The organism is Stappia sp. WLB 29, from assembly GCF_023507705.1.
In the GTDB taxonomy this organism is placed as follows: domain Bacteria; phylum Pseudomonadota; class Alphaproteobacteria; order Rhizobiales; family Stappiaceae; genus Stappia.
Window position 1 is genome coordinate 222,581 of record NZ_JALBGD010000005.1, and the last position, 57,671, is coordinate 280,251.

General features: G+C 67.6%; 43 protein-coding genes, 1 tRNA gene and 1 riboswitch (2 of these 45 running past the window's edge). Of the genes, 26 read left to right on the plus strand and 18 right to left on the minus strand.

Translation table 11 applies throughout. The features are described 5' to 3' along the window. The 4 genes from pstA to phoB all read left to right on the plus strand — a co-directional run. Positions 1 to 482, plus strand: partial view of a phosphate ABC transporter permease PstA gene (pstA, locus tag MNI96_RS12135; RefSeq protein ID WP_249693454.1) — the 3' end only. It extends 883 nt beyond the left edge of the window; the window shows 482 of its 1,365 coding nt (coding positions 884-1,365); its start codon lies off the left edge, out of view; the stop codon is at positions 480 to 482. A 25-nt stretch (positions 483 to 507) separates the two neighbouring features. Next, positions 508 to 1,296, plus strand: a complete 789-nt coding sequence (pstB, locus tag MNI96_RS12140; protein ID WP_249693675.1) for a phosphate ABC transporter ATP-binding protein PstB — start codon at positions 508 to 510, stop codon at positions 1,294 to 1,296. Positions 1,297 to 1,364: 68 nt separating this feature from the next. Next, positions 1,365 to 2,075, plus strand: a complete 711-nt coding sequence (gene phoU / locus MNI96_RS12145; protein ID WP_158195219.1) for a phosphate signaling complex protein PhoU — start codon at positions 1,365 to 1,367, stop codon at positions 2,073 to 2,075. A 137-nt stretch (positions 2,076 to 2,212) separates the two neighbouring features. Further along, positions 2,213 to 2,914 carry a phosphate regulon transcriptional regulator PhoB gene (gene phoB / locus MNI96_RS12150; protein ID WP_249693456.1) on the plus strand — a complete coding sequence of 234 codons (702 nt, stop codon included), beginning with the start codon at positions 2,213 to 2,215 and terminating at the stop codon, positions 2,912 to 2,914. A gap of 137 nt (positions 2,915 to 3,051) precedes the next feature. Here the strand turns inward: phoB and MNI96_RS12155 are convergent, their stop codons facing one another. Further along, entirely contained in the window at positions 3,052 to 3,594 is a 543-nt protein-coding gene (locus MNI96_RS12155) for a GcrA family cell cycle regulator (RefSeq protein ID WP_249693458.1), read from the minus strand. Between the two features lie 497 nt (positions 3,595 to 4,091). Here MNI96_RS12155 and MNI96_RS12160 point away from each other — a divergent pair, with 497 nt between their 5' ends. The 5 genes from MNI96_RS12160 (at position 4,092) to MNI96_RS12180 (ending at position 12,257) form a co-directional block, all read left to right on the plus strand. After that, positions 4,092 to 5,291 (plus strand): aspartate aminotransferase family protein, encoded by a 1,200-nt coding sequence (locus MNI96_RS12160; protein ID WP_249693460.1) that lies wholly within the window; start codon positions 4,092 to 4,094, stop codon positions 5,289 to 5,291. After that, on the plus strand, positions 5,291 to 6,223 hold the full coding sequence (argF, locus tag MNI96_RS12165) for an ornithine carbamoyltransferase (protein WP_249693462.1): 933 nt from the start codon (positions 5,291 to 5,293) through the stop codon (positions 6,221 to 6,223). The genes MNI96_RS12160 and argF overlap by 1 nt, the downstream gene beginning before the upstream one ends. A 9-nt stretch (positions 6,224 to 6,232) precedes the next feature. Next, positions 6,233 to 7,222, plus strand: a complete 990-nt coding sequence (locus tag MNI96_RS12170; protein WP_249693464.1) for an Hsp33 family molecular chaperone — start codon at positions 6,233 to 6,235, stop codon at positions 7,220 to 7,222. Between the two features lie 223 nt (positions 7,223 to 7,445). Next, positions 7,446 to 8,837, plus strand: a complete 1,392-nt coding sequence (locus MNI96_RS12175; RefSeq protein WP_249693466.1) for an efflux RND transporter periplasmic adaptor subunit — start codon at positions 7,446 to 7,448, stop codon at positions 8,835 to 8,837. Positions 8,838 to 8,840: 3 nt separating this feature from the next. Beyond that, a complete protein-coding gene (locus MNI96_RS12180) occupies positions 8,841 to 12,257 on the plus strand; it encodes an efflux RND transporter permease subunit (RefSeq protein WP_249693467.1) in 3,417 nt (1,138 codons plus the stop codon). A gap of 70 nt (positions 12,258 to 12,327) precedes the next feature. On the opposite strand, the gene MNI96_RS12185 is transcribed toward MNI96_RS12180, so the two are convergent. After that, positions 12,328 to 12,981 carry an alpha/beta family hydrolase gene (locus MNI96_RS12185; protein WP_249693468.1) on the minus strand — a complete coding sequence of 218 codons (654 nt, stop codon included), beginning with the start codon at positions 12,979 to 12,981 and terminating at the stop codon, positions 12,328 to 12,330. A 107-nt stretch (positions 12,982 to 13,088) separates the two neighbouring features. On the opposite strand from MNI96_RS12185, the gene MNI96_RS12190 reads away from it, so the two are divergent. Further along, complete coding sequence (locus tag MNI96_RS12190) at positions 13,089 to 13,964, plus strand: sterol desaturase family protein (RefSeq protein ID WP_249693469.1); 876 nt, start codon at positions 13,089 to 13,091, stop codon at positions 13,962 to 13,964. Here the strand turns inward: MNI96_RS12190 and MNI96_RS12195 are convergent. After that, a complete protein-coding gene (locus MNI96_RS12195) occupies positions 13,958 to 14,770 on the minus strand; it encodes a transporter substrate-binding domain-containing protein (protein WP_249693470.1) in 813 nt (270 codons plus the stop codon). The two genes, MNI96_RS12190 and MNI96_RS12195, sit on opposite strands and share 7 nt — an antisense overlap. Before the next feature lie 442 nt (positions 14,771 to 15,212). Between MNI96_RS12195 and MNI96_RS12200 the strand changes: the two genes are divergently transcribed. The 4 genes from MNI96_RS12200 to MNI96_RS12215 all read left to right on the plus strand — a co-directional run bounded on the left by MNI96_RS12200 (position 15,213) and on the right by MNI96_RS12215 (position 23,117). Then, the gene (locus MNI96_RS12200) at positions 15,213 to 17,021 is read left to right on the plus strand and encodes a glycosyltransferase family 2 protein (protein ID WP_249693471.1); all 1,809 of its coding nucleotides are present in this window, start codon (positions 15,213 to 15,215) and stop codon (positions 17,019 to 17,021) included. Positions 17,022 to 17,064: 43 nt separating this feature from the next. Continuing rightward, on the plus strand, positions 17,065 to 18,309 hold the full coding sequence (locus tag MNI96_RS12205) for a metallophosphoesterase family protein (RefSeq protein WP_249693472.1): 1,245 nt from the start codon (positions 17,065 to 17,067) through the stop codon (positions 18,307 to 18,309). A 5-nt stretch (positions 18,310 to 18,314) separates the two neighbouring features. After that, positions 18,315 to 21,824 carry an ATP-binding protein gene (locus MNI96_RS12210; RefSeq protein ID WP_249693473.1) on the plus strand — a complete coding sequence of 1,170 codons (3,510 nt, stop codon included), beginning with the start codon at positions 18,315 to 18,317 and terminating at the stop codon, positions 21,822 to 21,824. 84 nt (positions 21,825 to 21,908) lie between these two features. Continuing rightward, entirely contained in the window at positions 21,909 to 23,117 is a 1,209-nt protein-coding gene (locus MNI96_RS12215) for a BaiN/RdsA family NAD(P)/FAD-dependent oxidoreductase (RefSeq protein ID WP_249693474.1), read from the plus strand. A gap of 12 nt (positions 23,118 to 23,129) precedes the next feature. Here MNI96_RS12215 and MNI96_RS12220 read toward each other — a convergent pair whose 3' ends face one another. The 6 genes from MNI96_RS12220 to MNI96_RS12245 form a co-directional block, all read right to left on the minus strand. Next, positions 23,130 to 23,765, minus strand: coding sequence for a LysE family translocator (locus tag MNI96_RS12220; RefSeq protein WP_249693476.1), 636 nt, complete (start codon positions 23,763 to 23,765; stop codon positions 23,130 to 23,132). 51 nt (positions 23,766 to 23,816) lie between these two features. Then, a complete protein-coding gene (locus tag MNI96_RS12225) occupies positions 23,817 to 24,440 on the minus strand; it encodes an FMN-binding negative transcriptional regulator (protein ID WP_249693478.1) in 624 nt (207 codons plus the stop codon). 109 nt (positions 24,441 to 24,549) lie between these two features. Continuing rightward, positions 24,550 to 24,837, minus strand: a complete 288-nt coding sequence (locus MNI96_RS12230) for a YciI family protein (protein ID WP_249693479.1) — start codon at positions 24,835 to 24,837, stop codon at positions 24,550 to 24,552. A gap of 28 nt (positions 24,838 to 24,865) precedes the next feature. After that, the gene (locus MNI96_RS12235; RefSeq protein WP_249693482.1) at positions 24,866 to 25,441 is read right to left on the minus strand and encodes a TetR/AcrR family transcriptional regulator; all 576 of its coding nucleotides are present in this window, start codon (positions 25,439 to 25,441) and stop codon (positions 24,866 to 24,868) included. 667 nt (positions 25,442 to 26,108) lie between these two features. Further along, entirely contained in the window at positions 26,109 to 29,606 is a 3,498-nt protein-coding gene (locus MNI96_RS12240; protein ID WP_249693484.1) for an AAA domain-containing protein, read from the minus strand. A gap of 397 nt (positions 29,607 to 30,003) precedes the next feature. Further along, positions 30,004 to 30,077, minus strand: a tRNA-Gly gene (locus MNI96_RS12245). A 179-nt stretch (positions 30,078 to 30,256) separates the two neighbouring features. Between MNI96_RS12245 and MNI96_RS12250 the strand changes: the two genes are divergently transcribed. After that, positions 30,257 to 31,051: an ion transporter gene (locus MNI96_RS12250; protein WP_249693485.1), complete on the plus strand. Its 795-nt coding sequence runs from the start codon at positions 30,257 to 30,259 to the stop codon at positions 31,049 to 31,051. Between the two features lie 9 nt (positions 31,052 to 31,060). On the opposite strand, the gene MNI96_RS12255 is transcribed toward MNI96_RS12250, so the two are convergent. Together MNI96_RS12255 and MNI96_RS12260 are read right to left on the minus strand one after the other, a co-directional pair. Next, a complete protein-coding gene (locus MNI96_RS12255) occupies positions 31,061 to 33,040 on the minus strand; it encodes an adenylate/guanylate cyclase domain-containing protein (protein WP_249693486.1) in 1,980 nt (659 codons plus the stop codon). A 213-nt stretch (positions 33,041 to 33,253) separates the two neighbouring features. Beyond that, positions 33,254 to 34,345, minus strand: coding sequence for a 2'-deoxycytidine 5'-triphosphate deaminase (locus MNI96_RS12260; protein WP_249693490.1), 1,092 nt, complete (start codon positions 34,343 to 34,345; stop codon positions 33,254 to 33,256). Between the two features lie 189 nt (positions 34,346 to 34,534). Between MNI96_RS12260 and MNI96_RS12265 the strand changes: the two genes are divergently transcribed. From MNI96_RS12265 to MNI96_RS12280, 4 genes are all read left to right on the plus strand, one after another. Then, complete coding sequence (locus MNI96_RS12265) at positions 34,535 to 34,735, plus strand: YgaP family membrane protein (protein WP_067220985.1); 201 nt, start codon at positions 34,535 to 34,537, stop codon at positions 34,733 to 34,735. An 11-nt stretch (positions 34,736 to 34,746) separates the two neighbouring features. Beyond that, positions 34,747 to 35,721: an efflux RND transporter periplasmic adaptor subunit gene (locus MNI96_RS12270; protein WP_249693492.1), complete on the plus strand. Its 975-nt coding sequence runs from the start codon at positions 34,747 to 34,749 to the stop codon at positions 35,719 to 35,721. After that, positions 35,718 to 38,948, plus strand: a complete 3,231-nt coding sequence (locus tag MNI96_RS12275; protein WP_249693494.1) for an efflux RND transporter permease subunit — start codon at positions 35,718 to 35,720, stop codon at positions 38,946 to 38,948. Before MNI96_RS12270 ends, MNI96_RS12275 begins: the two co-directional genes overlap by 4 nt. A 118-nt stretch (positions 38,949 to 39,066) precedes the next feature. Next, positions 39,067 to 39,146: riboswitch (SAM riboswitch) on the plus strand. Positions 39,147 to 39,188: 42 nt separating this feature from the next. Then, the gene (locus tag MNI96_RS12280) at positions 39,189 to 40,385 is read left to right on the plus strand and encodes an O-succinylhomoserine sulfhydrylase (RefSeq protein ID WP_249693496.1); all 1,197 of its coding nucleotides are present in this window, start codon (positions 39,189 to 39,191) and stop codon (positions 40,383 to 40,385) included. 7 nt (positions 40,386 to 40,392) lie between these two features. On the opposite strand, the gene MNI96_RS12285 is transcribed toward MNI96_RS12280, so the two are convergent. Next, on the minus strand, positions 40,393 to 40,995 hold the full coding sequence (locus MNI96_RS12285; RefSeq protein WP_249693498.1) for a CDP-alcohol phosphatidyltransferase family protein: 603 nt from the start codon (positions 40,993 to 40,995) through the stop codon (positions 40,393 to 40,395). A 225-nt stretch (positions 40,996 to 41,220) separates the two neighbouring features. Here MNI96_RS12285 and apaG point away from each other — a divergent pair, with 225 nt between their 5' ends. The 4 genes from apaG (at position 41,221) to MNI96_RS12305 (ending at position 46,858) form a co-directional block, all read left to right on the plus strand. Continuing rightward, positions 41,221 to 41,613: a Co2+/Mg2+ efflux facilitator ApaG/CorD gene (gene apaG, locus MNI96_RS12290; RefSeq protein ID WP_249693501.1), complete on the plus strand. Its 393-nt coding sequence runs from the start codon at positions 41,221 to 41,223 to the stop codon at positions 41,611 to 41,613. Positions 41,614 to 41,792: 179 nt separating this feature from the next. Then, entirely contained in the window at positions 41,793 to 42,224 is a 432-nt protein-coding gene (locus MNI96_RS12295; protein WP_249693503.1) for a PACE efflux transporter, read from the plus strand. Positions 42,225 to 42,489: 265 nt separating this feature from the next. After that, positions 42,490 to 44,574 (plus strand): putative bifunctional diguanylate cyclase/phosphodiesterase, encoded by a 2,085-nt coding sequence (locus tag MNI96_RS12300; protein ID WP_249693505.1) that lies wholly within the window; start codon positions 42,490 to 42,492, stop codon positions 44,572 to 44,574. Positions 44,575 to 44,719: 145 nt separating this feature from the next. Further along, complete coding sequence (locus MNI96_RS12305) at positions 44,720 to 46,858, plus strand: putative bifunctional diguanylate cyclase/phosphodiesterase (RefSeq protein ID WP_249693507.1); 2,139 nt, start codon at positions 44,720 to 44,722, stop codon at positions 46,856 to 46,858. A 44-nt stretch (positions 46,859 to 46,902) separates the two neighbouring features. On the opposite strand, the gene MNI96_RS12310 is transcribed toward MNI96_RS12305, so the two are convergent. Then, positions 46,903 to 47,316 (minus strand): tellurite resistance TerB family protein, encoded by a 414-nt coding sequence (locus tag MNI96_RS12310; protein WP_249693509.1) that lies wholly within the window; start codon positions 47,314 to 47,316, stop codon positions 46,903 to 46,905. A 249-nt stretch (positions 47,317 to 47,565) separates the two neighbouring features. On the opposite strand from MNI96_RS12310, the gene MNI96_RS12315 reads away from it, so the two are divergent. Next, on the plus strand, positions 47,566 to 49,230 hold the full coding sequence (locus MNI96_RS12315) for a lysine--tRNA ligase (RefSeq protein ID WP_249693512.1): 1,665 nt from the start codon (positions 47,566 to 47,568) through the stop codon (positions 49,228 to 49,230). A gap of 76 nt (positions 49,231 to 49,306) precedes the next feature. Here the strand turns inward: MNI96_RS12315 and MNI96_RS12320 are convergent, their stop codons facing one another. The 3 genes from MNI96_RS12320 to MNI96_RS12330 form a co-directional block, all read right to left on the minus strand. Next, a complete protein-coding gene (locus MNI96_RS12320) occupies positions 49,307 to 51,016 on the minus strand; it encodes a methyl-accepting chemotaxis protein (RefSeq protein WP_249693514.1) in 1,710 nt (569 codons plus the stop codon). 717 nt (positions 51,017 to 51,733) lie between these two features. After that, positions 51,734 to 52,750, minus strand: coding sequence for a thermonuclease family protein (locus MNI96_RS12325; protein ID WP_249693516.1), 1,017 nt, complete (start codon positions 52,748 to 52,750; stop codon positions 51,734 to 51,736). A gap of 48 nt (positions 52,751 to 52,798) precedes the next feature. Next, positions 52,799 to 53,464, minus strand: a complete 666-nt coding sequence (locus tag MNI96_RS12330; protein WP_249693518.1) for a S24 family peptidase — start codon at positions 53,462 to 53,464, stop codon at positions 52,799 to 52,801. 295 nt (positions 53,465 to 53,759) lie between these two features. On the opposite strand from MNI96_RS12330, the gene MNI96_RS12335 reads away from it, so the two are divergent. After that, on the plus strand, positions 53,760 to 54,101 hold the full coding sequence (locus tag MNI96_RS12335; protein WP_249693520.1) for a DUF952 domain-containing protein: 342 nt from the start codon (positions 53,760 to 53,762) through the stop codon (positions 54,099 to 54,101). Further along, positions 54,101 to 55,213, plus strand: a complete 1,113-nt coding sequence (locus MNI96_RS12340) for a quinone-dependent dihydroorotate dehydrogenase (RefSeq protein WP_249693522.1) — start codon at positions 54,101 to 54,103, stop codon at positions 55,211 to 55,213. The genes MNI96_RS12335 and MNI96_RS12340 overlap by 1 nt, the downstream gene beginning before the upstream one ends. A 6-nt stretch (positions 55,214 to 55,219) precedes the next feature. On the opposite strand, the gene betB is transcribed toward MNI96_RS12340, so the two are convergent. Both betB and betA read right to left on the minus strand, forming a co-directional pair. Continuing rightward, positions 55,220 to 56,683: a betaine-aldehyde dehydrogenase gene (gene betB, locus MNI96_RS12345; RefSeq protein ID WP_249693524.1), complete on the minus strand. Its 1,464-nt coding sequence runs from the start codon at positions 56,681 to 56,683 to the stop codon at positions 55,220 to 55,222. 76 nt (positions 56,684 to 56,759) lie between these two features. Continuing rightward, a protein-coding gene (gene betA / locus MNI96_RS12350; protein ID WP_249693526.1) for a choline dehydrogenase crosses the window boundary here: on the minus strand, positions 56,760 to 57,671 show its 3' portion. 744 nt of this gene lie beyond the right edge of the window; only the last 912 of its 1,656 coding nucleotides appear in the window; its start codon lies beyond the right edge, outside the window; its stop codon occupies positions 56,760 to 56,762.

A 57,671-nucleotide genomic window follows, 5' to 3' on the forward strand; every position in this document is an offset into this window, starting at 1 on the left:
ACTTCGCCGGTCTGCCGCAGTCCGCTCCGGTCGTCGGTGGCCTGGTGCTGACGCTGATGACCTTGCCGACCATCATCATTGCAACCCGTGCCTCGCTGAAAGCCGTGCCGCCCTCGATCCGCGACGCTGCTCTCGGCGTCGGCGCCTCGAAGATGCAGTCCGTGTTCCATCATGTGCTGCCACTGGCCATGCCGGGCATCCTCACCGGCACGATCATTGGCCTAGCCCAGGCGCTGGGCGAGACCGCTCCGCTGCTTCTGATCGGAATGGTGGCCTTCGTGCGGGAGTATCCGGGCGAGCCGCCGGCGGGCTTCTTCGACCCCGCCTCGGCCCTTCCCGTCCAGGTCTACAACTGGACGCAGCGAGGAGATCCGGCCTTCGTCGAGCGTGCGTCCGGTGCGATCATCGTCCTGCTGGTGTTCCTCGTGCTCATGAACCTGATTGCGATCGTCCTGCGCCGTCGTTTCGAACGTCGCTGGTAAGGAGGCTCTCCAAGCCATGAACCAAATGACCACGCCCGAGAAAGCCGCTGCCATGCACGAGACCAAGATTGCTGCCGAGAAGGTCCAGGTCTTCTACGGCGACACCCATGCCATCAAGGATGTGAGCATTCGCATCGAAGAGAAGACCGTTACCGCCTTCATCGGCCCGTCGGGCTGCGGCAAGTCCACCTTCCTGCGCTGTCTCAACCGGATGAACGACACGATCGACATCTGCCGCGTCGAGGGCGATATCCTGATCGACGGGGAGGACATCTATGATCCCAAGGTCGATCCGGTGCAGTTGCGCGCCAAGGTCGGCATGGTGTTCCAGAAGCCGAACCCGTTCCCCAAGTCGATCTTCGACAACATCGCCTATGGCCCGCGCATCCATGGCCTGGCCCGCACCAAGGCCGCGCTGGAGGAGATCGTCGCTTCCAGCCTGCAGAAGGCCGGCCTGTGGAACGAGGTGAAGGACCGTCTCGATGAGCCTGGCACCGGCCTGTCCGGCGGTCAGCAGCAGCGGCTGTGCATCGCCCGCGCTATCGCCGTCAGCCCCGAGGTGATCCTGATGGACGAGCCCTGCTCGGCCCTCGATCCCATCGCCACCGCCAAGGTGGAGGAACTGATCGACGAGCTGCGCGAGAACTACACGATCGTCATCGTCACCCACTCCATGCAGCAGGCCGCCCGCGTGTCGCAGCGCACGGCCTTCTTCCACCTCGGCAACCTGGTCGAGGAAGGGGCGACGAACGACATCTTCACCAACCCCCGGGACAAGCGCACCCAGGACTATATCACCGGCCGCTTCGGTTAGTCTGGACCAGCCGCGGGAACAGACGGGATGACGCGCGCACTTCGCCGCGCCCCGAATGGAGAAGAAACATGAGCCAACATACCGTTTCGTCTTTCGACGAGGAGCTGAAAGACATCGCAGGCCGCGTGTCGGAGATGGGCGGCCTCGCCGAGATGATGCTGAACGATTCCGTGCAGGCCCTGGTGCGCATGGACAAGGAGCTGGCGCGTCGCGTGATCGCGCAGGACAAGCGCGTCGATGCCCTGCAATTCGAGATCGAGGAGCAGGCGATCCTGATCATCGCCCGCCGCCAGCCGGTCGCCAGCGACCTGCGCGACGTGATCTCGGCGATGCGCATCTCCAACGACCTTGAACGCGTCGGCGATCTCGCCAAGAACGTCGCCAAGCGCGTCATCGCCATCGAGGGCACCTTCGACTCCAAGAAGTTCGCCCTCGGCGTGGAGCACATGACCGAGCTCGCCCAGAGCCAGCTCAAGGATGTGCTGGACGCCTATGCCGGGCGCGACGGCACTGCGGCAGCCGCCGTGCGCGATCGCGACGACGAGGTCGATGCGCTCTACACCTCGATCTTCCGCGAGCTCCTCACCTATATGATGGAGGATCCGCGCCAGATCTCGGTCTGCGCCCATCTGCTGTTCTGCGCCAAGAACATCGAGCGCATCGGCGACCATGCCACCAACATCGCCGAGAACGTCATGTACATGTCGACCGGTGTGCTGCCGACAGACGAGCGGCAGAAGGTCGACGAGACCGGCATCGAGACCGATACGGCGTCCTGAGGACGTCCAGGCGAGCTGACCATGGCGCGGGCGGCAGTGTCGCCTGTCGCCGCTGACAACGAAAGCCGGCAAGGCGGCGCGAGCGAAAAGCCGCGCCGATGCCTCCCGGCCGGGTCGATTGGACAAGGGTACCCGAAATGCCGAAGGTCCTGATTGTCGAGGATGAAGAGCCTCTGGTGATGCTGCTGCGCTACAACCTCGAGGCCGAGGGCTACAAGGTCGAGACGTGCATGCGCGGCGACGAGGCGGATCTTCTCCTGCGGGAGAGCCAGCCGGACCTGCTGCTTCTCGACTGGATGCTGCCGGGTCTGTCCGGTATCGAACTGTGCCGCCGCCTGCGCTCGCGCCCCGAGACCGAGCGCCTCCCGGTGATCATGCTCACCGCCCGGGGCGAGGAGCAGGAGCGCATCCGCGGCCTTGCCACCGGCGCCGACGACTATGTGGTGAAGCCCTTCTCGATCCCCGAACTGATGGCGCGCGTGCGGGCCATGCTGCGCCGGGCAAAGCCCGAGGTGGTGTCCTCGCTGCTGCGCGCCGGCGACCTGGAACTCGATCGGGAAACCCACCGGGTGCGCCGTTCGGGTCGCGAGATCCATCTCGGTCCGACCGAGTTCCGCCTGCTGGAATTCCTGATGACCTCGCCTGGACGCGTCTTCTCGCGCGAGCAATTGCTGGACGGTGTCTGGGGACACGACGTCTATGTCGACGAGCGGACGGTCGATGTGCATGTCGGCCGGCTGCGCAAGGCCATCAACCGCGGCAAGGTGCCGGACCCGATCCGCACCGTCCGCGGCGCCGGCTACGCCTTCAACGACCAGTTCGCCGCCGCCGCATCCTGACGCGCGCCGGCGGCAGGGCTCCCGCTAGGGCGGTCCGTCCACTCATCTGCGAACAACGAGAAAGGCCCGCCGCGGTGATCGCAGACGGGCCTTTCTCGTATCGGCTGCCAACCTTGAACAGACGGGCGGGCGTTGCTTCAGCCGTTGGCGACGTTGCGGTCGCGGCGGCGATCGCTCGCCGGCTGGTAGGCGATGCGGCAGTGATAGGTGCAGTAGGGGACGCCCGGGTTCGACGGGTGGCCGCAGAAGTAGAAGTCTTCCTTGGTCGGATCGCCGATCGGCCATTTGCAGGTCCGCTCGGTCAGCGTCAGGATGGTCGCGCGCTTGGCGATCGGCACCAGCTCGGCAACGGGCTTGGCCTGCGGCGCGGGAGCCGCGACCGGTGCCGCCTCGACCTTCAGCGCGGTGGCGCCCATTGTCTGCGGTGCCGACGGAGCGCTGCCGCCCTGCTGCGGCGAGGTGGTCTGCGCCGTGTCCTCGGTGCCGCCCTTTGCCGGCTTGCTCCGGGGCTTCTGCGCAGGCGCGGCTGCCTTGGCGCGTCCCGACAGGCCGAGACGGTGGACCTTGCCGATCACCGCATTGCGGGTAACGCCGCCGAGTTCGGCGGCGATCTGGCTGGCGCTCAGCCCGTCGGTCCAGAGCTTTTTGAGAAGGTCGACGCGTTCGCTTGTCCAGGACATGCGCTCAACTCCGTGTTTGATCGGGCCCCGACATCTGGTTAATAAAAGGTTATCGGCACACCGTAAGGGTGCCCCGCTCATTGCCGGATTTTGAGGCGATTGTGAGTCGGATACACGAGATGTCGTATTTCTTGACTGCAAAGCTACAATATGCCGCGTTTGCGGTTCAAGGTGAGGGGGCGATTCACCTGGGGATTGATGCGGTTTTCCCCAGAAAAGGCCGTTCCGGGCGACTTTGGCCCTACCAGGAGGCTGGCGGCGCGCGCAGCCAATTCCGTTGACTTTCCCGCGCGCTCCCGGTGTATAACGGGGCTTCCTCGCCGTGCCGCCTCTCGTGGGCGGCATAATTGCTTTCGGCAGTGGGTGCCAGCGGGTCTTGCAGCTCTTTACGGCAGCAGGACGGCAACATTCCAGGGCCGGGCGAGGGCATCGAAGGCGGCTGGGGCCGCCAAGGCATCTCCCCGGCAGGCAAGCCGGTCAATGGGAGCAGGAAGGACATGGAAGGTTCATCTCTCTATCAGACCTACAGCCGCGCGAACCTGGAGTTCGTGCGTGGCGAAGGTGTGTGGCTGGAGACTTCCGATGGCCGACGCTTTCTCGACTGCGCCGCCGGCATTGCCGTCAATTCGCTCGGCCATTCTCATCCCGGCCTCGTCAAGGCGTTGAAGGACCAGGCGGATAAGCTCTGGCACGTGTCCAACGTCTATGCCATCGAGGGGCAGGAGGCGTTCGCCCGCAAGCTGACGCAGGCGACCTTCGCCGACCGCGTGTTCTGCACCAATTCCGGCGCTGAGGCGCTGGAATGCGCGATCAAGACGGCGCGTCGCTACTTCTATGCGAAGGGCGAGCCGGAGCGGATCGACATCATCACCTTCGAAGGCGCCTTCCACGGCCGTACGCTGGCGACCATCGCCGCCGGCGGGCAGGAAAAGTATCTGGAAGGTTTCGGCCCCAAGGCGCCGGGCTTCATCCAGGTACCGTTCGGCGACCATGAGGCGTTGCTCGCCGCCATCGGCGACACCACGGCCGGTCTCCTGATCGAGCCGATCCAGGGCGAGGGCGGCATCCGGCCGGTGCCGACCGAATATCTGCGCGAGTTGCGCCGCCTGTGCGACGAGAAGGGCATCCTGCTGATCCTCGACGAGGTGCAGACCGGCGTCGGGCGTACGGGCAAGCTCTTTGCCCATGAATGGGCCGGCATCACCCCGGACATTATGGCGATTGCCAAGGGCATCGGCGGCGGCTTCCCGCTCGGCGCGTGCCTTGCGACCGAGGAAGCGGCCTCCGGCATGAAGCCGGGCACGCACGGCACCACCTATGGCGGCAATCCGCTGGCCATGGCGGTTGGCAATGCGGTGCTCGACGTGGTGCTGGCCGACGGCTTCCTTGAGGGCGTGCAGAAGAAGGGCCTGCTGCTGAAGCAGAAGCTTGCCGCCGTCGTCGACGGCCACCCTGCGATCCTGGAAGAGATCCGTGGCAAGGGCCTCATGCTCGGCCTGAAGTGCCGGGTCACCAACACCGAGCTGCTGTCGCATTTCCGCGAGGCCGGTGTGCTGGCCGTGGGCGCGGGCGACAACGTCCTGCGTATCATGCCGCCGCTGACCATCACCGAGGCGGAGATCGAGGAGGCCGTGTCGCGCATCGACCGCGCCGCCACCGCCATGGAAGCCGGGCTCGAGCGGGGAGCTGCTGAGTGATGACGATCCAGCCACGCCATTTTCTCGACCTCACCGATGTCGATGCCAGCGAGCTGCGCTTCATCCTGGACGGTAGCCGCCGCATCAAGCAGGCGCGCGGCCCGGTCCGCGTGTCCGGCGGCGGCCCGCTTGCCGGTCGCGTGCTGGCCATGGTGTTCGAGCAGCCCTCGACCCGGACCCGCATCTCTTTCGATGTCGGCATGCGCGAGCTCGGCGGAGAGACCTTGATGCTGACTGGCGCCGAGATGCAGCTCGGCCGCGGCGAGACCATCGCCGATACGGCCCGCGTGCTGTCGCGCTATGTCGACGCGATCATGATCCGCATTCTCGATCACGACGCGCTGACGGAGCTGGCCGAATACGCCACCGTGCCGGTGATCAACGGTCTGACCAAGCGCACCCATCCGTGCCAGATCATGGCCGACGTGCTGACTTTCGAGGAGAAGAAGGGCAGCATCGCCGGGCGAAGCGTCGCCTGGACCGGCGACAGCAACAACGTGCTGGCGTCCTGGGTGCATGCCGCGGCCAAGCTCGACTTCGCGCTCAACATCGCCACGCCGTCGCAGCTGGCGCCGCCGGCCGACCTCGTCGCCGCCGCCCGCAGGGCCGGTGCCGAGATTCGCATCACCGACGATCCGTTCGAGGCTGTGAAGGGCGTCGATTGCGTCGTTACCGACTGCTGGGTCTCCATGGGCGACGACGACGGCGACCGCCACAATCTGCTCAGCCCCTATCAGGTCAACGAACGCCTGATGGCGGAAGCCGACAGCAAAGCCATCTTCATGCATTGCCTTCCCGCCCATCGCGGCGAGGAGGTGACGTCGGAGGTGATGGACGGTCCGCAGTCCGTCGTCTTCGACGAGGCGGAAAACCGGCTCCATGCACAAAAGGGCATTCTGGCCTGGTGCTTCGGAGCGCTGCAGGACTCGTAGGATCCGACCATGAGCGTTCAGGACGAACTGGAGCGGCTGGGCGTCACCCCGGCCGGTCGCGATGCTGTGCTTCCCTTTGCGGTGGAGCCGCTGGACGTGCGCGGCCGCGCCGTGATGCTCGGCCCCGTGCTCGACCGCATTCTGGAGCGTCACACCTATCCGGCGCCGGTCTCGCGCCTGCTCGGCGAGGCGGCGACGCTCGTCGCCCTGCTCGGCACCTCGCTCAAGTTCGACGGACGCTTCACCCTGCAGACGACGACCGACGGTCCGGTCTCGATGCTGGTCGTCGACTTCCAGACGCCGGACGGCCTGCGTGCCTGCGCCCAGTTCGATGCCGAGGCCGTTGCTGCGGCCGAGGCGGCCGGGCAGACCGACACGCCCTCGCTGCTCGGCAACGGGCATCTCGCCATGACGGTCGACCAGGGCGCGGCGATGAACCGCTACCAGGGCATCGTCGCGCTGGACGGCATCACGCTGGAAGAGGTGGCGCATCGCTACTTCGCCCAGTCGGAGCAGATACCGACCGTGGTGCGTCTTGCCGTCGGCGAGGTGCTGAACCGGCGCGCCGGCGACAAGCCTCGCCATTCCTGGATGGCCGGCGGCGTGCTCGCGCAGTTCCTTCCCGAGGCGCCGGAGCGCATGCGTCAGGCCGATCTGCCGCCGGGCGATGCGCCGGAAGGGGCGCTTGAGTACGAGTTCCAGGAGGACGATGCCTGGCGCGAGGCCCGCGCCCTGGTCGAGACCTTGCGCGACGACGAGCTCGGCGATCCGGACATGAGTGCCGAGCGGCTGCTGTTCCGCCTGTTCCACGAACGCGGCGTGCGCATCTTCGCGCCCCAGCCGCTCGCCGACCGCTGCCGCTGCTCGGATGAGCGCATCCGCGGCATGCTGAAGGGCTTCACCGCCGAGGAGCGCGACGACATGACCGTCGGCGGCCGCATCGAGGTGACCTGCCGCTTCTGCAACACGCGCTACGACTACAGCCCCGGCGAGTTCTGAGCCCGCGGTCGGTCGTTCCGGACCCGGAAAGCGGCAGAAATCGTCCCATCCTGTCACTGGATGTGACAGGGGCCCCGGTGGTCACATTTTGATACACTCTTCGTCTTGCCAGTCGTTTGCGGCGCCTGAATAGTCCGCAATAGCGGCATGGGCGTCCGCGAAGCAATCCAGTCCGCGCCGGAATGCCTATAGGGAACCGGAACGCGCACAAGAGAGCATTCGAGTGGAAAAGAGTGTCATGCTGAAATCGGTGGACGACAACAACCGCACTCCCAGGGGGGAGGTCGCCTTCGAGCGCCCCCAGACCCGTGGCCGCTCAGCCGGTCGCACCGGCATTCTTGCCGCCAAACTCGTTCTGCAGGCGGTGCTCGCGCTCGCTGTGCTGCTCGCTGCCTATGTCGGCATGAACCGGCTGATCCTCGCCAAGGATCCTGTGCCCGTGCGGCCCGCGCGTGAGACCGCCTATATCGTCGAAACCACGCCGGTCGAGATGCGGGACCACGCGCCGATGCTCTCGCTCTACGGCGAGGTCACGGCCGCGCGCACCGCCGAACTCCGCACCCTGGTGGCCGGCGAAATCATCCGGGTCAATCCCGCCCTGGAGACTGGCTCCATCATTTCTTCCGGCGAGGAACTCCTCGCTGTCGATCCTTTCCAGTACGAGGGCGCCGTCACCGAGGCGCGCGCCAATCTCGTCGAGGCCCGTGCCGCCCTTGTCGAGGCCAGGGGCCGGGTTGCCACCGAGGAAGGCAATGTTGAGCGGGCCCGCGAGCAGCTCGAATTCGCCCAGCGCGACCTGCAGCGGGCCGAGCAACTGCTCGGCAGCGGCTCGGTGACCGAGCGCGCCGTCGACGAGCGCCGCCTGCTGGTCTCCCAGCGCGGCCAGGCCCTGGAGCAGCGCCGTTATGCCCTCGATGTCGAGAAGGCGCGCGTCGACCAGCAGCAGGCGGCCATCGACCGGCTGCAGTGGCGTCTGTCGCAGGCCGAGCGGAACCTCACCGACACCGTGCTGAAGGCGCCCTTCGACGCGGTCGTACGCTCCGAGAACGCGGCCGTCGGCCGGCTTGTCGGCGTCAACGACGTGGTCGCAACCCTTTACGCGCGCGATGCGCTGGAGGTCCGCTTCTCCCTCTCCGACAACCAGTACGGCCGGATCCTGTCCGACAACGGCACCGTGGTCGGCCGGCCTGTCGAGGTGCTGTGGCATATCGGCGGCCAGCCGGTCGCCTATCGCGGCGAGATCCGCCGGATCGGCGCCGAGGTGGCACTGGCGCGCGGCGGCATCGACGTCTATGCCAGCGTCGCGGTGGCGGACGGGCAGCCGGCGCTGCGGCCGGGCGCCTTTGTAGAGCTGCGCGTTGCCGACCGCACCTACCCCGCCGCCGCCCGCATCCCCGAGGGGGCGATCTACGGCACCGACCATGTCTTCGTGGTCGACGAGGAGAACCGCACGCGCCGGCGAGACATCGAGGTGCTCGCCTTCGACGGGACCCATGTCATCGTCTCCGGCGATCTCGCCACCGGCGACCGTCTGGTGTCGACCCGGCTGGACAAGGCCGGAGAGGGCCTTCTCGTTTCCGAGCCGCGCAATCGCAGCGCCAACACGGACGGCTGATCCATGCGCGAAACCGGCTTCGTTCCGCGCGGCATCATTGGCCATTTCCTGCGCCATCGCAATGCCGCCAATCTGGTCATGGTGCTGATGATCCTGTTCGGCGCCTTCGGCCTTGCCCGGCTGAATGCCGAGTTCTTCCCCCAGATCGTCATCGACCGCATCTCCGTGTCCGTCTCCTGGCCGGGCGCCAGCGCCGAGGACGTGGAGAAGAACATTCTCCAGGCCATCGAGCCGGAGCTGCGCTTCATCGACAATGTCGACGAGATGGTTTCCTATTCGCGCGAGGGTGCGGCCTCGATCAGCCTGGAGTTTCTCGAAGGCGCCGACATGCAGAAGGCGCTGTCGGACGTGGAACAGGCGATCTCAGGCATCACCACGCTTCCCGAAGATGCCGAGCGGCCGGTCATCTCGCTCGCCAACTGGTTCGACCGGGTGGCCCGCGTTGCCCTGCGCGGCCCCTTCAGTGAGGATGCGCTGAAGGCGTTTGCCCGCCAGATCCGCGACGGCCTGATCGACCGCGGCATCGACAAGGTCTCGTTCAACGGCTTCCGCGACACGGAATACGTGATCAAGGTGCCGGAGCGTGAACTGCGGCGCCTCGACCTGACGCTTGCCGACATTTCCGAGCGCGTGGCCGCCAACACCCGCGACCTTCCCTCCGGCGACCTGCAGGGTGGCGTCGAGCGGCAGGTGAGGGCGGTTGCCGATACGTCCTCGCCGGAAGCGATCAGCCGTATCGTCGTCAAGTCCTTCCCGACCGGTGAGAAGGTCGAACTGCGCGACATCGGCGACGTGTCGCGCTCCTACGATCCGGACCAGACCATCGGCTATTCCGACGGCATGCGCGCCGTCGAGCTGACCGTGGAGCGTTCGGCCCGTGCCGACCAGCTCAAGGTCAACGCCATCCTCGACCGCTACCTGGCCGAGATCGCGCCGCAGCTGCCGGCCTCGCTGGAGTTGGTCAAGTACGAGGTGCGCGCCGAGGCGCTGACCGACCGCATCATGATCCTGGTGGAGAACGGCATTTCCGGCCTGTTCGTGGTCGTGATCGTGCTCTTCGCCTTCCTCAACGGCCGCATCGCCCTGTGGGTCGCGGCCGGCATTCCGGTCGCGATGATGGCGACGCTCGGGTTCATGTGGGTCTCCGGGCAGACCCTCAACATGTTCTCGCTCTTTGCGCTGATCATGACGCTCGGCATCATCGTCGACGATGCCATCGTGGTCGGCGAGCACACCGCCACCCGTATCGCCATGGGCGACGGGCCGTATCTGGCGGCCGAAGAAGGCGCCGGGCGCATGCTCTGGCCGATTATCGCCGCCTCGACCACCACCGTCGCCGCCTTCCTGCCGATCACCCTGATGGGCGACACGATCGGCCAGTTGATGGGCGTGTTGCCGCTCGTCGTCGTCGCGGTGATCACCGCCAGCATCATCGAGTGTTTCTTCGTGCTGCCGGGCCACCTTGCGCACTCGCTCGCCCGTCCGCCCTCTTGGAACTGGTGGCGGGTGGTGCTAGTCGCCGGCGTGCCGGCGCTCTTTCTCGTCGGCCTCGCCGGACGCGACGACATCACGGTGCCGGTCTGGCTCGACTGGCTGGCCGTGCCGGCCCGCACAGGCCGCGAGACCTTCGGCACGGTGCCCTTCGATATCGCCGTGGTCGTGGTCTTCTTCGTCGTGGCTTCGGCGATCGAGTTCCTGCTGCTCCTGCTGCGCCGGGCCCGCACCCGCCGGACCTTCGACGAGCGGCCGGGCTGGTTCCGCCGCAACTTCGATGCCGGCTTCGGCTGGTTCCGCGACGTGCCGTTCCGCGCCTTCGTGCGCCTGACCTACGACTGGCGCTATGTCACGGTCGCCTTTGCCATCGGCCTGCTGCTGCTCACCGCCGGCCTGATGCGGGGCAACCATGTTGGCTTCCGCTTCTTCCCCTCGCCGGAGGCGGAGAACATTCGCGCGACGGTCGATTTCGTCGCCGGCATCTCCATTGAAGACGCGGAGAAGGCGTTGCTGCGCATCGACGGCGCCCTGCGGCAGGCGCAGGAGAGCCTGACGGCGGACAACGGCGAGACGCTGGTCGTCGCCTCCTATGCGAGCCTCGGCCAGTCGGGCAACAGCCGGGGCAACAATGTCGCCAGCATCGACGTCCAGCTGACCACGTCGGAGCAGCGGAGCGTGCGGACGCCCGACATCGTCCAGGCCTGGCGGCGCGCCATTCCCGAGATCCCCGGCACCAAGCGCGTGGCCGTGTTCGAACGGCGCGGCGGCCCTCCGGGGCGCGATCTCGACATCCGTCTGATGGGCGAGGATACGCGCGCGCTGAAGGAAGCCTCGCTGGAGCTTCAGGAACTGCTGACCTCCTATCCGGGCGTGGATGGGGTCGCCGACGACCTGCCTTATGGCAAGCCGGAACTGGTGCTGGATATCAGCCCGCGCGGCAAGGCGCTCGGCTTCACCGTCGAGAACGCCGCCCGCCAGATCCGTTCCGCGCTGGAAGGCTCCATCCCGCGCCGCTTTGCCCGAGGCGAGGAAGAGATCACGATCCGCGTCATGCAGGAGGTGTCCCTCGGCGGCGGGGCCCTGCGCGAGCTCTCCTTGCGTGCGCCGAGCGGAGAGTTCGTTCCGCTGACCGAGGTCGTGACGCTGGACGAGCGCGAGAGCTTCTCGGTGATCCAGCGTCGCGATGGCCGCGTCACCGTTGCCGTATCGGCCGATGTCGATGCGGATGTCACGTCCAATATCGAGATCGTCCGCGACCTCGAGACAGGCAAGATGCAGGAACTGGCGGGCAAGTACGGCGTCGACTACCGCTATTCGGGCCGCGAGGAGGAGAGGCGCGCTGCCTTCTCCGACCTCCAGCTCGGCATGGTCGCGGCGTTGTCGATGATCTATTTGATCCTCGCCGCGATCTTCGCCAGCTATTTCAAGCCGCTGGCGGTGATGTCGATCATTCCCTTCGGTATCGTCGGCGCGGTGGCGGGCCACTATTTCATGGCTTACGACCTGACCATTCTCAGCTTCGTCGGCCTGCTCGGCCTGTCGGGCATCCTGGTCAACAACTCGATCATCCTCGTCGACCGGTTCGAGGACCACATCAAGGACGGCCGCAGCGTCGCCGATGCCGCGGTGATCTCGGCGCAGGATCGCCTGCGCGCCGTGCTGCTGACCTCGCTGACGACCATCGGCGGACTGGCGCCGCTGCTGTTCGAGACCAGCCTGCAGGCGCGCTTCCTGATGCCGATGACGATCACCATCGTCTTCGGACTGGCGACGGCGACGCTTCTGGTGCTGGTGCTGGTGCCGGCGCTGATCGGCATCGGCGAGGACCTGCGGCGGATGGTCAGTCTGCGTCGTGACCCGCATGGCGACGATGGCGGCGACCAGGGCCACCGCTCCGGACCGCCGGCCCAAGTGCCGGCGGAATAGGCCCCGCATTTTCCAGCGGGTGCGCAGCGCCGCGTCGTGAAAATGCGGCAGGGAACAAGGCGTGCCGGCCCTACACTTCCGCGAGCCGCCGCGCAAAATCCGCAGCAGCCTTGGCGGCCAAGGCCAGGTTGCCATCCCAGGTGGCGGGCGACGCCCCGCGCGGGGCTAGGTCGTGGTTGCCGTCCTCCAGCCAGACGAGTTCGACATGGGCCGGCAGGCTGACCTCGGCGAGTTCGGCGGCATTGCCGAAGCCGTCGCGATCTCCCTGCGCGATCAGCACGGGCCGGCGCGCGCCTTCCAGCGGCGCCATGCGCCACTCGTCCGGCTTGCCCTGCGGGTGGAACGGATAGCCGAGGCATACGACGCCCGAAACGCGCTTGGGCAACGAGCTGCCGGCCGCCAGCATGGCGGCGATGCGCCCGCCCATCGACTTGCCGCCGATCAGCACCGGCCCCTCGACGCTTTTCAGCACGTCCTGCAGGGCGGTCTGGTATTCGCCGACCAGCAGTTCGGCCTTGGGCGGCGGCCGCTTCGAGCCTCCGGCACGCCGTGCTGCCATATAGGCGAACTCGAAGCGCGCGACCGCAAGGCCGGTTCCAACGGCGTGGCCGGTGAAGCGGTTCATGAAGCCGGAATCCATCGCAGCGCCCGCGCCGTGCGCCAGCAGCAGTGTCGCCACGGTCGGCGTGTCGCCTTCGGGGCGGGTCCAGAATAGCTCGGTCATCCGTGGCCTTTGGTCGCGATCTGTTGACTTGGATTGCGAGCGCCTATCTCACGGGATGGGGTAAGGTGCAAGCACCACTGTGTTGAAGCAGGGATCGGGAGGGAGTGATGAGCGAGGCGACCGTCCGGCTGCTGCTGTTTCTGGGCATCTTCGCCGTGATGGCAGGGATCGAGATGGTGTTGCCGCGCCGCGAACGGCTGTTTTCGCGCGCCCGCCGCTGGACTACCAATTTCGCCATCGTCGCCACCGACACGCTCGTCCTGCGCATCGTCTTCCCGATGGCCGCCGTCGGCGTGGCGCTGTGGGCGGGCGAGCGCGGGCTCGGGCTCTTTCCCGCTCTCGGCCTGCCGCTGTGGCTCGCCGGCCTGCTCGGCTTCATCCTGCTGGATCTCGCGGTCTGGGCCGCGCACTGGGCCTCCCACAAGATCCCGCTGCTGTGGCGCTTCCACCGGATGCACCATGCCGACCGCGATTTCGACTTGACCACTGCGCTGCGGTTTCATCCGCTGGAAATCGTCGCCTCGATGCTGTGGAAGGCGGCGATTGTCGTCGCCTTCGGCATTCCGGCCGTCGCCGTACTGGTCTTCGAGGTGGTGCTGAACGGCGCGGCCATGTTCAACCACGCCAACGTTCGCTTGCCGCTGGCGCTGGACCGCTGGTTGCGGCTGCTCGTTGTCACGCCGGACATGCACCGGGTCCACCATTCGGCGATCCGGACCGAGACGGATTCCAACTACGGCTTCAACCTGTCCGTCTGGGACCGGCTGTTCCGTACCTATGTCGACCAGCCGGCCGACGGACACGAGGCCATGGTGATCGGCCTCGACGAGTACCAGCACGAAGGGCCGACCCGCTATCTGTGGTCGCTCGCCCTGCCGTTCACGCGCCTCTATCCCGAAAGTGGCCGGCGGCCCCGGATGCCCCGGCCCGAACAGGAGCCCGTACCTTCCCGTGAAACGCCGCCCCGCGATGCGGCTCAGTAGAAGCTGACGGGGAAGTAGCGCAGGTACAGCTCGCTGTAGACGCCTTTCAGCTGCAGCCGTTGCAAGGCATGGTTGACCGCGTCCTGTCGCAGCGCGTCCTCCTTGCGGAAGGCGATGGTCATGCCGCGGTCGAAATAGCCCGGCTCGATCCACGGCTCGCCCACGAATGCGCAGCAGTCGCCGGAGGTCTTGCCGTTCAACCAGAAGGACAGCGACAGCCCGTCGCCGAAATGCACCACCGCCTCTTCCGTGCCGAGGGCCGCCCGCGCTTCCGTTGCCCCGTCGAAGGGAACGATCTGCGCATCCGCGAAATAGGCGCGCAGGAAGCGCTCATGCACGGTTCCCGCGACGACGGAGATCTTCTGGCCCGCCAGTCCTTCCGGCGTGGTGTCGATTTCGGTGCCCTGCAGTGCCACGAAACGTGCCGGCAGGCCGATATAGGGATCGGAGAAAAGCAGCGTCTTGACGTTGGCCCCGGTCATCGCCAGTCCGGCGATGACGGCGTCGCCTTCCTCGCGCACCAGGGCCGGAACCAGCGCGTCGAAGGACTTGATGCGCAGCGAGCAGGCCGCGTCCAGTTCTTCGCAGATCGCGCGCGCCAGATCGATGTTGAAGCCGGTTAGCCGGCCGGTCCCGTCGCGGAAAGAGAAGGGCGGGAAATCGTCGCTGGCAAGAAAACGGATCGTCTCCGGCGGCACGGTCGGCCGGTCGCTGCTGCTGCGCGGGTCCCAGAAGTTCGGCACGTTGACGCCGGGCGCTGTCTCCTGCGCTGCGGCCGGGCGGGCGAGAGGGGCAGCCAGAAGCACGAAACATGCAACCGCAATGAAAGCAAGGGTTGCAATTCCTGAAGTCCTGCTATCAAATCGCATCGCTGTCTTGGCCGTTTGTCGGGGGGCGAACCGCAATGAAGACCGGGCCTTACGCCTGTGCCGTGCCGCATCGTCGGCACTCTTGTCGCTGCGCCGTCCGGCGGGGCATGGCGCTCCCCTTTGCCGTCGCTCCCGTTCTCCCTTGCCCGCCTGTCGAGGGGCCCGCACGTTGATGGCGGACGGGCAGTTTCCGGATCCTTCGTTTCCGCAAGCTGCCCGCGCCGACGCGATCCTATCACATCGATCCGCGCCCGCGTCCAGCCATGCGATGCGCGCTCACGCTCGGCGCAACGGCGTGCCGCCGCCCGCCGTTGCGCTTCGGCAGATGGCGGCGGGGGTGAGACCCGCACCGGATTTACCGTCCGGGCTGCCGCCTGAGTTGGCGCTGTTGCGTGGGCGGGGCCTTGCCGATGCGCATCTGGTGGCGCTTGCCCGCCGCGCCGGCCCGCGCGAGGGGGTGCTGGCGCGGCTCCTGATGGAGGAAGGGCTCGTGGCGGCCGACGCCTATTACGCCGCGCTGGCGCAGTCGCTCGGCCTGCCGTTCTTGCCGCAGGGCAGTTTCCGGGCGGATGCGCAACTCGAGCTTCTGCCGCCGCCCGGCTTTCCCGGTCCGCTCTTTTGCGGCCGCACACCGTCTGGCGAGCGGCTCGCCGTGTTCGGGCCGCTGCCGGAAAGCGTAGCCGCGATCCGTGCGCTGCTGGCGCGCGCGCCGTCCTTGCGCACGCGTCTTGCCATCGCCACCCCACTGGCGCTGGAGCTTGCCGGACGCACCGCCGCGCCGGGCCTCAGATTAGCGAGCGAGCGACCTGATGTCAGTGCCCGCGCGGTGCTGACGCGCGGACAGATCGCCGTCGCCGGGCTTGGCGTCGCTGCCTTCTGCCTCGGCCGGCTTCTCACCGTGGAGGCGCTGGTCATCTTCGCCTCCGTGCTGGTGACGCTGCTCGGCATGATGCTCGGCGCGCTGCGGCTCCTCGCCGGTCTCAGCCATACGCCGAGCCCGCGGCCTGCGCATCTAATCCCCGCCCACCTGTTGCCGCGCTATTCCGTGCTGGTGCCGCTTTACCGCGAGGCGCGGGTGGCGCAGAGCCTGGTGCGCCATCTGGACGCCCTCGACTATCCCCGCGACCGGCTCGAGATACTCTTCCTGCTGGAGGAGGACGACGGCGAGACCCGTGCCGCTCTCCTCCCGCATCTGACGCCCTGCATGCGCGTGCTGACCGTGAGCGGGCCGGGGCCGCGCACCAAGCCGCGGGCGCTCGTCCGCGGCCTCGACCAGGCGCGCGGCGAACTCATCGCCGTCTATGACGGGGAGGACCGGCCGGAGCCGGACCAGCTGCTGCTGGCCGCCTCGCGCTTTGCCGAACTGCCGCCCTCCGTCGCGGTGCTGCAGGGGCACCTTGCCATCGACCACCGCAGCCACCGGTTCTTTCCGCGCCAGTTCCTGCTGGAATATGCAGGCCTCTTCGATTGCCAGCTGCCGTGGTTTTCCGCGCGCGGCCTGCCGTTTCCGCTCGGCGGCACGTCCAATCACTTCCGCCGCACAGCGTTGGACGCAGCCGGCTCGTGGGATCCCTACAACGTCACCGAGGACGCCGACCTTGCCCTGCGGCTGGTGCGCGGCGGCTGGTCGATGCAGATGCTCGCCTCCACCACCTTCGAGGAAGCCCCGCTCAGCTGGCGCGCCTGGCACGGGCAGCGCAGCCGCTGGCTCAAGGGCTGGTTGCAGACCCTGCTGGTGACGCTGCGCGATCCCTTCCGTCTGGCCGCGGAGCTGCGCCGCACGCGCCTTGCCGTGCTGCTCGTCTATCTGCTGGCGATGGTGGTGACGCTTGCCGCGCATCCCTTCTTCGTCGGCATCCTGCTGCTGTACGGCTCCGGCGTTGCCGGCCTGCTGCCGCGCTTCGATGTGCTCGGCGGCGTGGTGCTCACCTTGGCAGGCGTCAGCGTGATCCTGTGCTATGCCAGCATGACGCTGCTGGCGATCGCCGGGGCCGCGGCACGCTCGCGCCTGCCGTCGCTGCTCGACCTGGTGCTGATACCGGCCTATTGGCTGGCCCAGAGCCTGGCCTTCTATGCCGCTGTCGTCGATCTGGTGCGCCGGCCGCACCGCTGGCAGAAGACGGAGCACGGCCTTGCGAAGCGTCCGTCCCGAATGCCCGGCGTTCAAAGCGGCGGCAAAACCCACTAGTGTCGTCTTTCGTTTCTCTCGTGATTCCCGGCTGGTGCGCGACGTGTCGTCCTTTTCCTTCGTCCATGCGGCGGACCTGCATCTCGGTAGCCCCCTGACCGGGCTTTCCCTGCGCGATCCCGAGATCGCCCGCCGCTTCGGCGAGGCGACCCGTACGGCGCTCTCCACCCTCGTCTCGCGGACCATCGAGGCGGGGGCAGCCTTCATGGTCATCGCCGGCGACGTCTATGACGGGGAGTGGCGCGACAATTCCGTCGGCCTGTTCTTCGCCCGCGAGATGGCGCGGCTGGAGCGGGCCGGCATTCCGGTCTTCATCCTGCGCGGCAACCACGATGCCGAAAGCGTCGTCACCCGTGCCGTCACCCTGCCGGACAACGTGACGAGCTTCGGCACCCGCCGTCCGGAGACGCATACGCTGGACGATCTGCGTGTCGCCCTGCACGGCCAGAGCTTCCCGGACCGACAGGTCGGCGAGAACCTTGCCGCCGCCTATCCGGCGCCGGTGCCCGGCCATTTCAACATCGGCGTGCTGCACACCTCGCTGACCGGGCGTCCGCCCCATGCCGACTATGCGCCCTGTTCGCTCGCCGATCTGGCGGCGCGCGGTTATGGCTATTGGGCGCTCGGCCATGTCCATGCTTTCGAGGTGGTGAGCGAAGATCCGCCGGTGGTCTTTCCCGGCAACATCCAAGGCCGCTCGATCCGCGAGACGGGCGCAAAGGGCGCCGTGCTGGTCACCGTCACCGATGGCGAGGTGTCCGGCATCGAGCGGATGATCGTCGATGAGGCGCGCTGGGCCCGCGTCGAGATCGCCGCCGGCGGGGCGGAGGATCTGGCCGGCCTCGTCTCTGTGGCGCGCGAGGCGCTGCGCCCGCATGTGGCGGCGGCCGAGGGGCGCCCGCTCGCCCTGCGCCTGCGCCTCTCCGGCGAGAGTCCGCTGCATGGCTGGGCGCTCGCCAACCGCGCGCTGCTCATCGACGAGATGCAGAACGCCTGCCATCAGGCCGATGCCGAGGCCTGGCTGGAAAAGCTGGAGCTCGACCTCGCACCGCCCGCCGATGCCCGTCCGCTGGTCCCGCTCGATGCCTCGCTCGACCTCGCCGCGCTGCTCGCCGAGGCGGCGAACGATGCGGACTTCCGCGAGGAGGCCGCCGGCCAGATCGGGCTCCTGGTCAGCAAGCTTCCCGCCGGCCTCGTCGACCCGGCCGCTCCCTTCGGCGAGGAGCTCGACACGCTGGTCGCCGAGGCGCGGGCGCTGCTCGCCGAACGCATCGCGGAAGGGAGCTGAGGCGGATGCGGATCGAACGGCTGCACCTCTTGCGCTACGGCAGCCTGACCGACCGGGAGCTGCGCTTTCGCCCCGGCGCCGGACTGCATCTCGTTTACGGTCCCAACGAGGCCGGCAAGAGCTCGGCACTGGCCGCCATTTCCGACCTGCTGTTCGGCTTCAGCGAGAAGCGCCGCGCGGCCGATGGCGCCGAGGAGCGGCGCTACGACTTCCTGCATGAGGCACCGAGCCTGCGCGTGTGCGCAACGCTCACGGACACGCGCGGCAACAGCTTGGCGCTGCGCCGTCGCAAGGGCCGCAAGAACACCCTGCTTGCCGACGACGACAGCGAGACGCCGCTCGCCGACGATGCCTTGGTGCCTTTCCTCGGCGGGCTGACGCGCGAGGTCTTCCAACTCGCCTTCGGCCTCGATTCCGCACGCCTGCGCGAAGGCGGGCGCATGCTCCTGTCCGGCGACGGGGAGGGCGGGGAGATCTTCGCCGCCGCCTCCGGTCTGCACGGACTCAATGCCCTGCGCGCCGATCTCGACCGCGAGGCGGACGGCCTGTTCGCGCCGCGTGCTTCCGGTACTCGGAAGATCTACCAGGTGCTGGAGCGCCATGCCGAGGCGCGCCGCGAGGAGCGCGAGCGCCAGCTGCGCGAGGCCGAATGGAAGTCGCTGAACAAGGCGGTCGAGACGGCGAGCGAGACGCTGGCCGAGGCCGAGGCGCGGCTGAGCGAGGCCCATGCCCGCCGCGAGCGCCTTGCCCGCCTCGTCAGCCTCAAGCCGCTGCTCGCTCGCCTCGAAGCGAGCGAGGCGCGCCTCGCCTCCTTCGCCGATCTGGGTCAGGTGCCCCGCGGCCTAGCTCGCCGGCTGGAGGAGGCGCTTGTCGCCGCCGCGGCAACGGTCGAGGCGCAGCGGGATGCGGCCCGCCGCCTGCAGGAGGCCGAAGAGCTAGCACGCGGCATTGCGGTCGACCGGCCGCTCATCGAGGTGGCGGCGGACGTGACCGCGCTGCATGCCGAGATCGGGGCGGTGCGTCAGCGAAGGACCCAGATCCCGCGTGTCGAGCAGGAGGCGCGCGACCTGACGGATGCGATCGGGGCCCAGCTGCGCCGCCTCGGCCTGACGCTGGAGCCGCAGGACAGCGAGGCGATCCGCGTCCGCCAGCCCTCCGATGCGGCCCTTGCCGATCTTGCTGCGCGGCTTGCGGAGGGCGACGGGCTGTCGCGTCGGCGTACGGAACTGCAGGCGGTGCTTGCCAGGGAGAGTGCGGACTTCGAGCGCCTGTCGGACGGAGCGGCAGACGGGCGTGTTGCCGATCCGGCGCCCTTGCGCGCCCGTCTAGCTGCGCTCGCCCCGCAGATCCGCCAGCTGGAAGAGCGCGACCGGCTGAAGCCGGCGCGCGAGCGTCTGGCCAGCCGTCTCGGCGAGGCCGCCGCGCGCCTGTCGCCGCCGGTTCCCGAGCCGGAGCGTCTGGCCACCGCGCCGCTGCCCGGCATCGAGCAGATCGCGGAGTTTCGCGCCCGGTTCGACGAGATCGGCGAGGCACTCCGCCGCCACCGCGAGCAGGATGCTGCGCGCGTCGAGGAGATCGCCGGCCTGAATGCTGCCATTGCCGAGAGCGAGCGCGGTGGCGACATGCCCTCGCGCGCTCGCATCGATGCCGCGCGGCGCGAGCGGGACGAGGCGCTTGCAAAGGTTCCGGATGGCGGCAAGCCTGCTTTGGAGGCGGCGCAGCCGCTGTTGCGCGAGGCCGACCAACTGGCCGACCGTGCCATTGCCGAGGCCGACCGCGTGTCGCGCCATGCAGCCGACGTTGCCCGGCGCGACGCACTGCTTGCCCGTAGGGTCGAGGCCGCGCGGGACGGGGCGGCACTGTCCGCCGATCTTGCCGCCGCCAAGGAGGCATGGGCTGCGCTCTTCGCGTCCCTCGAGTTGGAGCCGGCAAGCCCCACCGCCATGACCGAATGGCGAAAATCGGTCGACCGCTGGCTGGAGCAGCGCGAGGAACTGGCCGATCTCATCTCCACTATCGATGGCTTGGAGGCCGGTGCCGGGCGTGCCTTGCCGGGACTGGCAGCTCTGGCCGGCGAAATGGGTTTGGCCGTGCCTGCACCGGACGATCTTGCCCGCGAGGGCCTCGCCCTGCTCCGTCTGGTCGAGGGCGAACTGGAGCGCCGGACCGAAGGCTTTCAGCAGGGCCGTGCGCTGGCCGCGCGCATCGGCGATGCTGCGGCACGTCTCGACCGGCTGAAGCGGGATACCGCCGAGGTCGATGAGGCGCTGGCGCGTTGGCGGCAGGACTTCGATGCAGCACTTCGCGCGGCGGGCCTCGATGCCGGCGCCTCGCCGCAGGCGGCCGCGGCCGTGCTGGAGGTCTGGCGCGAACTCTCGGCCGCGCTGACCGAGCGCGACAAGCTCGCCCGCCGCGTGCGCGGCATGCAGCGCGACAACGAGGCGTTCTCGGCTGCCGCCCTCGATCTCGTACGCCGTGTCGCCCCGAGCCTTGCCGAGGGCGAGGAAGGCACGGAGCCCGACCGGCTGGTCGAGGCGCTTCATAACCGTCTTGCCGAGGAGCGCGCCGCGCTCACCCGCGCGGAAGGGGCCGGCGAGGCGCTCGCCAAGTCCCGCGCCGAACTGGCCCGGGCCGAGGAGCGGCAGGCGGGCGCAGCAAGGCAGCTTTCCGACCTTTGCGCCGATCTTCCCGAGGCGCTGCGTGCGGGCGACATGACGACGCTCGCCGCCCGCTTGGCGGAGCGAGACGGCGTTGCCGCCACCCTCGACGAGACGCTGACGCTGTTTACTGAGACGGCTGCCGGCGAGCCGCGAGAGGCGGTTGCCGAGGAACTGTCGGGTCTCGAGGAGGGGGCTGCACAGGCCGCGCTGGAGCGGCTTGCCGGCGAGATCGAGGCGCTGACGGCGGCCATGAAGGAGGCGCTCGCCGCCCGCCATGCCGCGGTTGCCGAGCGCGACCGCGCCGAGGCCGGGGAGGGCGCCGACCGCGCCGCCTTCGAACGGCTGGCCGCCGAAGCGGAACTGCAGGAACTCGGCCGCCAATGGCTCGTCACCCGGCTTGCCTCGCTGCTTCTCTCCGGTGCGCTGGAGCAGCACCGCGCACGCCAGGACGACCCGCTGCTGGAGCATGCCGGCCGGCTGTTCGCGGGGCTCACCTCCGGCTCTTTCGACGGGCTGACGCGCCGCTTCGGCGAGGACGAGCGGGCAGAGCTTCTGGCGTGCCGCCCGGACGGGGCGACCGTCGGCCTCGTCGGCTTGAGCGACGGCACCTGCGACCAGCTCTATCTGGCGCTGCGCCTTGCGTTCCTGACCGATTACGCCACCCGCGCGGAGGCGGCGCCCTTCATCGGCGACGACCTGTTCCAGACCTTCGACGATGCGCGCACCGCCGCCGGCCTGCGCACGCTCGCGGGCCTGTCGGACACGTTGCAGCCGATCCTATTCACCCACCATGCCAGCGTGGTCGACATCGCCCGGCGCGAGCTCGGCGAGCGGCTCGACCTGCTGGAGATGTGAAAGGCGCTTGCTGCGTGTTGCCAGCGGCTGTGCGATCCGGCATGGCTTGCCGCATGACTGCATTTTCCCACCTGGAAACCCGCCATGCGCGCTGAGCGCTTCGATACTGTCATTCTCGGGGCCGGCGCCGCCGGTATGATGTGTGCTGCCCATGCGGGTGCGCGGGGCGGGCGCGTGCTCGTCGTCGACCATGCCAAGGCACCCGGCGAGAAGATCCGCATTTCCGGAGGTGGCCGCTGCAACTTCACCAATATCGGCGCGACGGCCCGCAATTTCCTGTCCGAAAACCCGCATTTCGCGAAGTCCGCGCTCGGCCGCTACACCGCCCGCGACTTTCTGGCGCTGGTGGAGCGGCACCGCATCCCCTGGCACGAGAAGACGCTGGGCCAGCTTTTCTGTGACAACTCGGCCGGGGATATCATCGCGATGCTGCGCGCCGAGATGGATGCGGTCGGCGCCGAGTTGAGATTGTCTACGACGCTGGAGGAGCTGGAGCACGGGGACAACGGCTTCCGCCTGACGCTGGGCGGCGAGGGAGAGGCGACGGTCGCCTGCCGCCATCTGGTCGTCGCCTGCGGGGGCAAGTCGATCCCCAAGATGGGCGCAACCGGCCTCGGCTACCGCATCGCCGAGCGCTTCGGCCTCGCCGTCACCGAAACCCGGCCCGCGCTGGTACCGCTGACCTTCGCCGAAGACATGCTGGCGGGCTTCCGCGAGATCGCCGGCGTCGCCGCGCCGGTGCGCGTGTCATTCGGCAAGACCTCGTTCGACGAAGCGATGCTCTTCACCCATCGCGGCCTGTCCGGCCCCGCGATCCTGCAGATCTCGTCCTATTGGCGCGAAGGCCAGCCGGTCCGCATCGCCTTCCTGCCGGGCCGCGACCTTTTGGGCGAACTGCGCGCCTCGCGCCAGGAAAACGGCCGCCGAAGCCTTGCCAATGCGCTGGCCGAGATCCTGCCCAGGCGGCTGGCCGGCTACATGGCGGAGCGCCACGGCTGGTCGGGCCAGATGGGCGAGACCGGCGACCGCAGGCTTGCCGCCATCGCCGCGACGCTGCAGGGCTGGGAGGTGATGCCGCTCGGCACGGAAGGGTACCGCACGGCGGAGGTGACGCTCGGCGGCGTCGACACGGCCGGCCTCACCTCGAAAACCCTGGAGGCCAAGGCCGTACCTGGCCTTTATTTCATCGGCGAGGTCGTCGACGTCACCGGCTGGCTCGGCGGGTATAACTTCCAGTGGGCCTGGTCTTCCGGGTGGGCCGCCGGTACGGCGATTGCCGAAAGGGACGGCTAGCCGCCTGCCGCTTCAGCTTCGCTGCAGCGCGAGATTCGCGCCGAGGCCGATCAGGATCGTGCCGCCGATCCGGCGCGCCAGCTTCTGGGCCCGGCCGGAGCGGGCCAGCCGCGTCCTGAGGCCGGCGGCGAAGATCACGCAGACGAGATCGGCCGAGGAAAACATCAGGTTGACCGCCGTGCCGAGCACCAGGAACTGAGCCCAGACCGGCAGTCCGGCGGACGGATCGACGAACTGCGGCAGGAAGGCGAGGAAGAAGATCGCGGTCTTCGGGTTGAGCACCTCCACCGTGATGCTCTCGAAGAAGGCCTTGCGCGCCGAGGCCGTGGCGGAGCTTGCCGCCTCCGCCGCCAGGGTGCTGCCGGCGCTGCGGATCAGCGTCCAGCCGAGCCAGACGAGATAGAGCGCGCCGGCGATCTTCACCGCCAGATAGAGCGGCGGCACCGCATGAAACAGCACCGACAGCCCGGCCGCCGCCGCCACCACATGGGCATAGCCGCCAAGGTGAATGCCGAGAGCGGCCATCAGCCCCGCCGTCCGGCCGCGGGCCAGCGTCTGGGCGGTGGCGTAGAGCATCGCCGGCCCCGGCATGTAGGCGAAGATCGCGGTCGTCACGAGGAAGGTGAGGAGGATATCGGCGGACGGCATGGTCGCAAACCTTTGCTGTAACTTGGATTTTTGTTCAGGGGGCGCGGGGCTTCAGAGCGGAATGTCCTGCGCCACCCGCCGCGCGGTCTCGCTCGCCTCGCCGGCAAGGCCCTGCGCAACGCCCGCGCGGTCGGCGGCGCTGCGGTTCTGGCTCATCTTCCGCTTGCCTTCCAAACGGGTGATAACCATCCGCATGCCGACGATCCCGCGAAGCTGCGCGGCGACGAAATCGGCCGGCGCGTCGGACACGGCCCAGGCGTTCGCGCGCCCGGCCTCGTGCCGGTCGGTGAGGCGGCCGACCACCTGGCGCAGCCGCTCCGCATCCTCGAAAAACTCAATCTTTCCATAGGCATGGACGGCGGCGTAGTTCCATGTCGGCACGACCTTGCCGTGCTCCGCCTTGCTGGCATACCAGCCGGGGGAGACATAGGCATCCGGCCCGGAAAAGGTCGCCAGCGCCTCGCCGAGGACCGGCGCGCGCCACTGGGGATTGGCGCGGGCAAGATGCCCGTGCAGCACCCCCAACGGGCCCTCGGCGGGGTCGAAGAGCAGCGGCAGCGGCGTCGCCAGCAGGCCGTCGGCGGTGGCGGTGACAAGGGTGGCGAGGGGGCAGGCCCCGATCATCGCGGCGAGCGTTGCGGGATCGTCCTCGCGAAAGGCGGGCGGCGTGTACATCTGGCAAGGATCCGGACGGTCGAAACTGCCTTGAAACTAGCGGCTTTCCGAGCCTCCGCGAAGATCCGCCTGCCGGCGCAATCGGGGTACCGCTTCGCGCAGAACCAGCTCAGGCGAGCAGGGCGGCAAGGCTCTCGTGGGTGCGGCCGGGAGCGATCTGGTGGATCTCGGCGCTGACGACGCCCTTCGCGACGAACGGGTCCGCGGCAACGCGCGCTTCCAGCGCCTGGCGGGGCTCGCCGCGGGCGAGAACGGCACCTCCGACACCCGGCACCAGGCTGCCGGCGAGCAGGAAGACGCCGTCCTCGAAGCCCTGGCGGATCCAGGCGTTGTGCCCGTCCATGTGGCGGGGCGCCTCCGCCCGGTTGGCGGCGAATTTCAGGAACACGACGAACATGGCTTCCTCCTGTAAAACCTGAGACCGATCAGGCGCTTACCGGAACGGTGCGGTCGAGCCAGCGGGTGAGATCGGCGACTTCCCGCTCGACGAAAGCCGCATCGCCCAGGGCATTGGCGAGGGTCGCTATCCCCTGGCTGCGGGCGATCAGATGCAGCGCCAGACGGTCGGCATCCGGCCCAAGGCCGAGCGCTGCGAACTGGCGCGCCAGCCAGTCGCGGAACAGGGCGAAAAGGCGGCCGGCATCGCTGAGCGAGGGGTGGTCGATCTTGGCGAGCTCGGCGGTCAGCGTGCCGACCGGGCAGCCGTGGCGCAGGATCTTCGCCCGGTTGGCGATCAGGATGCGGATGAAGCAGCGGATGCGCGCCGCCGGGCTGTCGCCGGCCTCGCTCTCCCAGGCCACTAGGAGCGCGCGCGTCGCCTCCAGCCGCCGGTCGATCACAGCGCTCAGGATTTCGTCTTTCCTCTTGAAATGATGGTAGAAATTGCCCCGCGAGATGCCGACCGCCGCCGCGATATCGGCAAAGGAGGTGTGCTCGAACCCCTGCTCGTAAAACAGCCGGTCGGCCTCGCCGACGATCTGGTCGCGGGTCGCGCGCGCCATTCTCCCACACCCTTCCTCTGGTGCTGCCCGGACAGGGGATAAGATCTGCCTCGGACGTTTGTCCTAATTCCGATTTAGGACGAGCGTCCCAATTCTGTCAAGCGGGGACAACAGGGATGGCGGGGAGGGCGGAACGGGCGAAGGTGGGATGCGCGGCAAAGCGGCGCGAAACGCCCGAAACGGCGGCGCGGCGGCAGGAATTTACGGCTAACCATCTGAAAACAAGCGTGTTTTGGTCGCTATCGAAAATTGAGAAATTTTGCGACGAATTTTGCAAAATCGCCTCTCGAAAATCCCGAAAATTGAGAAAGCCGTCGCAAACGCACCGAAATCGGCCGGACGCCCGAGATCGGCAGGGGAAGCCGCGGCGTTGGTCAGGAGAGATGACCGGCTGCCCGGCCCGACCGCCCGCCCGCGGGCCGGACCGCCTGCCGGGATGAGAGGGGAGGGGGGGATGTTATCCCCGGAAGGCGGCGGACTGTTATCCCCGGGCCGGATTTTCGTGAGAGAGTATGGGGCTCAGGAACGGTGCGACAACAAGACCGGAACGGGCCCGATAGGCATCTTCAATAATCTTTCTGCAACTGGAGGGGGCGCCATAAAGCGTGGCACTGTGAGGTAATACGCTCTCGTTAGATTTATCGGGGTTCTCCAGCCAGAACTCAAATCAATTAGAAAGGTAACTGCATAACACCGAAAAAACACCAGCCGACTTCCAAGAACTTTGATTTCCAATCACGTATAGCGAAGATTTTGCTCGTGTGATTGCGACATTGACGAGGTTCGGCCTGCTGCCCGCCCAATTGCGTGCGCCGTTTTGAGAAGAAGCCTGTGCGCCAAGGACAAAGAAGACGGTGCCGGCTTCACGGCCCTGAACGGTATGGACCGTGCCGACATGCTCCCAGACCCAGGCGTCAGGTCTATCAACCCATCCGTTTAACACGCCGCTGCGCAGGAGTTCTTGACGCAGATTGTCCTGCACGATGACAAAAGGCGTCACAACATAAAGATCGGCATAAGCGCCACTCATGCGAAGCTTCTGCAGCATGTCAATCAACACCGCTGCTTCATCAGCACACCATTTGTCAGGACCGGGTTTGCCGACAACATCAATCCAACGTGACGGGCCGAGGACCGGATTTGCGTTTGTAGGCTTTTTGGCCTGTACCATGAGATTTGAATAGGCAATCTCGTTCGAGATATCGAACATCGGGCTGTCACAGCGCCGATGTACAAGAAGCGGCGCGCCAACCTCACGATGGCCGCTACCGATCGGGAACTTGGCGCAGTACATACTGGCGGCGTCCGCTACCGTCTGCACGGAAGCTTCAGGTGCGTTGTATTTCAACGGGTCAATACCGAAGAAGGCGCATATCTCCTCCGTGAGACTGTTGGGGAGCGTGACGACAGGTGCGATCTGAAGCGGATCCCCTACAACGACCGAGCGCTTTGTTCGCATCATTGCGCCAACGGCGGCCTGTGGCGCTGCTTGTCCCGCTTCATCGACCAGAAGCCATCCCAATGCTTCCGTCGGCAATCGTGAGAACATCCGGTTGACCGAAGCGAATGTCGTTGAGACCACCGGAACGACCAGGAAGAAAGATGACCAGAGATCAGCGATCAGTGCATCTTTTTGCGGAGTGCCGAGTGAGCGCGTCCCGAAAGTCTCGACAAAGACAGAAAGGTTTTGCCGCAGCGGATCGGCTGCGGCGTCAATGAAGGCACGGTGCAGCTGAATAGCGGCTTCAAATACATCGTCACGCTGACGACTTGCAGCCTTATCAAACCACACACTAGCGGTTTGAATATCTTCATGTGCTCTGGCAAAGAAGTCGACATCGGGTAGAGGGGCATTAATCTCAGTGCGAGCTTGATTCAGGCTTGTTTGGAGGTCGGATTTCTCATTGCGCAGCGTGTTCAGAGATTTCTGCGTCTGCGCAATCAGATCCTTTTTTGCCGCCAGTTCGACACCAAGATCATCGGCAGATTTCTTGCGGATCTGAAACTGCTGCTGGTCGTAATAGGCCTTCTTTGAAAGTCCTTGCTGTTCGCCGGACCAAACTCGGTAACGGGCTGTTCGGAATAGCCGAGCAAAGAAGCCAGGGCGCATTTCAAAATGTAAGACCTGCGCCTGACGCGAAACTCTAAGCTGAGTTTCTGCTTCCTGTTGCTCGTGCTGGGCAGTTACGAGGTCGTTTTCAACGGCCAGTGCTTCTACCTCAAGTGGAGGTAGCTTCGACGCAAGATAGTCAATTTCTGCAGCAACTTGGACGAGGCGAACGAGTTGCACATGAAGCTTCTGCAGGTTGCTTTGCGTTCGGTTGAAAGCAACAAATTTTGCCTTGAAGTTAGTGCGGGCTTTATCCCACCGCGCCTGTGCTTCACGGCTGTTTGACGGCGGGTGCTCACGGTCAATGATTTGACGATTTCTCTTTATCGGAGGACGACCACCGCCTTGGGGCTCGGATACGACCTGCGGTACACCGCTGGCATGATTGAGATAGGTGGATAGACCATTCTCTTCATCGCGCCAAAAGCCTTGCGAGAACAGGTAGCGGTTTGAGGAATTGCCGAGCACGGCGGCAATCACCCCCCAAGTGTCACGTTTAAGCACGTTGTCCGAAACGCTCTTGAAATATCGAAGCTCTGGCGCGTCAGTCGCGATTGCGTCCAGCGCAGGAAGTTCGGCGCTGACATTCTCGACAGCTTTGTTGTTCGATGAGGTAACGACCATCTCAAAACCTTTGAGACGCTCGTCCAGCTTGTGAAGCGTGATCTTTGCGCCGCTACGCTGAAGGCTTTGATTGGTTGGTGTGAACCCCTGCGATGGGCGACTATATTCGCTCATCACCGCCGCGCGCTCGACAATACGCGCTGCTACAGCATCACGCAGTAGGGTTGTCTTGCCGGTGCCAGGCGGACCGTTGACGGCTAGGATACCGGTTTTTAGACGCGCTGCATTTGTCGCGTTAACTGCCGCCTGCTGCAACAATGCCAGTGGAAAACGCCCATTACCGGGCCATTTGCCGGCCGGCGTTAAAGCGGGCTGCAACAAGTCACGTAAACCCGTATCGTCTTCCAGCAGGTTGGTGCGTTGCGATGGTTTCTTAATGCCAAGATAATGCTGAAGCGCTCCAGGCAGATTTCCCGTTTGTGCCATTACCCGAGCTGCAGCCAAATCCTCCAAGAAGAACGAATTCAGCAAACCTGGCTCTGGAGGTGTTTTGCTGGCAAAAAACTCATAACGCCGCAGAGCGAAATATGGTGCTTTCACCGCGTGACCGCGAAGGGCCAACGCGCTGACCAGATGATCGAACAGTTCGGTTATGTGCTTCTTTGTAAGTGGCACAACATCATTGTTCCGATCATAATTGATCAGAATCTTCCGGAAGGCTGCCATCAAGAGTTTTTCCTGTGCAGGCCAGTCCGCAAGTTTTTTAAGATCTCCCTGCAATGCGATAGGCACGCCCCAGGCAAAGCTCGAAATCGCAGCACAGGTTTCCTCTTCGAGTGGCCGTCCATCTTTGTCCAGCAAAACACTGGCAATCGGACTGTGTCCCCGCATGCTGGGTTTATCCGGGCGCTTGTCGGCATAAACTTTCAGGAGCGCCTCAACGGCAGGAGCGAGTTCAACTGAGCCAAGGATCAGTTCGTAGTAGAGGCGTTTTTTTGGGAGAGACTTTTCCCCCAGTTCCCATGGCAGAGGCGCTTCGTCGAAACGAGCAATCTTTTTTCGATCACCAGCGACAAGGTCAGTTTCACGCCTGTACCCTTGAGGGGACAACACTTCCAGCGCCGTCCACGCGCGCAAAATATCTTGCGCATCATTTGTGATCGGCGGCTTAGTCACCGGTTTGACAACCGTCTTGATTGTTTCAGACGGTTTGACGGTTTCGGGAGGCTTGGGAGGTTCGCCAAATGGCAGCACGGGTTCGTGCGGCTTAGTCTTATTTTCAGGCTGAGGCGCTAATTTTTGAGCGGCGGGTTTTAACGGCTGGCCAGAATTCGCAGCCTCGACTTCTTTTTTGAGCGCTAGCGCTCTCTGCGTGCTGCGGAACCCAAGCTCATGAACTATGCGGTTGAGCGTTTCACCATCGCTGCGGTTGTCCTCAAAAGCCTTTTCCAGCTCTCTAATCGACTTGTTGAAATACGGTCTGCTCGTCATGAAATTATCGGCCAGTCTATATAGAGACGGTATTCACCTTATAGTGCCGCGTTTTGAAACGGGGTTCAGGCGACGCGAGTTTCAGCAGACATTGAAGCCTGTTTTGAGCCGATTGTCAGCCTGTCTCCTTTCGGCTTCTACAGTGGTTCGGCAGTCGGTCGACGAGGACCTAATGTGGTGCTCGTTCGTTCGTGTCGCGGACATAACAGGGGCCACGAGAGGCAGGCGCGAGGGCCAGCGCGCACAAATGACCGACCGACCACGTTAGGGCTGCAGCACACTATCCCCTCGCGTAAACTCCGTGAGAAAATACCGCGCTCGTCAGCGCGCACACCATCCCAACGCGCTACTAGCGCGGGCGGGCGATCTGCAAAAAATATCGGAGGGGGGGAGGGCGTGGAGCGGGTGAAGGGAATCGAACCCTCGTCTGGAGCTTGGGAAGCTCTCGCTCTACCATTGAGCTACACCCGCGACGCTGCCCCTATATCGGCGCGGGGCGGGCGGGCTGTCAAGCGCCTCGCGGGCGGCTGTCGACGGCTCTCCCGCGAAATTGCTTTCTCCTTGATTTTGCGGTGCCGATGACCACTTCTCGTGCCGACCGGCGGCCCGCCGGTGCGCGCGCCGCACAAGACGTCCTGGAGAGTGAAGACATGCGTGAACGGCTCAAGGCCCTGGTCCAGTCTCGCCGCTGGGAAGCGGTGATCATCGCGCTCATCGTCGTCAATGCGGTGACGCTCGGCCTGGAGACGAGCCCGAGCGTGATGGCCGCCTTCGGCCCGGCGCTGATCGCCTTCGACGCGCTGATCCTGGCGATCTTCACCGTCGAGATCGCCTTGCGGATCGTGGCGCACGGGCCGGCCTTCTTCCGCGACCCGTGGAACCTCTTCGACTTCGCGGTGGTGGGCGTCGCATTGATGCCGTCGAGCGGGGCGTTCTCGGTGCTGCGCGCGCTGCGCATCCTGCGCGTGCTTCGGCTGATCTCGGTGGTGCCCTCGCTGCGCCGGGTGGTCGGCGGCCTCGTCGCCGCGCTGCCCGGAATGGGCTCCATCGTGCTGCTGCTCGGCCTCGTCTTCTACGTCTTCGCGGTGATGACGACGAAGCTCTACGGCGCGTCCTTCCCCGAATGGTTCGGCACCATCGCCGCCTCGCTCTACACGCTGTTCCAGATCATGACGCTGGAAAGCTGGTCGATGGGCATCGTCCGGCCGGTGATGGAGGTCTATCCGCTCTCCTGGCTGCTGTTCGTGCCCTTCATCCTGTGCACCGCCTTCACCGTGCTGAACCTGTTCATCGGTGTCATCGTCTCGGCCATGCAGCAGGAGCACGAGAGCACGGCCGAGGCCGACCGCCAGGCGATCCACGACGAGACCGGGCTGGTGCTGGCCGAGGTGCGGGCGCTGCGCGAGGAAGTGCGCGAGCTGCGCGGGCGCCTCGCCGAGCGCTGAGCGGGGGGGTTACGGCGCCGTCAGCTCGTAGACGGCGATTTCCGCCGCCCGGCCCTTGGCTCGCGCGCTGCCGAGCGGGCGGAAGGCGAAGGCTTCGTCGCCGGCCGCCGCCCGCACCGCCTCGCTGGTCAGGACGGTGGTGCCGAACTCCTTGTTCATGCCCTCCAGCCGCGAGGCGACGTTGATCGTGTCGCCGATGGCGGTGTACTGGCGCCGGGTCGAGGCGCCGACGCTGCCGACGACGGCAATGCCGGTATGCAGGCCGAAACGGGTGGCAAGCTCCGGCCGCCCGGCGGCGCGGTTGCCGGCGTTGAGGGCATCCACCGCCGCGACCAGCGCCAGCGTGCAGCGGCAGGCATCCGCCACATGGTCCGGGTTGCTCTCCGGCGCGTTCCACATGGCGCAGACGGCGTCCCCCAGATACTGGACGATGACGCCGTCATGCGCCTCGACGATGCGGTTGAGCAGCTCGAAATAGTCGGAGAGCAGGGCGACCACCTCCTCCGGCGCGTGCTGCTCCGACAGGGTGGTGAAGTCGCGGATGTCGGTGAACAGGACGGTGACGTCGCGCCGCTCGGCCGAGGCCGGGTCCTGGCGCCCGGCGGCGACGACCTTGCGCACCAGTTCGCGCGGGACATAGAGCGCGAAGCTGGCGATGGCGGTGCGGGCGGTGGCGAGCGCGCCGGCCAGCGTGTTGATCTCCGCGACCAGCGAGGAGACGAGGGGGCGGGTCTCGAGGTCGAGATCGCCGATGCGCGCGGCATCGTCCGCAAGCTGCGTCAGCGAGCGGCTGACCAGGCGCGCGACGAGCAGCGCCGACAGCACGCCCATGACGATGAGGCTGACGGAGACGATGAGGGCGCGGGCGAGCAGCAGCCGGCTTTCGGCGGTGAAGTCCGACAGCGGCGCGGCAACGGCGACCACGGTGCCGGCGAGCTCCGCCGCCCCGCGCACCGGCTCCAGCGCCAGCAGGTAGGTCTCGCCGCCGGCCTCGATCCGGTGGAGGCCCGACACGGTGTCCGGCCCGAGCCGCGGCAGCAGCAGGGGAAGCAGCGGATCGTCGAGGCTGACGGCCGTGTGGCGCGAGCGCGACGAGAGCTGCGGCAGGAGCGCGGCCATCATCGCCGGGTCGGAATGGACGATCAGCCGGCCGGCCTCGTCGAACACGTAGCCGCTCGCCCGCGGCGACACCGCCTCGCGCGACAGCAGGTCGCTGAGGGTCTGCAGCAGCAGGTCGGCGCCGACCACCGCGCCCGGCTCGTCGGGGGCCTCGACGGCGATGGTGAGGCCGAGCTCTCCCGTCGTCGCCATGGTGTAGGGGCCGACGGTGACGGGACGCCCGCTCGCGGCGACCGCCTCCCGGTACCAGGGGCGGCGGCGCGGGTCGAAGCGGGTGACGCCCTGTTCGCGGCGGGAAATCTCGCGCCCGTCGGCGGAAAGGAAGCGCCAGGCGGAGCGGCGGGTGCCGTCGTCGGCGGGCTGGATGGTGCGCACCGCGTGGTCGGTGCCCTCCGGCGCACCGAGCGCTGCGTGCCAGGCCGCGGTGTCGCCGACGCCATGCAGGAAGCTGCCGTCGGCACGGGCGGCATAGAGCCCGTCGATATGCGGCGAGGTGTCGAGAACCCGGTCGAGGAACAGCGCCTTGCCGGCCATGTCGCCGGTGGGATCCTCCAGCAGCGTGTCGGCGGCGGCGGCCAGCATCACGGCGGTGAGCCCGTCGTTGAACACAGCCTCGTACTGGGCGGCGACGCGCCGGCCGAGCAGGCTCATGCGCTCGCTGGCCGCCGAAGTGGCCAGGCGGGTGCCCTGGTCGTGGGCGAGCCAGGTGAGCGGCAGCGAGATGCCGAGCAGCAGGGCGACGATCACGGTGCTGAGATGGACGCGCAGCGGCCGCGCCCAGCCGCGCCGCCGCATATCGCGCGCCGACAGCTCCGGCGCTGCCCTGTCCCCATCCCGTTCCCGGTTCAGGGACCCCTGATCTCCCGTCACGTCGCGTCGGCCTCCCCGCCCGCTTGCCGTCCGTCCGGAATCACCGGCGCTCCTCGCGCGGGATGCTAGCACGGCGTTTGCCGGGAGAGGGGCGGCGTTTGACGGGGAAGGGCTCGTGCTGCCGAGGGTGCCAATGGGTCCGGCTCTCCGGCTTCGCCTGCGGCCTTCGGCGATCGTCCGACCGCCGTCCACCCTCCCTTGCGTTCGTCCGCTTCAGCGGAAATGTTTCGAGAGCTTCAGGCCCTGGCCCTGGTAGTTGGAACCGATGCCCTCGCCGTAGAGCGTCGTCGGGCGGGCGAGCATGTGCTCGTAGACCAGCCGGCCGACCGTCTGGCCGTGCTCGACGATGAAGGGCACCTCGTGCGAGCGCACCTCCAGCACGGCGCGCGAGCCGCCGCCGCCGATCTCCGAATGGCCGAAGCCGGGATCGAAGAAGCCGGCATAATGGACGCGGAACTCGCCGACCAGCGGATCGAAGGGCACCATCTCGGCGGCATAGAGCGGCGGCACGTGCACCGCCTCGCGCGAGACGAGGATGTAGAACTCGTTGGGATCGAGGATCAGGTCGCGGCCGCCGCGATGGACGATCGGCTCCCAGAAGTCGAGCGGGTCCTGCCCGGCGCGCAGGTCCATGTCGATGACGCCGGTGTGGCGCTTGCCGCGATAGCCGATCAGGCTGCCATCGCCCGCGCCCTCCAGGTCGATGGTCAGATGCACGCCGCCGCCGATGGTCGCCTCGCCGCCCGAGACGAGGCCGTGCTGCGCGTGGACCAGCGAAAGGGCGGCGTCGTCCAGCACCGGCTGGCCGCGGCGGAAGCGGATCTGCGACAGGCGCGAGCCCTCGCGCACCAGCACCGGGAAGGTGCGCGGGCTGATCTCCGCATAGAGCGGGCCGCGATAACCGGCCGGCACCGTGTCGAAGGCGCGGCCCTCGTCGGTGATCACCCGGGTGAACACGTCGAGGCGGCCGGTCGAGCTCTTCGGATTGGTGGTGGCGGAGACGTCCTGCGGCAGCGCCAGCGTCTCCATCAGGGGCACGATATAGACGCAGCCGGTCTCCAGCACCGCGCCGCGCGTCAGGTCGAAGGCATGCAGCTTCAGCCGGTCGAGCTTTTCCATCACCCTGGCGCCGGCGCCCGGCAGGAAGCTGGCGCGCACCCGGTAGGCGAGCGGCCCGAGCCGCAGGTCGAGGCTCGCCGGCTGGATCTGGTCGTCGTCCGGACGGCGCGGCGCACCGATCTCGCCGCGCTCGAACATCTCGGCGACGGCCTGCGCCGGCAGAATGCCGTGGTCGGCTGCGGTCATTCTCGGGTTCCTCGTTTGCCTGTTTCGCCGTGATTAACAAAGCAGGCCGCCATTGGCCAACTGGATTTGCATGGGGCGGCGCAGCCGGGACGGATGCGGGGGCGGCCCCGGCGTCCGCAATGGCCCGTATTGACGTAATTTTAGAACATACTAATATTTGAACAGACATAGTTCCAAGGAGGCTTTCCCATGACCCTCGACCGTGCCGTTCTCGCCTTTGCCGGTGCCATGACGCTGCTTTCGGTGGTGCTGACGCTCACCGTTTCTCCGCTTTTCGTCTGGTTCACCGTCTTCATCGGGCTCAACATGCTGCAGGCCGCCTTCACCGGCTTCTGCCCGGCGGCGATGATCTTCCGCCGGCTCGGCATCGCGCCGGGAACGGCGTTCTGACGGAGACCGCGATGAGCCTGCGTGCCGCAGTGCTGGCAGTCTCGGCCCTCGCCCTTGCGGGGCCGGCACTGTCGGCGGAGACCCTTACAGTGAGCCCGCGCACCGTGACCGAGTGGAAGGCCGTATTCGGCGAGGTCCAGTCGCGGGACGAGGTGCCCGCCCGCGCCCGCATCGGCGGCACCATCGCCGAACTGGCGGTGGAGGAGGGCGACACGGTGCGCGCCGGCGAGCGCATCGCCACCGTCACCGACGAAAAGATCGCCTTCCAGGTGGCGGCGATCGACGCGCGGCTGCGGGCGCTGCAGAGCCAGCTGGAAAACGCCGAGGCCGAGCTTGCCCGCGCCCAGACCCTGGTCGAGCGCGGCGTCGTCACCCGCCAGCGGCTGGAGCAGCTGGCCACCTCCACCGAGGTCACCCGCAACCAGATCGCCGCCGCCCGCGCCGAACGCTCCGTCGTCGTGCGCCAGGGCGAGGAGGGCGAGGTGCTGGCCCCGGCCGACGGGCGCGTGCTCACCGTTCCGGTGACGCGCGGCGCGGTGATCATGGCCGGCGAGACCGTCGCGGTGCTGGGCAGCGGCGGCACCTTCCTGCGCCTCGCCATCCCCGAGCGCCACGCGGAAAACCTCAAGGACGGGGCGGCCATCGAGATCGGCGCCGATGGGGCGACGACGACCGGCCGGCTCGCCAAGGTCTATCCGCAGATCCAGGCCGGGCGAGTGATCGCCGATGTCGAGGTCGAGCGGCTCGACACCGATTTCGTCAATGCCCGCGTGCTGGTGCGCGTGCCGGTCGGCGAGCGGCAGGCGATCCTGCTTCCCGCCGCGGCCGTGACCACCCGCGCCGGCCTCGATTTCGTTGACGTAAGCGGCAGCAGCGGCCCGGCCGAGCGCACCGTGCTGACCGGCGGCACCGTCCGCATCGACGGCGAGGCCTTTACCGAAATCCTCTCGGGGCTTGCGCCCGGCGACGAGGTGCTTGTCCCATGACCACGCCAACCGGCGGGGGGCTCGGCATTGCCGGCGGGCTCACCCGCGCCTTCATTTCCTCGCCCCTGACGCCGCTGTTCCTGCTCGCCTCGCTGGCGCTGGGGCTGATCGCCCTTGTCAGCCTGCCGCGCGAGGAGGAGCCGCAGATCTCCGTGCCGATGGTCGACATCCATGTCGAGGCGAGCGGCCTCAGGGCCATGGACGCGGTGAAGCTCGTCACCGAGCCGCTGGAGACCATCGTCAAGGGTATCGACGGGGTCGAGCACGTCTATTCGCAGACCCGCGACGACGGCGTGCTGGTCACCGCGCGCTTCCTGGTCGGCACCTCGTCGGATGCGGCGGTGCTGCGCGTCCATGACAAGATCCGCGCCAACATGGACCGCATTCCGGTCGGCATTCCCGAGCCGCTGGTCGTCGGGCGCGGCATCGACGATGTCGCCATCGTCTCGCTGACGCTCACCCCGGCACCAGGGACGGGAGACGCGATCACCCCGGCCGAGCTGACGCGCATTGCCCGCGAGCTGCAGGTGGAAGTGTCGAAGGTCGGCAATGTCGGCCTGACCTATCTGGTCGGCGCGGTCGGCGAGGAGCTGCGCATCAGCCCCGATCCCGAGCGGCTGGCGCTGAACGGCGTCACGCTGCAGCAGCTCGCCGGCAAGGTCGGCGGCGCCAACCGGTCCTTCCCCAGCGGCCGGGTGCGCGCGCTGCAGGACGGTACCGCGCGCGACGTGACGCTGGTCGCCGGCGAGACGCTGGCCAGCCCGGACGAGATCGGCAATCTGGTGCTGACCACCCGCGACGGCCGCCCGGTCTATGTGCGCGACGTCGCCGATATCGCCTTCATTTCGCAAAGCGACGCGATCTCGTCGATGCACCAGGGCGGAGAAGCGAACCGCGTGCCGGCGGTGACGCTGGCGGTCGCCAAGCGCGCCGGGGCCAATGCGGTCACCGTCGCCGAGGCGGTGCTGCACCGGGTCGAGGCGCTGGAGGGCACGCTGGTTCCCTCCTCCATGCAGGTGACGGTGACGCGCGACTACGGCGAGACGGCGAACGAGAAGGCCAACGAGCTGCTGTTCCATCTGGGGCTGGCGACGCTCTCCATCATCGCGCTGGTGATGGCGGCGATCGGCCGGCGCGAGGCGCTGGTCGTGGCCGTGGTGATCCCGGTGACGATCCTGCTGACGCTCTTTGCCGCCTGGGTGATGGGCTACACGCTGAACCGGGTGTCGCTGTTCGCGCTGATCTTCTCCATCGGCATTCTCGTCGATGACGCCATCGTGGTGATCGAGAACATCGCCCGCCACTGGGGGATGGGCGACGGGCGCGACCGCCGCCAGGCCGCCATCGAGGCGGTGGCCGAGGTCGGCAACCCGACCATCGTCGCCACGTTGACCGTCGTCACCGCCCTGCTGCCGATGCTTTTCGTCTCCGGCATGATGGGCCCCTACATGAGCCCGATCCCGGCCAATGCCTCGGCGGCGATGATCTTCTCCTTCTTCGTCGCGGTGACGGTGACGCCCTGGCTGATGCTGAAAGTCGCCGGCAAGGCGCCCGTGCATGCTGGTCACGGGGGAGGTCATGAGACAGGCCATGACGCCAATACCGGCGGCCGGCTCGGGCGCGCCTATCTGGCGGTCGCCCGGCCGCTTCTCGCCTCCAAGGCGCGCAGCTGGGCCTTCCTGCTGATCGTCGGCGCGGCGACCCTCGGCTCGATGGTGCTGTTCGCCACCCGGGACGTGACCGTCAAGCTGCTGCCCTTCGACAACAAGTCGGAACTCTCCGTCGCCGTCGACCTGCCGGAGGGCAGCACGGTGGAACAGACGGATGCGGTGGCGCAGGCCGTTGCCCGCACGGCGATGGCGCTGCCGGAGGTGGTCTCGGCGACTACCCATGCCGGTACCGCCGCGCCCTTCGACTTCAACGGCCTGGTGCGCCACGCCTATCTGCGCCAGGAGCCGCAGCTCGGCGACGTCGCGCTGGTGCTGGCGCCCAAGGGCGAGCGCGAGCGGGCGAGCCACGCGGTGGCGCTCGACCTGCGCCAGCGGCTTGCCGCGCTCGACGTGCCGGCCGGCACGGTGCTGAAGGTGGTGGAGCCGCCTCCCGGCCCGCCGGTGCTGGCGACGCTGCTTGCCGAGATCTACGGCCCGGATGCGCAGACGCGCCGGGCGGTGGCGGAGAAGGTGCGCGAGGCCTTCGCCTCGGTCCCCTTCATCGTCGATGTCGACGACAGTTTCGGCGTGCCGGCGCCGCGCAAGCGGGTGACCGTCTCCACCGACGAGCTCGACTTCTTCCGGGTGCAGGAAAGCGACGTCTTCGACACGCTGGCGATCCTCGGCGGCGGGCGCACGCTCGGCTATTCGCACCGGGGCGAGGGGCGGGCGCCGATCCCGATCCGGCTGGAGCGGGCGCGCGGCGACAAGGTGCTGGACGAGCGGTTCCTGGCGACCCCGATCCCGGCCGACGTGCTGCCCGGCAGCACCAGCGTCGTGGAACTGGGCGACGTGGTGAAGGTGCGCGACGAGCTGTCCTCGCAGCTGATCTTCCGCCACAACGGCCGCTTCGCCGACATGGTGACGGCGGAGCTTGCCGGCGACTTCGAGGCCCCGCTCTACGGCATGCTGGCGGTGCGCGATGCCATCGACGCGATGGACTGGGGAGATCTGCCAAAGCCCGTCATCCGCCTCAACGGCCAGCCGGAGGACGAGAGCGCGGTGACGCTGCTGTGGGACGGCGAGTGGGAGGTGACCTGGGTGACCTTCCGCGACATGGGCGCGGCCTTCATCGTCGCCCTGCTCGGCATCTACATCCTGGTGGTGGCGCAGTTCGGCTCGTTCCGCGTGCCCTTGGTGATCCTGACGCCGGTGCCGCTGACCTTCATCGGCATCATCGGCGGCCACTGGCTGTTCGGCGCGCCGTTCTCGGCGACCTCGATGATCGGCTTCATCGCCCTTGCCGGCATCATCGTGCGCAACTCGATCCTGCTGGTCGACTTCATCCGCCATTCGCGCGCGCCCGGCCAGCCCCTGACCGAGGTGCTGCTGGCGGCCGGTGCGGTGCGCTTCAAGCCGATCCTGCTCACCGCGCTGGCGGCGATGATCGGCGCGGCGGTGATCCTGACCGATCCGATCTTCCAGGGCCTGGCGATCTCGCTGCTGTTCGGCCTCGCCTCCTCGACGCTGCTCACCGTGCTGGTGATCCCGGCGATCTACCGGGTGCTGCGCACGTAAAGCGGGGCCAGGAGAGGGCGGAGCGTTCCTGCAAGGTTTCGCAAGATCTCGAGAACGGGGAAACAAGATCCTTGCGCAAGGAACGTTGACGCGGCCTGCCCCGTGGACTATCAGGATCGTCGAATTCCGTGGTGATTTGAGCCGGCCGGCTTGCAGCCACGTTAAACAAGTCGCTAAACAGGCCGGGTTGCAAAGACCCCGGCCCATTCACGGCCGGGGTTTTTGCGTTTGGAGAACGGCATGACGACGAACAGGCACGGCTGGCACCCCGAGACGACCCTGGTGCATAGCGGAACGACACGCTCCCCTTACGGGGAGACCTCCGAGGCGATGTACCTGACCCAGGGCTTCGTCTACGCAACGGCCGAGGCGGCCGAGGCGCGGTTCAACGGCGACGATCCCGGCTTCGTCTATTCGCGCTACGCCAACCCGACCGTCGCGATGTTCGAGACCCGCATCGCCGCGCTGGAAGGCGCGGAAGCGGCGCGGGCCACGGCGAGCGGCATGGCCGCCGTCAACCTGGCGCTGATGGCCTGCTGCAAGGCCGGCGACCATGTGGTCGCGGCCAAGGCGCTGTTCGGCTCCTGCCGCTACATCGTCGAGACCCTGCTGCCGCGCTTCGGCGTGTCGGCGACGCTGGTCGACGGCACCGACCTCGACGCCTGGCGCGCCGCCATCCGCCCGGAGACGGTCGCCTGCTTCCTGGAAAGCCCGACCAACCCGACGCTGGAGGTGATCGACATCGCCGCCGTCGCCGAGATGGCCCATGCGGTCGGGGCGAAGCTCATCGTCGACAACGTCTTCGCCACGCCGATCTGGCAGTCGCCGCTGGCGCTGGGCGCCGACATCGTCGTCTATTCCGCCACCAAGCATATCGACGGCCAGGGCCGGTGCCTGGGCGGCGTGGTGCTGGGTACCGAGGAGTGGATCACCGACGAGGTGATGCCCTTCATGAAGCATACCGGCCCGTCGATGAGCCCGTTCAACGCCTGGGTGATGCTGAAGGGACTGGAGACGCTGGCCCTGCGCGTGGAGCGCCAGACCCGCACCGCCTCGCGGCTGGCCGACGTGCTGGCCGAGCATCCGGCGGTGGCGCGGCTGATCTATCCCGGCCGGGCCGACCACCCGCAGGCCGAGGTGGTGCGCCGCCAGATGAAGGCCGGTTCGACCATGCTGGCGCTGGAGCTGAAGGGCGGCAAGGCTGCTGCCTTCCGCGCCTCCAACGCGCTCAGAATAGTCAAGATGTCCAACAATCTGGGCGATGCCCGCAGCCTCATCACCCATCCGGCGACGACGACGCACCAGTCGGTCGCCGAAGAGGCGAGGCTGGAGCTGGGCATCACCGACGGGCTGCTGCGCCTGTCGGTCGGGCTGGAGCACGAGGACGACCTGGCGGCGGACCTGCTGACCGCGCTGGATGTGGCGCAGAACGCCTGATGGACGCTTAAAGCAGCCGCGCCACCATGACGAGACGCGCGGTCGCCGAGACCGCGCAGACCGCCGCGAAGCCCCAGGCGATGGGCGCGAAGGCGGCCGGAAACAGGCAGAAGGCGAGGAAGACGGCAATCGTCTCCGCGCCCTCTGCCAGCCCGCCGAGATAATAGAGCGACTTCGCCCCTTGCGCGTTGGTCGACAGCCCGCGCTTTTCCGCCATGATCGCGAAGCCGAGGAAACTCGCCCCGTTCATGTAGAAGCCGAGCAGCAACGCGCTGGCCGCCAGCGCGTTGGCGGCCGGGTCTGCCAGCGCGAAGGCGAAGGGGATCGCCCCGTAGAAGAAGAAATCCAGCACGATGTCGAGATAGCCGCCGCGATCCGTGCGGGCGCGGGCGCGCGCCACCGCGCCGTCGAGCCCGTCGGCCAGCCGGTTGGCGAGGATCAGCAGGGCGGCCAGCAGCGGGGCGCCCGCCCAGACGGCAAGGGCGGCGGCGATGCCGCAGGCAAAGCCGGCGAGCGTCACCGCATCGGCCTTGACCCCGACGGCTGCAAGGCGCCGGCCGGCGGCATTGAGCACCGGGTCGATCAGCGGCCGCAGGCGTGCATCGAACATGGGCGGTTCCTTCGGCGGGCAGGACGGCCCGCCTCCAAGGCAATGCCGCGGACGGGCACCGCGCGCAAGCGGCACGGCGGTAAAATCCGCCTCACGGATCGGCGATCCGGCGCCCGCGCAAGGGGCTGGAAAACCGGGCGAACCGGATTAGATTGCGGAAACACCGGTGAGAGCCCGGTGCGTCGGCGGCGGGGCCGCGACGACAGACGAGGCGGAAGGACAGGCATGTACCGGGCGGTGACGCGCGATATCCAGGTGACGGTCGAGCCGCACTATCTCGCGGACGAATCCAGCCCGGACGAGGGCCGCTTCGTGTGGGCCTATTCGGTCGACATCGTCAATCTCGGCCTCGATACGGTGCGCCTGCGCGCCCGCCACTGGCGCATCGTCGATGCGCTGGGCCGGCTGGAGGAGGTGCGGGGCCTCGGCGTCGTCGGCGAGCAGCCGGTGCTCGCGCCCGGCGAGCGGTTCGAATACACCTCCGGCTGCCCCTTGCGCACCAGCTCCGGCATGATGGAGGGCAGCTACGAGATGGAGACGGTGGACGGCGAGCGCTTCGACGTCGCGATCCCGGCCTTCTCGCTCGACATTCCCGGCCTGGCGCGCAGCATCAACTGACCTGCGGGACCGCCGCGAGACCGGCGCCTGCTGCAGATCTGCCCTGCCGGTGCCGCCCTTGAACGGGGAGGGGAGGCAGTTATATCAAGGCCCTGAGGACGACCTCACCTGGAAGCGGCACACTTCGCGTCCGGGCAGATCGGCCGGGACGACCCGGTTTGCAACACCGGGAGCTTCCCATGCGCTCGACCCTCGACCGTATCCGCCACGCCCTTGCCTTCGAGATCATCGGCCTTGCCATCGTCACGCCGCTCGGCGCGCTCCTGTTCGGCCTTGCGCTGGCCGACATGGGCGTGATCGGCATTGCCGCGGCGACCCTCGCGACGGCGTGGACCTATGTCTACAATCTCGGCTTCGACCATGCGCTGATGGCGCTGCGCGGCGACACGGCCAAGAGCCTGCGCCTGCGCATCGCCCATGCGCTGCTGTTCGAGTTCGGCCTCCTGGCCATCTTGGTGCCGCCGATCGCCTGGTATCTGGAGATCGGCCTCCTCGAGGCACTGGTGATGGATGCGGCGCTGGCATCGTTCTACGTGGTCTATGCCTTCATCTTCAACCTGGCCTACGACACGCTGTTTCCGGTGCCGCGCCCGGCCTTGCAGGACGGGTAGGGCACGCAGGGCACACGCGCCCTCGGCGGTTTTCGTCGACCATGCACATGTATTTGCGGCGGCGGGCGGACGGCCCGTCGCCGTTTCGTTAAAAGGACGAAACCAACCGCGTCGTGTAAACCACGTATAAATACTACGAAGTTTATGGTCGATCTCTTAGACGGGCGAATCGTGGATCGTCTGTTAACGTGCGTTTACCTTTCGGGGTGTTTCTGGAGACGGTTGCGGTGTCCAACGAGGCGGGTGCCGGCTGAGGGGAATAGGGATGCACAACACGGTGAGAGATCCCGGCGCCCTGGCGCTGCCGCCGTCGCAGCTGCATCTGCTTGCCTACCGGTCGACCTTCGAAACCGCTTCCGTCCGCATCCTGTTCTGCGACCGCAAGCTGATCGTGCGCGACGTCAATCCTGCCTTGCTGGAGACGGAAGGGCTCGACAGGAGCGCCTTCGTCGGCCGTCCCCTTTCCGAGGTGATGGGCAAGGCGGTGTTCGAGCGCCGGTTGCCGCAGGTCGAGGCGGCGCTGGCGGGCCAGGCGCAGACCGCGGTGGAATGGGGCCTGCGCCGCGCCACCCGCGGCCAGTTGCTGCGCATCCGCCACGAGCCGGTGCGCGACGAGGCCGGCCAGGTGATCGGCGTGCTGCTGACCATGGAGGACCGCACCGACCTGCACAAGCTGGAGCAGCGCGTGTCGATGCAGGACGAGGTCATCCGCCAGACCTCGGACGCGCTGGCTGTGGTCGACCGCGCGTTCAACTTCCTGTGGGCCAATCCCGCCTATGCGATGATCTGGAACCGCCTGCCGGAGGAAGTCGTGGGCGTGCCGGTGCCCGACGTCATCGGCATGGACGGGTTCGAGGAACGGGTGCTGCCGCATCTGACCCGCTGCTTCGCCGGCGAGGTGGTGCAGTACGACCTCGTCAGACCCCGCGCGGACGGGGAGGAAACCCATTTTTCCGTGCGGCTGGAGCCGCTGAAAGGCGAGGGCGACATCCTGATCGGCGCCATCGTCAACATGCGCGACGTCACCGAGACGGCGCAACTCGACCGCCGCATGCGCCGCCAGGCCCTGCTGGACACGCTGACGGAGCTCGCCAACCGCCATGCGCTGGAGAGCGAGATCGGCCGGCGCATCGAGCTCTGCACCCAGCACAGCGGCGGCAGCGAGGCTTGCCGCACGGCGCTGCTGCTGGTCGATCTCGACGACTTCAAGGTGGTCAACGACCTGGCCGGTCACACGGCGGGCGACGCGCTGCTGCGGCAGGTCGCGAGCCTGCTGAAGAGCCTCGATCCGAACGCCTTCGTCGCGCGTCTGGGCGGCGACGAATTCGCGCTGGTCGCCGACGTCGCCGACGAGGCGGGGTCCGTTGCCCTGGGCGAGAGGGTGGTCCATTCGATCGAGGCGGTCGGATTCTCCTGGAACGGCGAGCTGTTTTCCATCGGCGCCAGCGTCGGCATCGCGCTGCTCGACCGCGCGGCCTTCGCCGCCTCGACGCCGGCCGTGCAGGACGTGCTGAACTGGGCCGACCGCGCCTGCCTCGTCGCCAAGGAAAAAGGCGGCGCGCGCCTGTCGGTGTTCCATGCCGACGACGACGAGATGCATGCGAGATTCGAGGAAATCGGCAATTTGCAGGTGGTGCAGAACGCGCTGCAGCACGACCGGTTCGAGCTGTTCTTGATGCCGGTCGCCCCGGTCGACGATACCAGCCGCCCCTGGCATGAGGTGCTGCTGCGCGTTCTGTCGGAAGATGGGCGGCCGCTGCCGCCGGCCGGGTTCATCACCGCCGCCGAACGCCACGGGGTGATGAACCGGGTCGACCGCTGGGTGGTGGAGACCGTGCTGCAGCGCCTGCCGGACCTGCCGGCCGACGCGCATCTGTCCATCAACCTGTCGGGCCAGTCTGTCGGCGACCCGATCTTCTGCGATTTTCTTCTCTCGGCCCTGGACGCGGCCGCGGTCGCTCCGGGCCGGCTCGCCTTCGAGATCACCGAGACCTCTGCCGTGCGCTCGATGGAGACGGCGCTGGAACTGATCGCCGGCCTAAAGGCGCGGGGCGTCGGCGTGGTGCTCGACGATTTCGGCTCGGGCCTGTCGTCCTTCGGCTACCTGCGCCGTTTCGACGTCGACATGCTGAAGATCGACGGCAACATCATCGGCAATGTCCGCGAGGACAAGGTGCAGCAGACCATCGTCGCCGGCATCGTCGCCGTGGCCGAGGTCATGCAGGTTCGTGTCGTAGCGGAATATGTGGAGGACCGGGAGACGCTGGAGGTCTTGCGGGGTCTCGGCGTCAGTCTCGTGCAGGGATTTTATATCGGAAGGCCCGTATCCTGGGCGGATGTATTCGAATGACGCGGGTCGGTTACTCTCCCAACTGTGATAGAGATTCCCGTCATGGTAGAGGTTGGACGGACTGATCGCGCCGGACGAACCGGCCGGTGCGGTCCGGAACCGGAAACGGACGGGGAAGGCTGAAATGGCATATGGGCCCCGTGGCATGAGCGGCAGCGCTCTGAGCAGTCTCGAAGACGTGCCCGAGCTTCAAGCGGGCCAGGAGGCGCCGACGCAGGCGGCAGTCCCGGGCGGGGCATGGCCGATCTCCGTCGACCGCGAAGTCGTGCGTTCCGCGGTCATCGAGATGAACCGCGCCGGCATGTTCGTATGCGACCGCGACTACCGGATCTGGGATGTCGACGGCGCCTTTCTGGACATGGAGAATCTGGACCGCCAGGAGGTCATCGGCCGGCATCTTGCCGAGATCGTCGGCCCGCGCGTCTTCTCCTTGCGAAAGCCGCATATCGACAATGCCTTTGCCGGCCAGGCCTGCCGCCTGCGCGTGCAGGGCATACGTGCGCGCATGGTCGGGCGCCTGTTCGAGGTGTCGATCCAGCCGGTCGAGGCGCCCGGCGGCGACGTCGCCTGCGTCGTCGTGTCGGTCCGCGACGTCAGCCAGTTCGAGGCGATGACCGAGCGGCTGTCGCTGCACGAGGAAATCGTGCGCCAGACCACCGACCGCATCTCGGTGATCGGCACGGACTTCCGCTACAAGTTCACCAATGCCGCCAACGCCGCCTTCTACGGCATGCAGCCGGAAGAGTTCCGGGGGCTGCATGTCAGCGAACTCATCGGCAACGAACGGTTCGACGGACGCGCGCGCGACTATTTCCTGCGCTGCTTTGCGGGGGCGTCGGTCGAGTACGAGCACGATCTCGTCGCCCCTGCCGGGGAAACGCGCTCCCTGCGGGTGCGCATGGATCCGTATCGCGACGCCGACGGCACCGTTTCCGCCGCCATCGTCGTGATGCGAGACATCACGGCGGCCAGCCTGATGGAAAGGGAGCTGCGGCGGCAGGCGCGCGAGGACGCGCTGACCGGGCTTGCCAACCGGCACGCGCTGCAGGCCGAACTGGAAGACGTGATCGCCCGTGCGGGTGCTGACGGCGAGACGGCGGCGCTCCTGACCATCGATCTCGACGACTTCAAGATCGTCAACGACATTTCCGGCCATGTCGGGGGCGATGCGCTGCTGTGCCAGATCGCCGGCCTGCTGAAGAGCCGAGAGGCGGACGGGCGGGTGCGCTGCGCCCGGCTCGGCGGCGACGAGTTCGCCGTGGTGCTGCACGGGGCGGACGCGAAGGAGGCTCTGGCCTTCGGCAACCGGCTCGTCCACGATCTTGCCGCCATGCGCTTTGCCTGGGGAGGCGTCACCCACGCCGTCGCCGCCAGCGTCGGGATCGCCCTGATCGAACCGCAGGCGGAAGGCGGCCTGCCGCTGACCTGCTTCGAACTGCTGAACCGCGCGGACCGCGCCTGCCTGTACGGCAAGGAGATCGGCGGAGCGCGGACCGTGGTGTTCCGCCCCGACGCGGAGGAGATGATCGCCCGCCAGATGGATGTCGGCAATGTCCGGATCGTCTCGGAGGCGGCGGAGAACGGGCGCTTCCAGCTCCATACGATGCCGATCCTGCCGGTCGACGGGCGCAGTCCGCCGATGCGCGAAGTGTTGCTGCGGGTGATCGACGAGGACGGGCGGGTGCTGGCGCCGGCCGCGCTGATCGGCTCGGCCGAGCGGCACGGCTTGATGCCGCGCATCGACCGCTGGGTGGTCTCGACCGTGCTCGCCAATGTCGACAAGGTGGAGGCCGGCACGCGGCTGTCGATCAACCTGTCGGGCCTGTCGGTCGGCGATCCGGACTTCAAGGACTTCCTGCTCGGCGCGCTCGACCGGCACCCGGACGCGGCAAAGCGCCTGTGCTTCGAGATCACCGAGACGGCGGCGGTCAGGAGCCTTGCCACCGCGCAGGCGCTGACCGGCGAGCTGCGCCGGCGCGGCTGCGGCGTCATTCTCGATGACTTCGGCTCGGGCCTGTCGTCCTTCGCTTATCTGCGTCATTTCCCCGTCGATGCGCTGAAGATCGACGGCGCGATCATCGGCGATGTCGTCCATGACGGCTTCCAGCAGACGGTGGTTGCCGGGCTGGTCGCCATCGCCGCGAAGCTCGGCGTCGGCGTCATCGCCGAATATGTCGAGACGGCGGAAATGCAGACCGTGCTGCGCGACCTCGGGGTGACGCAGGTGCAGGGCTTTCACGTCGGCCGGCCGGCGCCCTGGGTCGGCTACGGCCTGGCGGGCTGAAAGCGAAGGATGGCGAGGGGACGGGCGCGGCGAGGCGCCCGCCGTCAGTTGATGCGGTAGCGGGCCTGGGCGCCGCGCTCGATCGCCGCAACCGTCAGCTTGTCGAGGCCGAGCGCATCGCGCAGCAGCTGCAGCACGCGCAGCTCCTCCTGGGCCACCGCCACGTCGGCGATGGCGATCTCCACACCCAGCGCATAGGCGGTGTCGCGATAGGCCGGCGGCACGCTGGCGGCGATTACCGCGAAGGTGTCGGCCATGCCGTTCTCGGCCTGTAGGCGCTCGCCGCAATCCTGCGACACGGCCACGATCCGCTCCTGGTCGAAGCTGGCGAAGACCGGCAGCGTCTTGATGATCTCGCCGATGGAGTGCAGTTCCTTGTCGGTCATGCTGCTGTCGGAGGCCGACACCATCACCATCACATAGATCAGGGCTTCCTGGAGGCTGACGCGTTCGCTCATCGGATCTGCGGACCTTTCTTGACCTTCCCTTTGGCGGTTGCCGTTTCCCCTAGCGGCATGCGGCGGCGAGCGCAAGGTGCCCATGGTCGCAGGGCGCCGGGTGCGGCGATTTTTTGCGATGCGAAGGTTCCGTTCCGCCGGGAAACGCTCTAGTGTCGCGCGCCGGTCGGCCTGTGCCCGCGCGCCGCGCCGGCCGGTTTTTGCGAATACCCAAATCCCGAAACACCAGACAAAGACAACGGTCCGCACATGACCACAGCTTCGCTGCCCGAACTCGATCTTTCCCCTGCCGTCGTCGAGGCCGCCCGGACCTCGAAGGCCTGGCCGTTCGAGGAGGCGCGCAAGCTGCTGAAACGCGTGGAGAAGGCGAAGATCGACCGCCCGGTGCTGTTCGAGACCGGCTACGGCCCTTCGGGCCTGCCGCATATCGGCACCTTCGGCGAGGTCGCCCGCACCACCATGGTGCGCACCGCCTTCCGCCTGCTGAGCGAGGACCGCATCCCGACGCGGCTGCTGTGCTTCTCCGACGACATGGACGGCATGCGCAAGATTCCGGAAAACGTACCGGACCGCGCCGCGCTGGAGCCGTATCTGCACATGCCTCTGACGGCGGTGCCGAACCCGTTCGGCGGCGATTACGACAGCTTCGGTGCCCACAACAACGCCATGCTGCGCCGCTTCCTCGACCATTTCGGCTTCGAGTACGAGTTCGCCAGCGCGACCGACTACTACAAGTCGGGCCGCTTCGACGCGATCCTGCTGAAGGCCGCCGAGAAGTACCAGGACATCATGGACGTGATGCTGCCGACGCTCGGCGAGGAGCGGCAGGCGACCTATTCGCCCTTCCTGCCGATCTCGCCGATCTCGGGCCGCGTGCTCTACGTGCCGATGAAGGCGGTCGACGCGAAGGCCGGCACCATCACCTTCGAGGACGAGGACGGCACCGACGTGACGCTCCCCGTCACCGGCGGCAACGTCAAGCTGCAGTGGAAGCCGGACTTCGGTGCCCGCTGGGCGGCGCTCGACGTCGACTTCGAGATGTTCGGCAAGGACCACCTGACCAACCAGCCGATCTACGATCGGATCTGCGAGGTGCTGGGCGGCACGCCGCCGGAGCATTTCGTCTACGAGCTGTTCCTCGACGAGGTGGGCCAGAAGATCTCCAAGTCGAAGGGCAACGGCCTGACCATCGACGAGTGGCTGACCTACGCCTCGCCGGAGAGCCTGGCGCTCTACATGTTCACCAAGCCGAAGACCGCCAAGAAGCTCTATTTCGACGTCATCCCGAAGGCGGTCGACGAATATTTCGCCTTCGCCGAGAAGTATCCGTCGATGCCGGTCGAGCAGCAACTGGCCAACCCGGCCTGGCACATCCATTCCGGCAACCCGCCGAAGGTGGAGGTGCCGGTCTCCTTCACCATGCTGCTGAACCTCGTCTCCGCCTCCAACGCGGAGAACAAGGACGTATTGTGGGCCTTCATCTCGCGCCACGTGCCGGGGGTGACGCCGCAAAGCCACCCGAAGCTCGACGAGCTGGTCGGTTACGCGATCCGTTATTTCGAGGATTTCGTGAAGCCGGCCAAGGTGTTCCACGCGCCGGACGAGGTCGAGCTGGAGGCCCTGAAGGCGCTGGACGAAAAGCTGGCGAGCCTGCCCGAGGACGCGGACGGATCGGCGATCCAGGACGCGGTGCTGGATGTCGCCCGCGCCATCGAGCGCTACCAGGACCCGAACAAGAAGAGCCCGGACGGCGGGCCGGGCGTGTCCGTCGCCTGGTTCTCGGCGCTCTACAAGCTGCTGCTCGGCCAGGAGAAGGGCCCGCGCTTCGGCTCCTTCGTGGCGCTCTACGGCATCCCGGAGACCCGGGCGCTGATCGCCAGGGCGATCTCCGGCGAGCTCGTCTCCGTCGGCTGAGCGGCCAGGATCATCAGAAAGAAACGGGCCGCCCATGGGCGGCCCGTTCGCGTTTGGTGGCAAGGGCGCGTGCGCGTCAGGCCGCGCGTACGGTCTGCAGGAACTCGGCCATGCGCGAGCGCAGGATCTCCGACTGCTGCGCCAGCTCGCTGGCGGAGGAGAGCACCTGGGCCGAGGCGGAGCTCGCCTCCTGCGCGGCCTGGGTGACGCCGACGATGTTCGAGGTCACTTCGCCCGCTCCTTGCGAGGCCTGCTGGACGTTGCGGGCGACCTCGGTGGTGGTGTTGCCCTGCTGGCCGACCGCCGCGAAGATCGCTGCCGAGATATTGGACATGTCGTCGATCGTACGGCCGATGCCGGAGATCGCCTCGCTCGCCTCCAGGGTCGAGCTCTGCATCGACTTGATCTGCGCGGAGATCTCGGCGGTTGCCTTGGCGGTCTGCTCGGCAAGCCCCTTGACCTCGTTGGCGACCACGGCGAAGCCGCGGCCGGCATCGCCCGCGCGCGCCGCTTCGATGGTGGCGTTGAGGGCGAGCAGGTTGGTCTTCTCGGCGATCTCGTCGATCAGGCTGATGATGGCGCCGATCTGGTCGGCATTGGTGCGCAGCTCGCCCATCCGGTCGGTGGTGCGCGTCGCCTCGGAGACGGCGCGGCCGGCAACCTCGCGCGACTGCTCGGCCTGGCGGCCGATCTCGCCGGCGGAGCTGGCCAGCTCTTCCACCGCCGAGGCGACGGTCTGCACGTTCATCGCCGCCTGCTCGGCCGCCGCCGCAACGGACGCCGACTGGGAACTGGTCTCCTCGGCAGAGGCGGTGAGCGTGCCGGCCGCGGCCTGCAGCTCGGTCGCCGCCGACGAGACGATATTGACGATCTCGCCGACCGCATTCTCGAAGTCGTCGGCCATCCGGTTCATTTCGATCCGACGCTGTTCGGCCAGCTTGCGGTCGTTCTCGATCTTCTCCTCGGCCTCCTGACGCGCTTCCTCGGCCAGCTTGACTTTGAAGGCCTCGACCGCCTGCGCGATCTCGCCGACCTCGTCCTTGCGCTCGCGGCCCTCGATCTCGATATCGAACTCGCCGCCGGCCAGGCGCTGCACCATCGCCACCAGGCGGCGCAGCGGATCGGCGATGCCGAACTTGGCGATGGCGAAGCCGACGCCGATGCCGAGCAGGATGCCGATGGCGGTGACGATCATCAGCAGCCTGGAACTCGCCTGGTACTGGGCCGTCGCCTCGTTCTTCAGCTCGCCGACGCGGTCTTCCATGTCGCGGGACACGTCAAGCAGCATCTGCCGGAGGGCGTTCGTCCGCTGCTCGCTCTGTTGCAGCTGCTCGCGAAGCTCGGCCGTGGCTTCGGTCATCTCGAACCCCTCGACGCGCTGGGCCGCAGCCAGGGTCTGCTCGACCCCGCCGACAAAGGCCTCCCATTCGGCCGCGACCTGATCGGCACGGGCGCGCATGTCTCCGGTCGAGGTATCGCGCACACGGTTCAGCCGGTCCGAGAAGCTGGCGCGTTCCGCATCGACCAGCGCACGGATGCGCGCAATGGAGTCAGGGCGGGGATCGGTGCCGAGCTGGGTTTCGGCGCGGCCGACGGCCAGCACGTTCGCCCCGAGCGCGGCGATCAGGCGGGCGTTGGTGGCCTCCCGGTCCATGCGCTCGCTGGAGGCGTTCATCTCGTCCATGCCGGTGATGGCGATATAGCTCAGCCCGCCTGCAATGGCGCCGAGAAACCCGATGACGATGAGGATCTTGGTGATGATCTTCATGTTTGCCAGAAACGGCATGATGTTCTCCTGTCTTGATCGCCCGATGGGCAATGGATTCGGCCTTACGGCGCTGTCTTCCCTTGGAGAGCCGCCTGATTGTTCGCGTCCAAACCTGGATTTGGCTATGGGGATTCGCTGTAACGCTTGTTGAATTGGCGCAAACTGGCGAAGACTTGCTGTTTTTTTCTGTTGTTGATATAGAGTTTTCGAATGTATTTATGAATGTTCGGTTAATTGTCTGAAGATTCCGCAAGGTAAAATGGCAACCATGCCGGCTCTGAACTCGGAATTCGTACGGTTGCGTGATCTCGACAATAATGACGCTAGGGAATTTTCCATATTTCTGGGGAAAATTTGACGAGATAGTGATCCAACCTACGCAATCTATCGTACATCGCGGCTTTTCTTGAAGCGGCTTGCGACCGAACGAAAAAGGGTCGCTCGAGGGCCCCGTCATCTGTTTTCGCTCGCCTCCGGCATGCGCCGGGGACTTTGGAGGCGGCCGCGGCGCGCCTCGGGCGGCGCGGACCTTCTCTCCAGGAACTGCACCAGCTGCATACGCAGGCTCGAGGACTGTTCGGCAAGCTCGTTGGCCGAGCACGGCACCTGGCCCGAGGCGGAGCTGGCCTCCTTCGCGGCCTGGGTGACGCCGTGTAGTCGCCCTGCAGCCGTGCGGATGCCGCAGCGTTCGGAAAACGCGATCTGCTTGGCGAGAAAATGGTCCCCGACTCGCCGTCAGTCGATATTGCCGGGATGCCAGGGCGTATCCGTGATTTCCACCGGCGGGAGGTCGAGCGACAGGGCGCGTGCAGGGTCCGCATCCGCTTCGGGGGGCTGACCGGCGCCTGCGCCGGCTTGCCCGGGCGCGTCGGCCGGCAGCGACGGCGGAACGCCCTCCGGCGTGTCCCCGTCTTGCGCTTCACCGGCCGAGGTGGAGGGAAAGGGAGAGAGCGGTGCGGGCCCGTCGAGCTGCCAGATGCCGCGGCGCGCCTCGCGGGCGGCCTGCGCCGAGGTAAGGAGATCTTCGCCTGCGCCCTCGCCGGGGCGCGCCCACCCCTGCGCCACCATCCAGGCGGCAAGATCGATATCCTGCTTGCGGCACGTGGCCAGAACCACGCCGGCCGGCGTGTCCTGCATGTCCTGGCAGGTGACCGCGTGCCGGCGGACGAGACCGCGCAGGGCAGTGCGCGCCCGCATGCCGCAGGGCCAGGTGCCGCCGAGCCGCGAGGGGCAGGTCTCCGCCGGTCCCGGCGCGTCGATGCCGGCAAGGCGGATGGTCAGCTGCTTGGTGCGGAAGCTGCCGGCATCGATGACCAGCGGCTGGTGGAAGGTGATTTCGCTCGGGATCTCGCGCTCGGGAAGCTTCGGCGGCTCCGCGGCGACGCGCTTCAGCGGGCCGGAGATGCGCGGCGGCGGCAGGATGTCGGACGGCGTGACGTTGCGGATGGTGGACGGGTCCGGAGCATCGGGCAGCTGGACTGTTGCGGGCGCGGGAAGGGCGGCCTCCGGCTTCGCCGGCTGCTGTGCCGGTTGGGCGGCCGGATCGGGCTCTGGTGCGGATGCAGGCAGGCCGCCTGCGTCTGTGTTGTCCCCGGCGATGGCGGCCGTTGCGGACGGGGCCGGCGGCGTGGGGGGCGGGCTGCCGGGGCTGCCGTCTGCCAGCAGGGCCCTCAGCATTCCGTCGCTGCCATAGTCGATGGCGGCCGCGAGCGCGCCGGCGATCAGCACTGCGATGAGGAAGGTGCGTCCCATATCCGTTCCCGTTTGCGGTTTTGTTTGCCGTTCTGGCGCGGCGCGACCCTACTGACTCGCCCAGATGATCCGCGCCATCCAGGCGACCTCGGCGGCGGCCAACCGCTCCGGCGAGTCCTGCGCATCCAGCGGCGACAACTCGATGCGGCCGCGCAGGCGCCGGGCGAAGATGCGCGCCCTGAGCTCGCCCGAGGCGAGGCGCAGCGCCACCCGGTCGCCGCGCTGGATCGGCCGCTTCGGCGAGATGACGATGATGTCGCCCTCCCGGTAGAAGGGCAGCATGTCCCCCCCGGTGACACGGATGGCGCAGTCTTCGCAAGGGATCTCTGCAAGGCCCGCCTGCCCGCTGCCCGTGAGCACGGCCGGCAGGTCGCCGTCGTGGAAGAAGCCGCCGACCGCCGCATGGGCGCCGGTGGCGGAGCTGAGCTGCGGCAACGGCAGGCGGTCGCTGTCGGCTATGCCCGCGGACGCAGCGTCCGGATCGGGGTCGTTGACCAGCGCGACGAAGTCGGCAAGGTCGGAACGGGTGGCGCCGAGGATCTTGGCGATCGATTCCATCGACGGCCAGCGCGGCCGGCCGTCGGCAGCCGTGCGCTTCGATGGATTGAAGGTGGTGGGGTCGAGCCCTGCACGCCGGGCAAGGCCGGAGGGCGTCAGTCCGTTGCGACGGGCAAGCAGGTCGATGGCCGACCAGACGGTTTCGTGCGAAAGCATGGTTTGGCTCCGCTGCCGCCTGCCAGGGAACGGCCCTGGCCGGGCGGCCTGTTGCTGCGGCCGCCGCGGGGGCGGCCGGACGCCGGGGGCGGCCTGCGGCCGCCCGTCCCGCGCTTCCTGTCCGGGTTATCCCCGTTACGGGTATATATTCCTAATGGCGGTCGAGTACCAGTCTGGCCCGGCAACGAGGTGCCCGCTTTGCGGGCCGATTGCCCGTCTCTTGCCCTTGTCTGGCCGGCCCGCAGCCTGTAATCCGGCGCGCAAGCCTTCTTCACGCACAGGGACGGGCCGCCTCATGACGTTGATCTACAAGATTTCTCCGGGCAAGGACTGGCAACAGGCCGAGGCGCGGGGGCGGTTTTCCGGTGCGCCGGTGGACCTTGCCGACGGGTTCATCCATTTTTCCGCTGCCGATCAGGTGCGCGAGACCGCGGCAAAGCACTTCGCCGGGCAGGACGGACTTGTCCTCGTCGCGGTGGAGGCCGAGGCGCTGGGCGAGGGCCTGAAATGGGAGCCTTCGCGCGGCGGGGCGCTGTTCCCGCATCTGTACGGCGAGCTGGAGATGTCGGCGGTGCGCTGGGTGCGCGAACTGCCGCTGGGAGCAGGCGGCGCACACCTCTTCCCGGAGGCGCTGTGATGTTTTCCTCCGCCGTCGACGCGCTCGCCCGCAAGGCCCTCTTCTCGCTGGATGCCGAGACCGCCCACGGGCTGACCGTCAAGGCGCTGGCGAGCGGCCTGACGCCGGCCTGCAAGGTGCCGCAGGACGGACGGCTGGCAGTGACGCTCGCCGATCTCGCCTTCCCCAATCCGCTCGGCATGGCCGCCGGCTTCGACAAGAACGGCGAGGTGCCCGACGCGCTGCTGGCGCTCGGCTTCGGTTTCACCGAGATCGGCACGGTGACGCCGCTGGCGCAGGAAGGCAATCCGCGCCCGCGCGTCTTCCGCCTGCCTGCCGACCGGGGGGTGATCAACCGGCTCGGCTTCAACAACGAGGGCCATGCGGCGCTGCGCGCGCGGCTTGCGGCGCGGCGCCATCGCGGCGGCATCGTCGGGGTGAATGTCGGGGCCAACAAGGACGCGGCCGACCGCATCGCCGACTATGTCGCCGGCATCGAGGCCTTCGCCGATCTTGCCTCCTATTTTGCGGTGAACATCTCCTCGCCGAACACGCCGGGCCTGCGCGATCTGCAGGCGCGCGAGGCGCTGAAGGAACTGCTCGGCCGGGTGATGGAGGCGCGGGAAGCGGCTGCCGGCCGCCACGGCCGCGCGGTGCCGGTGCTGCTGAAGATCGCCCCCGACATGGACGAGGCGGGGCTCGACGACATCGCCGCCGAGGTGCTGGCCGCCGGCATCGAGGGGCTGATCGTCTCCAATACGACGCTGGCGCGCGGCGGCCTGACCGACCGCAAGAGCGCGGCCGAGGCCGGCGGCTTGTCCGGGCGGCCGTTGTTTCGCCGCTCGACCATCGCGCTCGCCCGCATGCGGCTGCGGGTCGGCCCGCGCCTGCCCATCGTCGGCCTCGGCGGCATCGACAGCGGCGAGGCCGCCTGGACCAAGATCACGGCCGGCGCCAGCCTGCTGCAGCTCTATACCGGCCTCGTCTACGAGGGGCCGGGTCTGGTGGGGCGCATCCTGACGCATCTTTCCGCCTGTCTCGACCGGCACGGGCTCGCCCATCTCGGCGAGGCGAGCGGGCGCAATGCGGAGGCCTGGGCGAAGGCCGACCCGGACGGGCAGGGGAGCGTGTGAGGCGCCTCAATAGGCGCTGGCGACGTCCCCCAGCTCCACGTAGACGGACTTCACCTGGCTGTAATGCTCGATGGCGGCATGGCCGTTCTCGCGGCCGATGCCCGACTTCTTGTAGCCGCCGAACGGCATCTCGATCGGCGTCAGGTTGTAGGTGTTGATCCAGCAGGTGCCGGCATGCAGCGCGCCGATCACCCGGTGGGCGCGGGCGATGTCGCGGGTGAAGACGCCGGCGGCAAGGCCGAACTCGGTCGCATTGGCCCGCGCCACCGCTTCCTCCTCGCTGTCGAAGTCGAGCACGCACATCACGGGGCCGAAGATCTCCTCGCGGGCGATGGTCATGTGGTCGGCGACGTCGGCAAACACCGTCGGCTCGACGAAGAGCCCGTCCGGAAAGCCCTGCACGGTGGCGCGGCCGCCGCCGTACACGAGCCGCGCGCCCTCGGCCCGGCCGGCCTCGATATAGCCGAGCACCTTGTCGAGCTGGGCTTGCGAGACCAGCGGGCCGGTGTCGACGCTCTCGTCCATCGGATCGCCGAGCCTTGCCCGCGCCGTGCGCTCGGCCAGCCGCTCGAGGAAGGCCTCCTTCAGCCCCTTCTGCACGAAGACGCGGGTGCCGTTCGAGCAGATCTGGCCGGAGGAGTAGAAATTGGCGTTGATCGCCGCCGACACCGCATTGTCGAGATGGGCGTCGTCGAAGACGATCAGCGGCGACTTGCCGCCGAGCTCCAGCGTCACGTGCTTGAGCGTGCGCGCGGCGATCTCGGCGACCTTCGTGCCGGTGGGCACCGAGCCGGTCAGCGAAACCTTGGCGACGTCCGGGTGCTCGACGAGATGCGCGCCGGTCTCGCCATAACCCTGCACCACGTTGAACACGCCGTCCGGCAGGCCGGCCTCCTTGAGGATCTCGGCCAGCTTCAGCGCGCTGAGCGGGGTCAGCTCGGACGGCTTGAACACGACCGCATTGCCGCAGGCGAGCGCAGGCGCCGCCTTCCAGCAGGCGATCTGGATCGGGTAGTTCCAGGCGCCGATGGCGCCGACGACGCCGAGCGGCTCGCGCCGCGTATAGGCGAAGGAGCCGCCGAGATCGATGTGCTCGCCGGTCAGCGTCGCGGCAAGGCCGCCGTAATATTCCAGACAGTCGGCACCGGAGGCCGCGTCCGCGATCAGCGTTTCCTGCAGCGGCTTGCCGGTGTCCAGGGTCTCCAGCTCGGAGAGCTCTCGGTTGCGGGCGCGCAGCAGGTCCGCCGCCCGCCGCAGCACCCGCCCGCGCTCGGCCGCCGGCGTCGCCGCCCAGACGCGAAAGCCGGAGCGGGCCGCGGCAACGGCCGCATTGACCGTCTCGGACCCGGCCGAGCTGAGCCGGGCGATCACCTCGCCGGTGGCCGGATAACGGTTCTCGATCGGACGCCCGTGCGGGTCTTCCTGGTAGCTGCCGTTGATGAAATGCGAAGCGGGGGGCTGGGCACGCATGAACTCTCTCCTGGCGGACACGAACGAAGGACTGTGGCGGGCAAGTGTGATGACCGTGTGAGGCAAGTCTACGGCGTCAGCGCTGTTCTGTCCGCCAGTTCGGATGGATCCACGGCTCCTTGTTGGAACGCGGCAGCGGCTCGCGGCCCATCACGTGGTCGGCGATCTTCTCGCCGGCCATGATCGAGGGCGCGTTGAGATTGCCGTTGGTGATCTGCGGGAAGATCGAGCTGTCGGCAACGCGCAAGCCTTCCACGCCGATCACCCGGCCCTGCGGGTCGACCACCGCGAGCGGATCGTCGGCAGCGCCCATGCGGCAGGTGCCGCAGGGGTGGTAGGCGCTTTCGGCGTGTTCGCGGATGAAGTCGTCGAGCTCGGCGTCGGACTGGACGGCCTCGCCCGGCTGGATCTCGCGGCCGCGATAGGGGGTGAAGGCCTCCTGGCCGAAGATCTCGCGCGTCAGGCGGATGGCGGCGCGGAAGTCCTCCCAGTCTTGCGGATGGGACATGTAGTTGAACAGGATCGAGGGCGGCGCCGTCGGATCGGGCGAGGTCAGCGCCACGCGCCCGCGCGACTTCGAGCGCATCGGCCCGACATGCGCCTGGAAGCCGTGCCCCTCCGCTGCCGCCTTGCCGTCGTAGCGCACGGCGAAGGGCAGGAAGTGGTACTGGATGTCCGGATACTCGATGCCGGCGCGCGAGCGGATGAAGGCGCAGGCCTCGAAATGGTTGGAGGCACCGAGCCCGGTGCCGGTAAACAGCCACTGCGCCCCGATCAAGGCCTTCGAGATCAGGTTCCAGTGCTTGTAGAGGGTGATCGGCTGGATGCAGGCCTGCTGGATGTAGAGCTCCAGGTGGTCCTGCAGGTTGGCGCCGACGCCCGGCCGGTTGGCGAGGACCGGCAGGCCGAGGGCGCTCAGCGCGGCGCCGTCGCCGATGCCAGACAGCATCAGGATCTTCGGCGAGTTGATCGACGAGGCGGCGAGGAT

What these genes read in the sequence shown, in the direction of transcription:
- MNI96_RS12160 (WP_249693460.1), top strand. Translation starts at nt 4,092, where the DNA reads ATGGAAGGTTCATCTCTCTATCAGACCTACAGCCGCGCGAACCTGGAG.
- MNI96_RS12330 (WP_249693518.1), bottom strand. Translation starts at nt 53,464, where the DNA reads ATGCTTTCGCACGAAACCGTCTGGTCGGCCATCGACCTGCTTGCCCGT.
- MNI96_RS12265 (WP_067220985.1), top strand. Translation starts at nt 34,535, where the DNA reads ATGACCCTCGACCGTGCCGTTCTCGCCTTTGCCGGTGCCATGACGCTG.
- MNI96_RS12280 (WP_249693496.1), top strand. Translation starts at nt 39,189, where the DNA reads ATGACGACGAACAGGCACGGCTGGCACCCCGAGACGACCCTGGTGCAT.
- MNI96_RS12320 (WP_249693514.1), bottom strand. Translation starts at nt 51,016, where the DNA reads ATGCCGTTTCTGGCAAACATGAAGATCATCACCAAGATCCTCATCGTC.
- MNI96_RS12235 (WP_249693482.1), bottom strand. Translation starts at nt 25,441, where the DNA reads ATGGCGCGCGCGACCCGCGACCAGATCGTCGGCGAGGCCGACCGGCTG.
- MNI96_RS12240 (WP_249693484.1), bottom strand. Translation starts at nt 29,606, where the DNA reads ATGACGAGCAGACCGTATTTCAACAAGTCGATTAGAGAGCTGGAAAAG.
- phoU (WP_158195219.1), top strand. Translation starts at nt 1,365, where the DNA reads ATGAGCCAACATACCGTTTCGTCTTTCGACGAGGAGCTGAAAGACATC.
- MNI96_RS12155 (WP_249693458.1), bottom strand. Translation starts at nt 3,594, where the DNA reads ATGTCCTGGACAAGCGAACGCGTCGACCTTCTCAAAAAGCTCTGGACC.
- MNI96_RS12285 (WP_249693498.1), bottom strand. Translation starts at nt 40,995, where the DNA reads ATGTTCGATGCACGCCTGCGGCCGCTGATCGACCCGGTGCTCAATGCC.
- MNI96_RS12170 (WP_249693464.1), top strand. Translation starts at nt 6,233, where the DNA reads ATGAGCGTTCAGGACGAACTGGAGCGGCTGGGCGTCACCCCGGCCGGT.
- MNI96_RS12210 (WP_249693473.1), top strand. Translation starts at nt 18,315, where the DNA reads ATGCGGATCGAACGGCTGCACCTCTTGCGCTACGGCAGCCTGACCGAC.
- MNI96_RS12250 (WP_249693485.1), top strand. Translation starts at nt 30,257, where the DNA reads ATGCGTGAACGGCTCAAGGCCCTGGTCCAGTCTCGCCGCTGGGAAGCG.
- MNI96_RS12275 (WP_249693494.1), top strand. Translation starts at nt 35,718, where the DNA reads ATGACCACGCCAACCGGCGGGGGGCTCGGCATTGCCGGCGGGCTCACC.
- MNI96_RS12230 (WP_249693479.1), bottom strand. Translation starts at nt 24,837, where the DNA reads ATGTTCGTCGTGTTCCTGAAATTCGCCGCCAACCGGGCGGAGGCGCCC.
- MNI96_RS12310 (WP_249693509.1), bottom strand. Translation starts at nt 47,316, where the DNA reads ATGAGCGAACGCGTCAGCCTCCAGGAAGCCCTGATCTATGTGATGGTG.
- betB (WP_249693524.1), bottom strand. Translation starts at nt 56,683, where the DNA reads ATGCGTGCCCAGCCCCCCGCTTCGCATTTCATCAACGGCAGCTACCAG.
- MNI96_RS12190 (WP_249693469.1), top strand. Translation starts at nt 13,089, where the DNA reads ATGAGCGAGGCGACCGTCCGGCTGCTGCTGTTTCTGGGCATCTTCGCC.
- pstB (WP_249693675.1), top strand. Translation starts at nt 508, where the DNA reads ATGACCACGCCCGAGAAAGCCGCTGCCATGCACGAGACCAAGATTGCT.
- argF (WP_249693462.1), top strand. Translation starts at nt 5,291, where the DNA reads ATGACGATCCAGCCACGCCATTTTCTCGACCTCACCGATGTCGATGCC.
- MNI96_RS12315 (WP_249693512.1), top strand. Translation starts at nt 47,566, where the DNA reads ATGACCACAGCTTCGCTGCCCGAACTCGATCTTTCCCCTGCCGTCGTC.
- MNI96_RS12270 (WP_249693492.1), top strand. Translation starts at nt 34,747, where the DNA reads ATGAGCCTGCGTGCCGCAGTGCTGGCAGTCTCGGCCCTCGCCCTTGCG.
- MNI96_RS12215 (WP_249693474.1), top strand. Translation starts at nt 21,909, where the DNA reads ATGCGCGCTGAGCGCTTCGATACTGTCATTCTCGGGGCCGGCGCCGCC.
- MNI96_RS12325 (WP_249693516.1), bottom strand. Translation starts at nt 52,750, where the DNA reads ATGGGACGCACCTTCCTCATCGCAGTGCTGATCGCCGGCGCGCTCGCG.
- MNI96_RS12335 (WP_249693520.1), top strand. Translation starts at nt 53,760, where the DNA reads ATGACGTTGATCTACAAGATTTCTCCGGGCAAGGACTGGCAACAGGCC.
- MNI96_RS12225 (WP_249693478.1), bottom strand. Translation starts at nt 24,440, where the DNA reads ATGTACACGCCGCCCGCCTTTCGCGAGGACGATCCCGCAACGCTCGCC.
- MNI96_RS12340 (WP_249693522.1), top strand. Translation starts at nt 54,101, where the DNA reads ATGTTTTCCTCCGCCGTCGACGCGCTCGCCCGCAAGGCCCTCTTCTCG.
- MNI96_RS12185 (WP_249693468.1), bottom strand. Translation starts at nt 12,981, where the DNA reads ATGACCGAGCTATTCTGGACCCGCCCCGAAGGCGACACGCCGACCGTG.
- MNI96_RS12295 (WP_249693503.1), top strand. Translation starts at nt 41,793, where the DNA reads ATGCGCTCGACCCTCGACCGTATCCGCCACGCCCTTGCCTTCGAGATC.
- MNI96_RS12260 (WP_249693490.1), bottom strand. Translation starts at nt 34,345, where the DNA reads ATGACCGCAGCCGACCACGGCATTCTGCCGGCGCAGGCCGTCGCCGAG.
- apaG (WP_249693501.1), top strand. Translation starts at nt 41,221, where the DNA reads ATGTACCGGGCGGTGACGCGCGATATCCAGGTGACGGTCGAGCCGCAC.
- phoB (WP_249693456.1), top strand. Translation starts at nt 2,213, where the DNA reads ATGCCGAAGGTCCTGATTGTCGAGGATGAAGAGCCTCTGGTGATGCTG.
- MNI96_RS12180 (WP_249693467.1), top strand. Translation starts at nt 8,841, where the DNA reads ATGCGCGAAACCGGCTTCGTTCCGCGCGGCATCATTGGCCATTTCCTG.
- MNI96_RS12220 (WP_249693476.1), bottom strand. Translation starts at nt 23,765, where the DNA reads ATGCCGTCCGCCGATATCCTCCTCACCTTCCTCGTGACGACCGCGATC.
- MNI96_RS12300 (WP_249693505.1), top strand. Translation starts at nt 42,490, where the DNA reads ATGCACAACACGGTGAGAGATCCCGGCGCCCTGGCGCTGCCGCCGTCG.
- MNI96_RS12305 (WP_249693507.1), top strand. Translation starts at nt 44,720, where the DNA reads ATGAGCGGCAGCGCTCTGAGCAGTCTCGAAGACGTGCCCGAGCTTCAA.